The organism is Chryseobacterium sp. OV279, assembly GCF_900128945.1.
Taxonomy (GTDB): Bacteria; Bacteroidota; Bacteroidia; order Flavobacteriales; family Weeksellaceae; genus Chryseobacterium.
The window spans coordinates 115,344-173,014 of the sequence record NZ_FQUD01000006.1; the positions used below are offsets into that span (position 1 = coordinate 115,344).

Genomic DNA, 57,671 nt, shown 5'->3' on the forward strand with positions numbered 1-57,671 from the left:
ATACAAAATCTGACAGTAAGTTTGCCCAGGATAATTTCTTCCAAAGAGGCAATTTCACAGATGATGGTCAAACTTTCAATAATCCTGGTGCCAATGATATCCTTAATAATAAATCGGATATGAGGGTGGCCAATTTCAAGATAGATTATTCACAGCCCATTAAACTTCTGGACGGTGGAAAAGTAAGTGCCGGCGGATTGTACGAAAGACAGGATTTTGAAACAGAAAGTAAAGGACTTAAAAACCTTGAATATCAAAGACAGACTGCTTCTACCTATCTTGAGCTTCAGGCTAAACTGAAAAAGTTTGATTTCACCTTAGGGGCACGTGCTGAAAATTATGATATTTCCGGAATAGCCAGAAAGGACAGTGCCGGTCTTGTAGTACAGAAAGATCTGAGAACGTTCAATAAGTTTAAAATTTTCCCTAATGCAAGTGTGCAGTATAATCTGATGAATCAGGTATATATTGCCGCAAACTATAACAAGAAGATCAGCTTACCAAGCATCTCTGCCCTGAATCCCAATAACGTAACGTTTTCGGGTCCTAACACGCAAATAAACGGTAACCCCAATCTTCAGCCGACCATTTTTGACAATTACGAGTTAAAAATCTCTGCTTTTGATTATGCTTTCATCGGATACAGTGTAAGTTCTGCGAAGGATCAGGTAGCACAGATCATTATGAAGGATGGTAAAAATCTTTACAATCAGCAGGTGAACATTTCCAATATGAGAATTCACAACTTCAATGTTGGACTTCCGGTTCCGTTTATGATCTTCAGCAAACCGATCAGTGAAATTATGAAGTTTGATTTCAATCCGGACAAAATTAACTTCATGTATCTGTATGCAGGTTATCAGAAGCATGAAATTGACAACCTCAATAATAAAGGTTTCTGGATTTTTAATGTAATGGCTCAGTTGATCCTTCCCAAAGGCATAAAAATGACGGCTAATTACAGTTATCTAACCCCTAAAGCCGGTTATTTCTACTTTACGGCAGAAAAGCCATTTAACAATAATGTGGATATTACTTTAACGAAGAAATTCCTGAACAACAAACTGACTCTTTCTGTTTTCGCTAATGATATTTTCAACGGACAGGTGATGCAGGTACGTTCTAATCCGCCAGCAGGCGATGCCGTAATATTGAGAAGTAAATATGATACAAGAAACTTCGGACTGTCTATTAACTACAAAATTCCGACAAAGAATAAGCTGGCAAAAGAAGATGCCAGTATTTTAAACAGTACTAAAAAAGAAGATTCAGGTGTCATGCAGGCTCCCCAGTAACTTATCCAAATAAAATGAGGCAGTAAAGAGATTTTACTGCCTCATTTATTTAAAAACAATATAATGTAACGTGAGTTCAGTTTTTATTATGAGTAAGGAAGTCAGAAGCTCGAAGAGGGAAGTTATTGAAGTCACAGATAGAAACACAGGATATTTTTATTCATCTTTTTAAAACGACTTCAATACCTTTAAAAGAAATTGTTAAGTACTAGTACCCAATAGTAACTTCCATCCTCCAGCTTCCATCTTCCAACCTTTTAATCTTAAATTCTTATCCCAATTCAGTTAATTTAAAAATCTATAGTCTGGAATCTCCAGTGCAAAGTATCAACAAGGGTAAGCTGATCCGGATGTATGGGAAGTTCTGTGATGATCTTTAAAACCTGCATAGCCATCATACTTCCAATAATCCCCGGCAGCGCTCCCAAAACTCCAAGACTGTCACAATCCGGGATATCTTCATCAAAAGGTGGCTCCGGAAAGAGGTCTCTGAGATTTTTACTCCCTTTGTAATTGAATAAGGCAGTCTGTCCTGCAAAACCCAGAATACTTCCGTAGACCAAAGGTTTCCCCAGTTTTACACAAGTATCATTGATCAGATATCTGGCGGTAAAATTATCGGACCCGTCTACAATAATATCATACTGAGAAATGATTTCTTCTGCATTTGAACTGTCAATTTTCTTATCAATTCCTATAAAATTCACCTGATGATTGAGATTACCGACAAAAGTTTCCGCACTTTTGACCTTTGAAACCCCAACTGTATTTTCATTATGAATGATCTGGCGATTCAGGTTGTGAAGTTCTACCTCATCAAAATCTGCAACCCCTAAAGTTCCAACTCCCGCCGCTGCCAGGTATTGAATAACGGGACTTCCCAAGCCTCCTGCTCCAATGATAAGAACTTTGGACGACCTGATTTTCTTTTGCCCTTCCAGCCCGATTTCTTCTATGAATATCTGTCGGCTGTATCTTTCAAAAACATCTTGCCTTTTCATTTTCCACTGTAATTAAATCCACTGTACGCAGGATCCCAGTCTTTCATCACCGGATCGTAGCCTGCTTTTCTGATGCTGGTTTTCACTTCTTCCATGCTTCTTTCATCGCTGGTTTCAAACTGTTCCAGAGATTCTACATCTACGGCATAACCTCCCGGATTGGTTTTAGAAGCAGCACTCATAGCTGTTGCTCCAAGTGAGATGATATTATTTCTGAATTTTTCATTTTCTCTGGTAGATATGGAGATTTCCAGATCTTCATTCCAGATTCTGTAAGCACATATCAGTTGCAGCAGGTCTTTATCTTCCATGATAAAATTGGGTTCAATAATTCCTTCTGCAGGTCTGAGTCTTGGAAAGGAAACTGAAAAACGGCTCTTCCAGTATTGTTTCTGCAGATAATCAATGTGAAGGGCATTAAAGAAACTGTCTACACGCCAATCTTCAAGCCCAAGCAGCACACCAAGTCCGATCTTATGGATTCCTGCTCTTCCTATTCTGTCAGGAGTGTCTAAGCGGAAATGGAAATTGGATTTTTTCCCTTTGGGATGGTATTCTTTATACACTTCCTGATGATAGGTTTCCTGATATACCAACACCGAATAAACGCCTTCCTGATGCAACTGCAGATATTCATTCTCCGATAAAGGCTGCACCTCAATTGAGATATTGGCAAAATGAGGTCTCATCAGGCGGACTGCGTTCAAAAAGTAGGAAATTCCTACGGTTTTATTGGCTTCTCCACTGACTAACAGAACGTGATTAACACCCATAGATTTCAGAACAGAGGCTTCTATCATTACTTCCGTATCAGAAAGGGTTTTCCTTCTCACATCATTATCCAGACTGAAGCCACAATACGTACATATATTCTGACATTCATTGCTGAGGTACATCGGTGCATACAGCTGAATGGTTTTCCCAAAGCGTTTCTGGGTAAGCTGACGGGTCATTTTGGCCATCAGTTCCAGCTCCTGTGCGGCGGCGGGAGAAAGCAGGTTGAGAAAATCATCCAATGTTTTGTTTTTCTTCTGAAGGCTGTTCAGTACATCCGAATGAGTCACTTTTCCGAGTCTGGCCTTTACCTCATCCCACTGATAGCGTTCAAAAACATCTTTAAAGCTGTTCATTATGTATCCGCTGTATTATTCAAATAAAAACGAGGTCAAAGGACTTGAAGCTTCAGCGTGATCTGCTATAGCTCCCAGCCCGGATTCAAAAGCTCTTCTTCCTGCAATAACACCTTCCTTAAAGGCTAAAGCCATATTGACCGGATTTCTTGCCACGGCAATTGCAGTATTCACAAGAACTGCATCAGCTCCCATTTCCATTGCTTTTGCCGCATCTGAAGGCGCCCCGATTCCGGCATCTACCACCACGGGAACATTGCTCTGACTGATAATGATCTCCAGGAAATCTAATGTTCTCAATCCTTTATTAGTCCCAATTGGAGCTCCTAAAGGCATTACTACAGCAGTTCCGGCATCTTCCAGACGTTTACACAGAACAGGATCGGCATGGATGTAAGGCATCACGACAAATCCCAGTTTAGCCAATTCTTCCGTTGCATACAAGGTTTCGATAGGATCCGGAAGAAGGTATTTCGGATCGGGATGAATTTCCAGTTTTACCCAGTTGGTTTCCAGCGCTTCTCTTGCAAGCTGAGCCGCCAGTACGGCTTCTTTCGCGGTTCTGGCTCCCGAAGTGTTGGGAAGAAGGTGAACATGGGTTTCTTTTAATGAATCCAACAGGCCGTCTTCTGCCGCACCGGAATCTATTCTTTTCAAGGCCATGGTGACCATATCTGTTCCCGAAGCAATCACAGAGGTTGCCATTTCATCGAGGTTTCCGAACTTTCCGGTCCCTAGGAACAGTCTTGACCCGAATATTCTGTCTGCTATTATTAATTTTTGATTATTCATATCATTGCTTTTTTAAATTCACTGATGGCAGCCGGCCGGTTGGTGATCTGTCCCGATACCGCCACTCCATAGATTCCGATCTGCTGCAGCAGTTCTATATCTTCAGGCACAACTCCTCCTATCGCGAAGATCTTCGGAATGGTGATTGATTTTTCTTTTAAACTGTTAATCATATGCTGATAGCCTTCAAACCCCAACACCGGGCTGAGCTTTTCTTTTGTAGCCGTAAACCTCAAGGGTCCGAGACCGATATAATCACACCGCTCTTCTATTCTTTGAATCACATCCGACACTGTGTTAGCCGTCCCTCCAATGATCTTATGAGCTCCTAAAACAGTTCTTGCCGTCTCGATTGATACATCATTTAAACCTAAATGAACACCGTCTGCATCAATTTCTTTTGCGATCTGAACATGATCATTGATGATACAGACCGCCTGATATTCTGAGCAGAGCTGTTTTGACACGGTGCAGAGTTCGGTTAATTCGTTCTCTGAAGCATTTTTCCAGCGAACCTGAACCCATTCTATACCATTGTCCAGCGCAGTCCGGATATTGAGTTCCTGCTCCTGCTTTGTCTGTCCCTGTGATATGTATTGTAATTTTTCCATGATTAATTAAACTGAATGATCTGTGATTTTCTCTCTGCATTTTCTGAATGAATGTACAGGTTCTTCACTTTCCCATATTCCTCCTAAAAGCGCTGCTCCGTCTGCTCCGTTTTCAAAGACTTTACTGATATTATTTTCATTAATTCCTCCCAAAGCAATCAGTTTGACATCATAATTTGTCCTCTGTTTCAGGTCTTCTATCACAGCAGATTTCTCACCATATCCCTTTTTCGAAATACTTGGAAAAACAGGACTTACAAATGCATATTCCCATTCTTTTCCCAGAGCATTAAAGGTTTGAATATCATGCACCGAGGTTGAAACAATAGTTGAGTCTGCGTAAGACTTAAAATCTCCGTTCAGACGGTCTATTTCCCTGAAATGAAACCGGGAAACAGGATATTCGTTTCCCATATCATAAAATCCATGCACCACCAATTGAGCATAAAATTTCTCATCAATAGTATCGAGGAAGCTTTTCATTTCTTCCCGGATGAACATAGGTTTCCTGATGTGCAGCAGGTCCAATCCTTCCTGAAACAGCTGATTGATTATTTCAGCCTCATGTTGAACAGAAACTTCAGGAGTGATGACAAGGATCATATATAGATTTCTTTTCCTTTTTCAATAAATTCCTGGGACTTATCCAGCATTCCTTTTTCTGCGGAATCCCTTATCTCCTGAGTGATTTTCATGGAACAGAATTTCGGACCACACATAGAACAGAAGTGGGCAATTTTAGCGCCTTCTGCCGGTAATGTTTCGTCATGATAAGCTCTCGCTGTATCCGGATCTAATGAAAGATTGAACTGATCTTCCCATCTGAACTCAAACCGGGCTTTACTTAATGCATTGTCTCTGTACTGAGCACCCGGATGACCTTTTGCCAGATCTGCAGCATGGGCCGCAAGCTTGTAAGTAATCACTCCCACCTTCACATCTTCTTTGTTGGGAAGGCCTAAATGTTCTTTTGGCGTTACATAGCAAAGCATCGCACAACCGAACCAACCGATCATGGCAGCCCCGATTCCTGAAGTGATGTGATCATATCCCGGAGCAATATCCGTTGTCAATGGACCTAAAGTATAAAACGGGGCTTCCTGACAAACTTCCAGTTGCTTCTCCATATTTTCTTTGATCATATGCATTGGCACGTGACCTGGCCCTTCGATCATGACCTGTACATTATGTTTCCATGCGATCTTGGTGAGTTCACCTAAAGTTTCCAGTTCTGCAAACTGGGCTGCATCATTCGCATCTGCGATAGATCCGGGACGCAGACCATCTCCCAGTGAGAAAGCCACATCGTATTTCTTCATGATCTCGCAGATCTCTTCGAAATGGGTGTACAAAAAGTTTTCTTTATGATGGTAAAGACACCATTTAGCCATAATAGAGCCACCTCTGGAAACAATTCCCGTTACTCTTTTTGCGGTAAGGTGGATGTATCTCAACAATACTCCGGCATGAATCGTAAAATAAGAAACGCCCTGTTCCGCCTGCTCGATCAAAGTATCTTTAAAAACTTCCCACGTCAGATCTTCAGGAACTCCTTTTACTTTTTCCAGCGCCTGATAAATAGGAACTGTACCGATCGGAACCGGACTGTTTCTGATGATCCATTCTCTGGTTTCGTGGATGTTTTTTCCTGTGGAAAGATCCATAATGGTATCTGCTCCCCAACGGCAGGCCCAAACTGCCTTTTCCACTTCCTCATCTATACTGGATGAAACGGCACTGTTTCCAATGTTGGCATTGATTTTAACCAGAAAATTACGCCCGATAATCATCGGTTCACTCTCCGGATGGTTGATATTATTCGGGATGATTGCTCTTCCGGCTGCAATCTCGTCTCTTACAAATTCGGGAGTAATTTTGCTTTTTGGTGTATTAGCCCCAAAACTGTTTCCCGGATGCTGAAATGCCATTTCTCTGGAAACACTATCCAGCTGTTCGATCCGCTGGTTTTCCCTGATCGCTACATATTCCATTTCAGGAGTGATGATTCCCTGTTTGGCGTAGTAAAGCTGCGTAAGCTCCATTCCTTCTTTGGCTACTTTTGGTTTGTGGTCGTACGCAAAACGCAATTCATCGAGACGCGTGTCTGCTAAACGTGCTTTTCCATATTCTGATGTGATGCCGTTCAGGATATCTACATCCTTCCTGTCCAGAATCCACTGTTCACGAATTCTTGGAAGTCCTTTCATAATATCGATGGATACATTTTCGTCCGTATAAGGTCCCGAGGTATCATAAATGGTAACCGGGGGATTTTCTTCCAGACTGCCGTTCGTAAGCCTGGTAGGACTGAGATGAATTTCACGCATTGCCACGCTGATAGGATGTATTTTTCCTTCAACATAAATTTTCTTGGCGTTCGGAAATGGCGAACATGTGATTGAATGAGCCATAAATTTTTGTTTTATTAAATGAGAATTATCCGCCCTGAGTGGCAGTAATGATTAACACTGAATCTTTATCTTTAAGGAGGGTTTCTGCCCAGGCGGACAGTGGAATAATACGGTTGTTCACAGCTACGGCGATCCCCTTTTTCTTTCCGGGTATTTCCATAGCTATAAGTGCTTCCAGAGTATCGGGAAGTACTTCAAATGTTTTCGTTGTGTGGTTGATTGTAAGTTCCATTCCTAATTATTTTATATATACTTTAGGAATGGCCCTTATTGTACAGTAGAATGTACAGCAAAAGTCATTTACTTTTCCCTACGCTGGTATAATCCAGATCAGGTTCAAAGGGTAAAGTCTCAGTCTGTATATTTACAGACACCCCTAAAGTTGCAACGAAGGTAGGTATTTTTTCAGAACGCGCAAAATTTTGTTTTTCTATCCGGTTTATCGAATCTCAGTGAATACAACAAAAAAAGCGATGGAATCCATCGCTTTTGATTTTAAATATTTGTTTTGGTTACTTCTTGATTATTTTATGGGAAGACCTTGTTCCGTCTTTATACTGAACATTCAGAATATATAAACCTGTTTTCAATTCTGATAAATTCACACTGGAGGAAACATTGTCAATCATTTTAACAATTCTTCCTGAAACATCAGCAACAATCACAGATTTTACTTTATCAGCATCAGAAATACTGATGTTATCACTGAATGGATTCGGATAAATTTTCAGCGCATCTTTTTTAGCCGTTTCCAGAGTACTTAAAGTCCGTGGCTCATAAGAAATGTTATCAATAGAAAGACTGTTCGCAGGTGTTCCTAAATTCTTTAAAGCCAATTGGGTTACCCCGGCCGGTAATGCAGGGATATCAAAAGTGAACGGATATACTGTATTGGTAGTCGTTACGCTGAAAGTTGTGAGCTGTACAAAATTATTCGATGGATCTACATATCCTACCTGAAGAATTCCGTTTGCCGTTACTGAAGCTTTTGCATCAAATTTCAGTTTATACGTTCCGGACTGCAGGGTACTCATTGCAGGAAGAGCGACATACGCAATACGGGTTCCCGATGTCCACATATACAGTGTATTGCTTCCGGTAATCGTTGTACTGTTTGAAATATGGCCACCATTATTGGATCCTAAATTAGTCCAGCAAACCGGCAGAACACCTGCATTTCCGTTGGTTACACCGGTGTACCCTTCAAATCCCTCAAAATAAGATCCGGGAAGTGCATCACACTGTGTGGCAAAATTGGTAAGTGGCGTCCAGTTACTTTTATCTGAAGTGCTGCATACTGATCTTACCCATACAAAATAGTTGGTAGCAGGCTGTAGCGGACTTAATGGTGTGGATAATCCTGTTATCCCTGTTATCGTGGCCGGTGTAGAGGCTGTAGGTACAGTATTGGAAGTAGAATAATAGACTTCATATCCATTGGCAGGAGCTGGTGAAGGAGCCGTCCAGTTTACGGTAGCTAAATTGGTTGTGGCCCCTGTTACATTGACCCCTGACGGCATCCAGCATGTAGGTACTGACCAGGTATAGGTCAAACCCGCTGGCGGCATTCCCGGAATTGCGTTCGTTGTATTGGCAGCTTGGGTACTGCTGTTTGCGGTCCCGGCTGTGGAGTTTATAAATTCCAGGGTGGTCGCGTTAAGTCTGTTATTAAAATCTGTATTTGTGCTGCCCCTCAAACCAATCTGAGCTGTCGTTGCTATAGCCGTACTGCCCACTAAAAATGCTCCGCTGTTATACACCATTTTTATAGCATTGGACGTTTCCTGAAGTCTTATCTGAAAAGAAAATGTATAGGCTGCGGTAGTGGAAGCACTGTAGGCTGGTCTGAAATTCTTCCATTGAATCACGATCTCCCGGTTAGGAGCAGAACCTACGGTTTCCCAACTTATGTTTCCGGTAGTACCATTGATATCAAATACGGTACTGAGATCTCTTCCCCAGGCAGAAACAGCTCCGTCATATGCAACAGTTCCAGATATCGGACTGCTGGTTGAGGTTGCTGGTGCTGTGGCCCCAAAGGTAATAAACCCATTTGTGGAAACGTTCAGGGAAGTATAGGATGTTCCATTAAAGACAAAGCCAAATGGCAGGGTTACAGGATAAAAATTACTGTCAAGATTTGTTGCTGAAGTATTTCCTGTAGCTTCAGCCAAAACCGTTCCCGTAATAGAGGTATAAGTTTCTGAGGACTGAGCAAAACTGTAAGCACTTACCTGTGCTGATACAAAACTGCCACCTCCAAGCATTACAGCAAGACCGAATAAAGTACTTTTTAAATAATTTACTTTTTCGTTGCGTTGAGAGAAAAAATTGTAAAAATGTTTCATATACGATGGATTAAATTCCAAACTAAGATATGAATTTTTACAAATAATTAAATAAAAAACAGATTCGAATAAATTATCAACAATAAAATTGATTAATAGTAGTTAATTTATCACTAACCTTGGAAAAAATCAATGAATAAATTTCCATTAATACCCCAACTTTAAAACGTACAAAAACAAAATCCTGCAAAGGTATGCAGGATTATTTTTTTTATTCTTCACAAGCTCTCCATATGGCATCATTCTGCGGAACGGGAGCAATAATTTCTACTTTTTCCTTGGTGACGGGATGAATAAACTCCAGTTTTCTCGCATGAAGATTGATTCCACCATCCGGATTCGAGCGGGGTGCTCCATATTTCAGATCTCCTTTGATAGGAATTCCTGTTTTAGAGAGCTGAGCACGAATCTGGTGATGTCTTCCCGTTTCCAGATCGATTTCCAGAAGCATATAATTATCTAATGTCTTAATCACATGATAAGTAAGAATGGCTTCTTTTGCACCTTCGGTTACTTTTGGAAAAACGCTCGCCTTATTGTTTTTTTCATTCTTCTTTAAGTAATGCACCAATCTCTGGCTCTGAGGAATCATTTCTTTTCCTACGACAGCCCAATAGGTTTTCTTTACTTCCCTGTTTTTCACCATCTGGGTAAGACGGGTAAGCGCTTTGGAAGTTTTAGCATAAATGACCAGACCCGAAGTCGGGCGGTCTATACGGTGAACCAAACCGAGAAAAACATTTCCCGGCTTGTCATCTCTTTTCTTTATAAAATGTTTAATGGACTCCAGCAAAGATTCATCGCCGGTTTTATCGCCCTGAACAAGCTGTCCTACTTTTTTGTTCACCACCAGAAGATGGTTATCCTCATATGCAATCTGCTCCTCCATAATTCACTATTGACGTCTGCTGGATATCGAAAGGATCACTCCCCCCAGAAGACCGATGGTTTTAAGTACCGAAAGTTGTGAATCTGACGGCAGAAAAGCTCCCAATACGCAAGCTCCGGCCGCTGCATACATACCGTACATAAAATTTTTATTGGTCAAGGTAGGAGCCTGAATAAAGAAACTTGCTCCTATCAATATATAAAATACCTTTCCTGAAAGCAGATGATTAACTTCAGGTGAAAATAGATTAAACCAGCCTATGGCCATACAGACCAGTGCTGCAATTGATAAAATTCCCTGGATAGATCTTTGTTGTTGGTCTTTCATCAATTAATAGCTTTCATTTTCGTTAGGAAATTCTACACTTTTCACGTCTTTCACATACTGAGCTACGGCTCCTGTAATTTCTGTGTACAGATCTAGGTATCTTCTTAAGAACTTCGGACTAAAACCTTTGTTCATTCCAACCATATCGTGGTACACAAGAACCTGTCCGTCGCAATCAGAGCCGGCTCCGATTCCTATCGTAGGAATTGAAATGGCTTCAGTTACTTTTTTAGCTAAATCAGCCGGAATTTTCTCCAAAACAATGGCGAAACATCCCAGTTCTTCTAAAAGCTGTGCATCAGCAATTAATTTCTCCGCTTCTGCTTCATCTTTTGCTCTTACCTTATAGGTTCCGAATTTATAAATCGACTGTGGCGTTAATCCTAAATGTCCCATCACAGGAATTCCTGCGTTGATGATTTTTTTGATAGATTTTGAGATCTCTTTTCCTCCTTCAATTTTTACGGCATGAGCACCTCCTTCTTTCATCATTCTTACTGCAGACTCCAATGCTTTCTCAGGATTACTCTGATAGGTTCCGAATGGAAGATCCGCTACCACAAGAGCTCTGTCAGTTCCTCTTACTACACTTTGAGCATGATAGATCATCTGATCCAATGTGATAGGAAGTGTGGTTTCAAATCCTGCCATTACATTGGCTGCAGAATCTCCGATCAAAACTGCATCAACTCCTCCTGCATCTACCATCTTAGCGGTGGTAAAATCGTAGGCGGTAAGCATTGTTATTTTTTCCTTGTCGAATTTCATTTTTCGCAAGGTTTCAGTCGTAACTTTTTTAATTTCAGAGTGAACAGACATAATTTATCTATTTTTTAAAAGTTAAAAAGTCGGCTTTCGCCGACTTAAGTTTTTGTATGATGGTTATAAAACTACGTGACCTAGTTTCATCAGTTTGTCGTGGTTGAGAATTTTGATATTTCTTCCGTCTACTTCTATGAGACTGTCCTGTTTGAATTCAGAGATCAAACGGATGGCACTTTCTGTAGCAGTACCAATGATGTTGGCAATTTCTTCCCTCGTAAGCGAAATCTTGATAAATCCTTCAGGATCTACCCCCAGTTTCTGTTCCAGAAGGATCAGAATTTCTGCCAGTCTTTCTCTTACTGTTTTCTGAGCAAGGAACGTGATGGTGTTGGATGATTCTCCTAATTCGTAAGAGATCTTCTGAAGCATTGCAAAAGAAAGCTGTGGATCTACTTCCAGAAGATACATAAAGATATCTGCAGGAAGGAAAATGCATTCAATGTCTGTCATAGCCTCTGCCTTTGCCTGGAAATTTTCCCCGCAAAGCAATGAACGATAGCCGATGATGTCGCCCTCTTTGATAAATCTTAGGATCTGGTCTTTTCCAAACGCTCCCGATTTTGACAGCTTAGCTGCCCCTTTTTCCAAAACGAACACTCCTTTTGGTGTTTCTCCGTCCTCGAAAATGGTATCGTGCTTCTGAAAACTCAATCTTTTCTTGCCGTTAATATATTTTTCAAAATCAATGCTAGAAAGTCTTTCCTTAAATGATTTATCATTAAAAACTCTGGCGAACCTCTCTTCAATTGCAATCTGTTGTTCCTGCGACATTTTATATGACATTTATCACAAAAATAGAACTTTTTAACACGATAAACAAAAAAAATTGTTATAATTTTGTCGTTCAATATATTATGTGGTGAGCGAGAACTGTTTTCATTGTGGTCAAGGTATAGAAAAAGAGAGAATTTTGTTTGATGAAAAGACTTTCTGTTGCAACGGATGTAAGTCTGTCTATGAAATTCTGAATATCAATAATTTAACTAATTTCTACGAGCTTAATAAAAGAGCCGGAATCCGTCCCAGCGACGAGAGCTCTTCGCAGTTCGAATATCTTGATACACCGGAGATCTTCGAAAAGGTCACCGATTTCTCAGAAGGAAAGACCAGTCTCGTCACTTTTAAAATCCCTGTAATACACTGTTCTTCATGTATCTGGCTACTCGAAAGCCTTCATACCTTGCATGAACATATCAATTACTCTCAGGTGAATTTCACCAGAAAGACCTTACAGATTTCATTTAATCATAACGATCTCAAATTAAGCGAACTAGCTAATTTCTTAACCAATCTTGGTTACAAGCCTGTTATCAGCCTTGAAACTGCCGATAAAAATGTAGATCATCTTGACAAATCTCTTCTTATAAAATTTGCGATCGCAGGTTTTGCATTCGGAAACGGAATGTTCCTGGCTTTTCCGGAATATGTGGGAGGTGAAGATTTCTGGATGGAGCATTACAAAGGACTTTTCAGAACATTAATGTTCTTACTGGCATGTCCGGTCGTATTTTATTCCGCATCGGATTATTATAAATCGGCATGGTACGGATTAAAAAATAAGATTGTAAATATTGATGTTCCGATCGTACTGGGGATATTTGTTCTTTTCGGACGAAGTATTTATGAAGTGGTTACCGATTACGGTCCAGGTTATTTTGACACCCTGTGCGGATTGCTGTTCTTTATGTTAATGGGAAAAATTTTCCAGAAAAGAACATACAGCGCATTATCTTACGACAGAGATTATAAATCATTCTACCCTATCGCCGTTACCAAAGTAGATTTCGAAGGTAAACAGGACAACATTCTTCTTTCTGAAATCAAAGTGGGCGACAGAATTCTGGTAAGAAACCAGGAAATCATTCCGGTGGATGCCATTCTGATCAACGGGGAAGGAAATATTGACAACAGTTTCATTACCGGAGAAAGCGAAAGCATCAGCAAGCAGCCTGGTGATAAAATTTTTGCCGGTGGAAAACAGATCGGATCTTCACTTGAGCTGGAGGTGATCAAAGATGTTGACCAAAGTTATTTAACACAGCTTTGGAATAAAGAAGCGTTCAAGAAACACGAAACAGGCCTTGACACACTGACCAACAACGTCAGCAAATATTTCACATTCATCATTTTAGGCATTGCAGTCGTTTCAGGAACTTATTGGGCGTTTATTGACCTTAATGTCATGTTCCAGGTTATTTCAGCGATCCTGATCATTGCATGTCCATGTGCACTAGCATTGTCTGCTCCGTTTACTTTCGGGCACATCATGAGAATTTTAGGACGCAATAAATTTTACGTAAAAGATACGCTGACGATTGAAAAGATTGCGAAACTGGATACGATTGTTTTTGATAAAACAGGAACTATTACCCACAGAAAAAAATCTAATATCAGATATGAAGGTATTGAAATCAATGATTTTGATCAACTGAATATCAAAACGTTATTAAAAAATTCCAATCACCCGCTTTCCAAATCGTTATACGAATTCATTGAGGTGAATGATGACTACTATCCTGTTGAAAAATTCCAGGAAATTTCAGGAAAAGGATATGAAGCGAGCATAAGAGGAAGCCTTTATAAGATTGGTTCTGCCCGTTACAACAACCAGGAACCTAAGAATCTAGAAACAGCGGTTTACATAAGCAAGAACGGCGAATTTGTAGGTAAATTCATTTTCAAAAACGAATACCGCCCGAAATTAAAAGAGCTGTTTACGAAGTTAAGCACCTACAAAATATTCATTCTGAGCGGTGATAACTCTTCTGAGGAAAATCAACTTAAAGAACTGATCCCGAACTACAAAGGAATGGCTTTCAACCAAAGCCCTGAAGACAAACTGAACTACATCAAAAACCTTCAGGATCAACAGATGAAAGTAGCGATGCTGGGAGACGGACTGAATGATGCAGGAGCCCTGAAACAAAGTAACGTAGGAATTGCTATTGCGGATGACACGAACAGTTTCACACCATCGTCTGATGTCATCATGAATGGGGATAAAGTAGTGACTCTGGACAAATACCTGAGTGTCTGCAAAGGCTCGATTACTATTGTAAAAATGACATTCATAATCAGTTTCTTATACAATATTGTCGGTTTAAGTTACGCAGTTACAGGCCATATGCATCCGCTCTTCGCAGCAATCATCATGCCAATCAGTTCGATCACGGTGGTCACATTCACTACTCTTTCGACCTGGATATTGGGCAGAAAACATTTCAAAAAGCAGGCGTAGAAGCCCTTATTTAGACTGATTTTAAATTAGCTGAAATCGGCATTTCGTGATGAATGTCATTATTTTTCACTAAATTTGAACCCCGAAAATAGGTTAATTTTGTTGTCCAATGGATATTCTATATTTAATGATCCTCTGCAGTGTTTCTTTGGCTGCGATTTTCTTGGTCGTATTTATAGTGTATGCCCGAAAAGGACAGTTTGAAGATGACGAATCTCCGGCTGTCAGAATCCTTTTTGATAGTGGAGAAATCAAGGAAAAGGACGAGGGCAACAAAGATAAAGACGAGAAAAAAATAGGAGAGAATAATAAAATTGAAGAAAAAAGTGAATAGTTGATATGGAAACACAAAAGTTTAGTTATGACAACAGTATTGTCCGTGCGTTCCTTTATGCGACCTTAGTTTTCGGTCTTATAGGATTTACGTTCGGGCTTACGGCGGCATTAATGCTTTTCTACCCTGAATTACCGGAATTTGTATTCGGTACTGATGATACAACCATCAAGAGTCTTGCATCAGGCAATATTCAAGGGTTAATAAACACTCATGGTGCATTTGGTTTTGGTAGAATCAGAATGCTTCATACCAATACCGTGATCTTTGCATTTGTATGTAATATCGTTTATACCGGTATTTATTACTCGTTACAGAGATTATTAAAAACAAGAATGTACAGTGATACATTATCCTGGTTACATTTCTGGACTTGGCAGTTTATGATCGTTGCTACGTTCGTTACCTTCTTTATGGGGATCAACACCTCAAAAGAATACGCTGAACACGAGTGGCCGATCGACATATTGATTGCGTTCTCATGGATCATCTTCGGGATCAACATGTTCCTGACGATTGCAAAAAGAAGAGTAAGACACCTTTATGTAGCCATCTGGTTCTATATCGGTACATGGATTGCAGTAGCAATGCTTCACATCTTCAACAACCTTGAGGTTCCATTATCTTTCACAGGCTGGAAATCTTATTCAGCATATGCAGGGGTAAAAGATGCTATTGTACAGTGGTGGTACGGTCACAATGCGGTTGCATTCGTACTGACGACTCCGGTTCTTGGTCTAATGTATTACTTCCTTCCGAAGGCAGCAGACAGACCGGTTTTCTCTTATAAACTGTCTATTATTCACTTCTGGTCATTAATTTTCGTATATATCTGGGCTGGTCCTCACCACCTTCAGTATACAGCTCTTCCTGCATGGGCGCAGGCTGTGGGAACTGGTTTCTCTATCATGCTTATCGCACCGTCTTGGGGAGGAATGCTAAACGGACTTCTTACACTGAGAGGAGCATGGGATAAAGTAAGGGAAAACCCTATCCTTAAGTTCTTCGTAGTGGCTGTTACATGCTACGGTATGGCAACATTTGAAGGTCCGCTTTTAGCCACTAAAAACATCAACAAAATTGGTCACTTTACAGACTGGGTTATCGGTCACGTACACTTAGGAGCTCTTGGATGGAATGGTTTCATGGCATTCGGGGTTATCTATTACCTGGTACCGATTATGTGGAGAACAAAAATGTGGTCTGTAAAATTAGCTAACTGGCATTTCTGGTTAGGGACATTAGGAATTATTTTCTATGCAGTACCAATGTATATTTCAGGATTTACACAGGGGTTAATGTGGAAGCAGTTCAACCCGGACGGAACTCTATTATGGAAAAACTGGTTGGATACAGTAACTGCTATCATTCCATATTTCAAAATGAGATTCGTAGGAGGTTTATTCTATATTTCAGGAATGATCTTAATGATTGTGAACGTAGTTGCTACAGTAAGACAAGGTTCATTCCAGAAAGAAGTTCCTGCTGAAGCACCTGCACTGGCTAACATCGGAAACAAACGTAAAGAAGGTGAAGGAACTCACTTATGGCTTGAAAGAATGCCTGTATTATTAGGTATTCTATCTTTCATCACCATCTCGATAGGTAGTTCAATTGAAATCATCCCTACACTATCCTTAAAGAAAAGTGTACCTACGATTTCAGCTGTAAAACCATATTCACCGCTTGAATTAGAAGGTAGAGATCTTTATATCCGTGAAGGATGTAATGCTTGTCACTCTCAGATGATCAGACCGTTCAGGGATGAGATCACAAGATTCAACGGTAAGAACGGACAGTATTCCAAAGCGGGAGAATTCGTTTATGACAGACCATTCTTATGGGGTTCTAAAAGAACAGGACCGGATTTACATAGAGAAGGAGGGAAAAACCCAAGTTCTTGGCACTACAAACACATGTATAACCCAAGATCTACATCTGCCGGTTCTATCATGCCTCGTTACCCTTGGTTAATTGCTACCAACTTAGACCGATCTAAAATGGTAGACAAAATGAAGCTTATGAAGAATGCATTTGACGTTCCTTATACAAAAGCTCAGATAGATTCTGCCAACGCATGGGCAGACAACCAGGCAACGAAGATTGTAAAAGATATTTTCTCTGAAGCAAACGACCTTAAAGTGGCCTATGCTAAGAGACCTCAGGGAGAACTGGAGAAAAAAGAGATTGTAGCTCTTATCTCTTACCTTCAGAGATTAGGTACAGATATCAAGACGACAGAAATTAAAACAGCAAGTACTAACTAAACATTAAAAGGTTCACATGATTCCTCAGAACTTTAAAGATATATTATCCAATACAGAAAACGCTGGTCTATACCAGACGCTGGCTCTGATTTTCTTTATGCTATTCTTCGTAGCTCTGGTAATCTATGTTTTTAGCAGGCCTAAAAAATATTACAGAGAAGAAGAGCAAGCACCGCTTGGGGATGATGAGGATGACGATTTTAATTTAAAAAATTAAACTATTTATTATGAAACAAAGAACACCTGTTGTTGTAAACATCTTAATAATAACCGGACTTCTAATAGTTTTTTATTATTTGTTTGTACAAAGCTACTCGTTCCTAGCTTCACCTTATTTCTGGGGAACTGTGGTGATCAGTGCTATTTTGGCATACATCCACAGCTCGATCGGGGATTTGATTGAAAACAATAAATTCAAAAAATTATCTCCGGAAGAAAAGGCGGCTTATTTGGCAGAAAAGAAAGTGCCTTTCCTGAGAAGAATGTACGATGCTGCATTCAAGAAGCAATCTGAAACGGAAGAAAAGGATATCCTTATCGACCACGGTTTCGACGGAATTATGGAATTGGATAATCAGCTTCCGAAATGGTGGGTAGGATTATTCTATTTTGGGACTGCTTTTTGTATTGTATATATCGCAGCGTATTCTTTCACAGATTTCGCACACCCATTGAGCGAATATGAGCAGGAATATAAAGAGCAGATGGCCAGTATTGCAGAATACGAAAAATCTCAGCCTCCTGTAACGATAGAAACGGCAAAATACTCTGCTGATAATATCGCAGACGGAAAAGAACTGTTCAAAACCAACTGTGCATCTTGTCACAAAGAAGACGGTAGTGGTGGTATCGGTCCAAACCTTACGGATAACTATTGGATCAACCAGCCTGAGAAGACTTTATTTAAAACAGTTTTCCACATGGACTGGAATGGTTCCCCTACTAACCCTGCGATGAGAGCCTTCGGTAAAAACGGAGAGGTTTCCGGAGCAGAAATTGAGAAGATTGCAGCGTATGTATATCACATCAATCAGGAACAACCACCAGTGACGCAGGCTCAGGGAGGAGCAGCTCCTCAGGGAACTGAAGCGCATTGGGAAAAAGAATAATTTTAAAAAATTAGAAACATATGAAAAAAACATAATTTGTTATTAACTAAAAATAGTAACGAATTATGTTTTTTCTTTTTTAAACCTATTACGAAATGTCAGATATAGAAGAAATAGAAGTACGCGGCGGACAGGGACAGGTTCTGGACCCTGAGACTTACAGAGATTCTATCGGGACAATGGAGCAATCCGGTAAGAGAAGATGGGTGTTCCCCCGAAAACCAAAAGGGAAATACACCAACTACAGAAACCTTGTAAGCTATGCTTTATTAATCATTTATTTTACGGTGCCATTCCTCAAGATCAATGGCAACCCTTTCTTTTTATTCAATGTTATCGATAGAGAGTTTTTCATTCTTGGACAGCCTTTCTATCCACAGGACTTTTTTATCCTTACTTTAGGTGCTATCGCGTCTTTAATTTTTATTATCATTTTTACGATTGCATTCGGAAGAATTTTCTGCGGGTGGATATGCCCTCAGACAATTTTTATGGAATCTATCTTCCGTAAAATTGAATATCTTATTGAAGGTGACCGAAACAAGCAAATGAAGCTGGACAGACAGGAGTGGAACAGCGAAAAGATCTGGAAAAGAAGCTTGAAATGGACGGTTTACATTATTATTTCCCTGATCATCACCCACTTTATGCTGATGTATATTGTAGGCTATGAGGAAATTTTAAGAATCATCTCAGAAGGACCGTTTGCCCATCCTACCAATTTTATCGTAATGGTGCTCTTCACCTCTGCATTCTACTTTGTATTTGCTTGGTTCAGAGAGCAGGTTTGTACACTGGTTTGTCCATACGGAAGATTACAGGGTGTTTTAATCGATAAAGATACCATCAATGTTTTCTACGATTTTAAAAGAGGAGAAAACAGATCAAAATGGAGAAAAGGAGAAGACCGTAAAGCTGCAGGAAAAGGAGACTGTATCGACTGTCACCAGTGTGTGGTGGTTTGTCCTACGGGAATTGACATCAGAGACGGCCAACAGCTGGAATGTGTCAACTGTACCGCATGTATTGATGCCTGCGACGAAGTGATGGAAAAAGTAGGTCTTCCAAAAGGACTGGTAAGATATGCTTCCGAGAATGAAATTGAGAATCAAACTCAGTTTAAATTTACAGGAAGAATGAAAGGTTTTGCGGTGGTTCTTGTGTTGTTGGTAGGATTCTTAGGATTCCTTCTTTACAGCAGAGGTGAAATGGAGGCTAAATTCATTAAACCTGCAGGAAGTACATTCTTTGTAAGAGACGGTAAAATCACCAACACGTACAACTATACGTTCCTGAACAAGACCAACGACAAGAAAATCGTTACGATAAAAGTATTGGAACCGGCTCATGGTGAGATCACTTACAGTGCATCCAGCAAGATCCAGGTAGAAAGAGACAAAATTTCGAAAGGAACCATCAATATCAGCTTCCCTGAAGACGATATGAAACTTTCAAAACAAAATATAACCATCGGAGTCTATGATATGAAGGGCAAGCTTGTCGATTCTTACCAGACGTACTTCGAGGGACCATTCAAACTGCAATTCTAATCGTAAGGAGTCTTCAAGATGTAAAAATCTTGAGGCTCCTTATGACCATAAAAAAATAAAAAATCCGGAAGAAATGAAAAACTTTAGTTGGGGACACGGTGTGGTAATCGCATTATTTGCATTCATTGTTTTTATATTATCCATGATGTTTCTTTTCCCGAACGGGCAGAAGAATTCTGAAATGGTAACCGATAATTATTACGAAGAGGAGCTTAAGTATCAGGATGTCATTGATGCTAAAAAAAGAGCTGATGATTTACAGGAAAAGCCTGTATACAGCCAGGAAAAAAACGGAATCAAAATTGTTTTTCCAAAAGACTATAACAATAGCAATACTACGGTAAAATTTGTTTTAAACAGAACCGACGATCAGAATTTGGATATCAAAAAACCTGTTCAGCTTGATGCCGCACAGTCTTTCATGATCCCTGCACAGGTATTAAAAGTAGGAAACTACACGCTAAGACTGATGTGGACAAAAGACAAAGCAGACTACAGAATGGATTATGATGTGATATGGAAATAGGACTCATTTTATCGGCCATTGCATTAGGATTCGCTTCCGGTTTTCACTGTATCGGAATGTGCGGACCTATTGCTTTATCGATGGGATTGACGAAAAAACAAGCCACCAATTTTTATCTTCAGAATCTGACCTATCAGTTCGGCAGAATCTTCACCTATTCATTATTGGGAGCGATTCTTGGAATTATAGGTGAAGGTTTTGAAATGGCGGGATTTCAGCAGTATCTTACGATCGGTGCAGGAATTCTTCTGATCATCATGGCTTTATTTTCGTTCGGTGGAAAAGATTTCGCCTCAAAAATTCCTTTTCTTTCTAAGTTCCTGTATTCTGTAAAACTGAATTTAGGAAAATTACTGCAGAAGGCAGATTACCGTTCAAGATTTTCTACAGGGGTTCTGAATGGCTTTCTACCCTGCGGAATGGTTTATATGGCTCTTACAGCAAGTCTGGCGAGCGGAGGAATATGGCAGGGAGCTTCATACATGGCTTTATTTGGACTAGGAACCCTTCCGTTCATGTTTGCGGTAGTTTTAGCCGGAAACCTCATGAATCAGGCTTTCAGAGTAAAGGTTTTAAAAGCGGTTCCGGTGATTATGATTATTCTGGGAGGATTATTTATTCTCAGAGGTCTTGAATTAGGAATTCCTTACATTTCTCCAAGAGCTGAAGCCATGACCATTTCCAAAGATCATAACGGGGCTAACTGTCATATCGAGGGACACGACCACAGTTCAACGAACTGTCATTAATACAACTAACTAATTCCATGAAAAAAATACTCTTTTTATTCACGGCAGCACTTTTTGTGTTGCAGTCGTGTACTATCAATTCTGAAATTGTATACCACAAAGATGCCGCATCCACTTCGGTGACAGATATTGATATGAGACAGTTTATAACCGAAATGAAGGCCATGACCCCTGATTCTCTTAAACAGCAGAAGGAATTCGGAGATTTCGATAAGCTTCCAACGGTCTGGACAAGTTTTCTGGATATACAGCAGAAGGAAGGAAAACTGAAAACAAAAGACCCGGATTCTATCAGGATCATGAAAAAGATTTTCATGAAGACCAATAAAGAAAATAACAAGCCGGCTGGTTTTTCTTTAAAAATGGACCACTTTACACAGGCTGATTATCAATTACTGAGCAACTATAACAAAAAGGAAAAGCTTCCACTCGATCAGAATATTTTCAACGACTGGGACGGAAAAACACTGACCATCAGTACAGAAAATTTCAATCTTAAAAACATTGAAGAAACCCTTAAGAGCAAAACCTCAAAAGAGGAAGCCGAAAAAGTAGAAGGAATGATCTCCATGTTTTTCAAAAGCATCGGAACTACCCTGAAATTTGAAAACAAGATCAAATCCATCACCGGAAAACATGACTGGGTAAAGCAGATCGATAAGTATACCGTAAAAATAGACTACGATCTAAAGGCAATGTATGACCCGGAAGCTCAATTAAAAAACGCAGACAAAAAAATCATCATTGTCACAGAATAACAATAAAAAAACGGCTGAATATCAGTCGTTTTTTGTTACTAACCATGTCAAGGTTTAAAACCTTGACATGGTTAACAGAACTACCGAGACTTAAGTAAGTTCAGACTTCCTGATCTTCATTAAAATTAAACAGTTCTTATCCCGAATTTAGCCTATTCATCATAACAGATTAACAAATTCCAGTTTTTGCTTAAAAATATTATCTTTGAATCTTAATTTATAAATAACCATGAGAAAATTTTTACTATCTCTTAGTGTCATTTCAGCACTCAGTGTACATGCGCAAAGCATTAATTCTGAAACGGTTGATTTTCGTGTTTTAAAAGCACCACAAACTTCCATTAGCGAAAACTCCCGAACTTATAATATTACAGTCAATTCTCCTTACAACCTGACTAAGGAAGATGTAATAAAACAAGCCAAGAAGGAGCATCAGGAAGCTGTTGCCAACTTCAGCACTACCATTTCAGAAAGTCAAAGCGATTATCAGCAGTCTCTTAAAGACTACAATGAAGAAATCATAAAAGCAAAGGAGAAATTTGCAATAGAATCGGCAGAATTTAAAAAAATGAGCCTCCTGGAGCGTCTGACTTTACAGGAAAAGGGACTAAAACCACAGCTTCAGCTTCCTTCCAAGCCTGTTTACTCAAAGCCTTCTCCTCCTGTATACAGAGAGCCGAATCTGAATGACTATTTCATTGTAGACAATAATGTTTTAGCTTCTCAAATTGCTATTGACGGTTATAAAAAAGGAAATCCGAATGTAGATGTTTACGTAACGATGGAAAAAGTAAACTTTCAGGATAACGCGGGACAGACTTATGCTAACCAGCCGACGAAAATCGTTATAAAAGAAAACGGTACGGAGAAAATCAATACGACCATCTCTCAGGACTTCACTTTCGTATCTTCCCAGCCTTCTGACAACATCAACAAGCCTGCAGAAGAAAAGAAATATCTTGGAAACAACATTAAGGCGATCAATACTTTCCTGAATGATAATTACGGATACAAAACCCTTAACAAGCAGGTAAAACTGGAATTTGTGAAAAACAAAGGGGAGTTTGATGATTTAGAAAAAGCACATATCTATGTAACCACTAATTTGAGAAAGCTTCAGGCCAATTCTGATCAGACCAACAATAATATTGCTTTTGCCAATATGAAAAAAGGGACAGATATCTGGGAGCAAACTCTTAAAAAAGTCAATTATAAAGACAAAAAAGCTCCTTACAACGCTAAAATCGGTAAATACATCAATTTCAACTTAATAAGACTGAATGTAGCCCTTGAAAATAAAAAGGATGCAGAAAAGTATCTTAACGAGATGCAGGAAAAACTTGTAGATCTGGATTTGTCATACAACGAGAAAGCAGAATTAAAGCAATTGGAAAACCAGATTTATAAATAACCGATGAGACTAAAAACATTTACAACATTAGCGATCTGCCTCTCTTCTATCACATGGGCGCAGAGCAATTATAAGTACGGGAATAAGTTTGATTTTGATGTTACGCAGGAAAAAGATGTAAAACTGATTGCCGGAGGAGCTGACACGTATTATATGCAGAGCAGCATTAACGAAAACAGTATCCGCAGCAATAATAAAATACTCGTAAGGAAGTTTGATAATTCTAATAACCTGAAGCAGACTTATTCTTACGAGATGCCTCAAATAGAAAAATATGCCCCTATTAATTATCTGGGAAGCTTTGAATCTGGAAATAAAATTGTTTTCATTACAGAAACGTATGCAGGAAAGGTAAAAAAGAAGGACATCTATAAAATTATTTTCGATAAAACTACAGCCACATTTACCAGTGAACTGCTGGCTTCCTACCCTATCGAATCTACGATGAAATCGGGAACTGCTTATTTCGAGAAATCTGAAAACGGCAGATATGGGGCAGTGGTCTTCTATCAGCACGCTCCGAGAAAGGAACCTGTAAAAATAAGCATCAATGTGATCGACACCGGAAGCCTGAAATCTGCCTGGACCAAAGAAGTTACCGGAGAAGCAGGAAGTTCTGATACCGATTTTTTTGTGACGAATTCAGGAAATATTGGACTATTAAGATCAGCCAATCAAAATGCATCTCTTCTTTTTGTAACGGCTTCAGGGCAGGAAGAGAAATTCTTTACAGAGAAGATGAAGGTCATCAGTGAAACGGCTGTATCTATCGGTGATAAAGATTATTTAGTTGCCTTTAACAGTACACCTAAAACGGTAAAATTTAATGCCAGCAATTTCGAAAATTTAATGTTGTATGATATTAAAGAAGGAAAAATTATTGCGAACGAAGTGGTTAAAGAATACAATGACGGCAGTAAAATAACAGATGTATTTATTCCTTATACGTATGTAAGCGGAGATAAAATCTATATTTTCACAGAAAGCAAACTCGATGCGGGAACAAAACAAGTAAAATCTCCTATGGGTACCATGATGATTAGTGAAACGTCTTATAAAACAGGTGACCCAAGGATTGTAGCAATCAACACCGCTACAGGTAAAATAGACGCCATAACAAAGCTAAACAGTGACAGACTTTCTGATCTGGAAATTCACTCTTTCGGACTTGTGAATATAAAAGGGAATTATATTTTTAAAGCCGGATCATTATTAAGTCTGTCAGCTATTAATTTTGACAGCAACAGTGGCAAAATAATTCCTTCACTTCCTAAAACATCGGGTAAAGATCCTTATTTTGGAGGTGGCGAGGCGTACAGCCAGGCTTTACTTTACAGACCAGAGGTAAAGACATTAGCTTATCCCAGAGCAATGGACAATCAGGCCAGTATTATTTCAATAGAAAACTTTGAAGGGAAGTAGAGTTACGGGATGCGTGTTTGAGAGTTGGAGTGTTTTAGAATTAATGAGTTTGGGGATTGTTCCAACTCAGTCTGATGTCTGATGTCTGAAATCTACCCTCTCTATTCTTAACTCATACCCTGAATCAGATTAAAATAACAAAACCACTGAAAAATTTCAGTGGTTTTTTATTGAGATTAAAGTCTAATAACTCTTAGTTGATCAGATCGAATCTTGCATATTCTGCAATCTTCTTAGGAATTCTGATGCCTTCTTCTGTCTGGTTGTTTTCAAGCAATGCCGCCATAATTCTTGGAAGAGCCATTGCAGAACCATTTAAGGTATGTACCAGCTGAGATTTTCCGTCTGTTTTGAAACGGCATTTCAGACGGTTAGACTGGAAAGTTTCAAAATTGGACACAGAACTTACTTCCAGCCACATTTCCTGAGCTGCACTCCATACTTCAAAGTCATAAGTCATTGCAGCTGCAAAACCTGTATCACCACCACAAAGTCTCAATACTCTGAATGGAAGTTCAAGGTCGGTAAGAATTTCTTTGATGTGCTCTACCATTTCTTCTAAAGCAGCATAAGAGTTTTCAGGCTTTTCAAGTCTTACGATCTCTACTTTTTCAAACTGGTGAAGACGGTTCAGACCTCTTACGTGTGCTCCGTAGCTTCCCGCTTCTCTTCTGTAACACTGAGAGAAAGCCGTATTTTTGATCGGAAGTTCTTTTTCTTCCAGCAATACATCACGGTAAAGATTCGTTACCGGAACTTCTGCCGTAGGAATAAGGTATAAATCATCCAGACCAATGTGGTACATCTGTCCTTCTTTATCAGGAAGCTGCCCTGTTCCGTATCCTGATGCTTCATTCACAACGTGAGGAGGATTCACCTCCATGTATCCTTTGTCAATGTTTTTATCCAGAAAATACTGAACCAAAGCTCTCTGAAGCCTTGCTCCTTTTCCCAGATAAACAGGGAAACCGGCACCGGCAATTTTCACTCCCAATTCAAAATCGATCAGGTTATATTTTTTCGCAAGCTCCCAGTGAGGAATAGCACCTTCTCCAAGGCCCTCCACATCGTGAGACTGATAAATATTCTCGTTGTCTTCCGCAGAAACTCCGCTTTTTACCAATTGGTAAGGAACGTTTGGAATCTGGTATAAAATATCCAGTAATTTTTTTTCCGTTACATCTAACTGGGATTGCAGTTCTTTACTCGCTTCTTTGTACTGAAGTGTTTTAGATTTTGCAGATTCCGCTTCGTCTTTTTTACCTTCTTTCATCAAAAGCCCGATCTCTTTGGAGATTTTGTTCATTTCTGAAAGTTGGGAATCTAATTCAAACTGAATTCTTTTTCTTTCGTCGTCAGTAGCAACAGCGTCGTCTACCAAACCAAGATTCTTGAATTGTCTTTTTTTAAGACCTTCTAAAACGCGTTCTTTATCGTCGCGTAAAAAATTGACTTGTAACATTTTATTTAGATGTTAAATATTAGATGATTAACTTACATATTAAGCTAACCGTTTTACAAATTTAAATTATTTTGTGATAATAAAGGTATTAATCGCATTGGGTGCATCCGCAGCCTTTGAAAATACCTCTTTATTATTGTAGAGTACCTGAGAAACTTGAAATACGGTCGGTGTCCAGCGGTAACGGATTTCCATCTGATCAGTAACACTAACCGTCTGATTATTTACAATTTTGCTCAGTGTAAAAGTCAGATTCGATTTGTAGGTTCTGTTTTCAGGGCTGATAGAATCCAGAGTAATCCTTTTGGCTCCTTTAATGTACTCAAAATAATATAAGGAGTCCGTCGTCATTCTTAGCGAAATAGATACCGGAGCTACAGCCGTAGTTCCGTTAAAGTCATTCACAGAATAACTGGTGTAGGAACCTGCCTTTTTGGGGTTCATCAGATCCTGTCCTGCCACATTTTTGATGGAGAAATTCATAACCTGATCAATTCTCTGTAAAGAATCATCATCACTTCCGCATGAAACCGTTAAAAAGAGGACGGCTATAAGTTTAAGTATGAAAATATGATTTAGCTTAGATTTCATCTTCCGTTAATTTTCAATAATCTTTTTTATGCAAATGTATAATTATATATTTGTTCTCGTAATATTTTACCATGTTTTTAAACAAACTCAAAAGATTAAACGGCAGCCACATCTCCACCATCTTTAAGGGGAACTTTATTTCCAAGTTTGTTCTGGTCATGGGAGGGCTTCTGCTGGCTAAATATTACGGTTCCTCCGAATACGGTATTTTCAGCATCTATCTCAGTATCATGAGTATATTTACAGTCGTGCTCAGCCTTGCTCAGGAACATCTGATCATGCTTGAAGGCGATGCAGAGGAGGTGAATAATAATTTCAGTACGGCAGGCATTATTTCAGCAGCAGTGATGATTCTTGCTTTTCTGCTGGTCTTCATCCCTTTTGACATTCCTAAAAACATTATATTTCTTGGGATCTTTTCAGGGTTTCTTTATTTATTCACCAATAATGCAAAGTTTCTTTTAGCCAAAAAGAAAATGTTTAAGCTGGTTTCAGTGCTTACGATTGTAGATTCTGTGGTGAGCTTTCTGTTTCAGGTGGTATTTGTGTTTATTAAGATTGAAAACGGCCTTGTGATCGGGAGTCTGATCGGGTATATTGCTGCTTTTCTCGCTGCTATTTATTGTGCCAGAAAATATTTTGTAAAACCGGATTTGAAAAAATATATCGCCAATGCGAAAAAAAGGCCTGAACTTTTTAGGTATTCCTATCCTTCTACACTGATCAATGCTTTGGGAAACAATATTATGCCGATCCTGATTTCTCTTTATTTTGCAGATTCGCTGCTGGGAGAATATTCTTTAACCGTAAAAATCATGTCTGTCCCGCTTCTTCTGATCTCCTCTTCCATCGCTACGGTGTATTATCCGAGAGCTGCAGAACTTAGCAACAGAGGCCGGAGCAAAACTGAACTGTTTGCGTATACCAAAAAGATGAGCTTAATGAATTTTTACATTATCCTCGCTTTATATATCCTCGTAAATGTAGCCGGAATCCCTCTCTTGGAAATGTTTTTCAATAAAAACTGGGAACATCTTGGATTGTTTATTTTCCTGATGTCTTTCGGATATCTCACCCGAAGTCTTATCAATCCTATTGCAGATATTCTGACCATCTTAAAGAGAAACAATGTAGCGCTGATCTTTAATATCTATTTATTTCTGGCCAATATTGCAGCGATCTTCATTGGAAAAGAGAAAGGAATCACCTATCTGGTGGGTATTTTTTCCCTATTTTTATTTATAGGCTACGGATTTTTGTATTTTTACATCATGTTTATTCTGAAGAAAAATGAATCCGCTTAAAAAATTTATTGAATACCAGATTTTCCATAGAATTAATAACTTCTTCTATCCGGAATACTACCGACAAAAATATGAGTACATGCTTCCTCATGTTCTTTTTTTCCATTATCTGGTTCCTCAAAAAATACTGAGAATTAACGGACAGGTTCCATGGCCGGTCCATTTTACTTCAGAAGTAAGAAATCATACGAAAATAAAGAAAGGAATTCTATGTGATCCGGGGGATAACCCTAATATTTATATTCAGGCGAACAACGGTATCATTATCGGGCACAATGTAGGTTTCGGAGCGGGAACGTCTTTAATTTCAGCCAATCATAACCATAATGACCACAGCCTCCATGATGAGTGTGGCCCGATTGTCATTGGAAATAATGTTTTTGTGGGGACCAATTCGGTCATCCTTCCGGGCGTGCAGATTGGGGATAATGTAGTGATCGGAGCGGGTTCTATTGTTGCCAAAAATATTCCTTCCAACTCTATCGCTGTGGGAAATCCCTGCAAGGTCATCAAACAAAAAGAACCTTACATTGAAGACTTCACGAAGACTGTTTTTAACAGAAAACTTCCTGAAGGCGTCAATCTAAAGTTCTAGTAGATTGTATTTTATATAGGATTAAACGATCCCGTTGGCCCAGCTTTTCTCCAAAGGCAGAACAAAGTGGCTTAAAAAGTCTAAGTACGTATTTTTAGAAAAATCAAATACCTGAATATCTTGTGGTAATTCTCCGCTTCTTAATTGAGACTTAAATTCCTGAAGTTTCAGGGTCTTTACTTCTCCATTATGCACAAAGCTGGCTTTCATTCTGTCGAACAAACCAAGCTGGTACTGTTCGTCGATCTCGCGCATGATCTTCCCTAAGGCATCAATGCTGCATCCTGAAGCCATTTCTTTCTCTTCGTCTACACATACCACGATAAACTGATTTTTCTCGATTTTAAAGGATGAATCAAGCGGCTTTCCGTGTGCTGCCCAAGTCGCAAGGAAATCAAACAGTTTTTCTGTGATTGCTTTTGCTTCCTTTGTTTCAAAAGGTCTTGATGCAGGGTATATAATGACTCTGTAGTCGTTGGTTTCTACTATACTGGATTCTTCGATTTTCATTGTGATACAATTAAAAGATTTAAAAATTAAGAGATTTAAAAATTCTCAGCGTTGAATTTATAAATTCTTAGATTTCTTAATTCAAATTTTACAAATCGTCTGCTTCCGCAAGAAGTTCTACAATATCTTTTACGGCTACTTCTTCGTTTTTGTTGAAGTGCTTTACACCGTCTGTCATCATTGTGTTACAGAACGGACATCCTGTAGCAATAACTTTAGGTTCGAAAGACAATGCTTCTTCCGTTCTTTCAATATTGATGTCTTTGTTTCCTTTCTCCGGTTCCTTAAACATCTGTGCGCCTCCTGCTCCACAGCACAAACCGTTGGTTTTGCAACGTTTCATTTCTACAAGTTCGGCATCCAGTTTTTCAAGAAGAATCCTTGGTGCTTCGTACTCGTTATTGGCTCTTCCCAGATAACAAGGATCATGGAAAGTGATCTTTTTTCCTTTAAAGGCTCCTCCTTCGATCTTCAGTCTTCCTTCTTCCATTAAGGTTTTCAGGAATTGGGTATGGTGAACTACTTCATAATGTCCTCCCAGACTTGGGTATTCATTTTTAAGCGTGTTGAAACAGTGAGGACATGCGGTAACGATCTTTTTCACTTCGTAAGCATTCAGGACCTCAATATTAGTAAGAGCCATCATCTGGAAGACAAATTCGTTTCCGGCTCTTTTTGCAGGATCTCCGGTACAGCTTTCTTCCTGTCCCAGAACTGCAAATTCAACTTTTATCTTGTTTAATATCTTGCAAAATGCTTTCGTAATTTTTTTGGCGCGGTCGTCAAAACTTCCTGCACATCCCACCCAAAATAAAACTTCCGGGGATTTTCCTTCGGCAGCATATTCTGCCATTGTTTTTATATTGAAATCCATTTTTTCAAATTTACCAATATGTCAATGTACCAGTTTACCAATGATTGCTACATTGCTACATTATTTTACATTGTTACACTAATTAATCATTTGCCCAGTTCAAACGGTCTGCCTGGTTATACTGCCACGGAGCGGCATTGTTTTCTACATTCGTCATCATCAGATTCAGTTCCTGAGGTGCAGCGGACTGTTCCATCACAAGGAATCTTCTCATTTCGAAAATAATAGAAAGCGGATCCAGCAATACCGGACAGGCTTCTGTACATGCATTACAGGTAGTACACGCCCAAAGCTCTTCTTTGGTGATATAATCATTCAGAAGCTTCTTACCATCGTCTTCGAATTTTCCATTCTTGTCGATATTTCGGCCTACTTCTTCCAGTCTGTCTCTGGTTTTCATCAGGATCAGTCTCGGAGAAAGTTTTTTCCCGGTGATGTTGGCAGGACATACCGAAGTACATCTACCACATTCTGTACAGGAATAGGCATTAAGCAACTGTACCTGGTTCAGATCAAAGATGTCTTCTGCTCCAAATTTAGACGGAACATCTGCAGCATCTCCTTCAGCCGGTGCGGCGTAAGGGTCAGCATTAGGATCCATCATGAGTTTTATCTCTTTGGTTACAGAATCAAGGTTATTGAATTTTCCTTTTTTATCAAGATTCGCAAACCAAGTGCTTGGAAACGCCAAAATGATATGAAGGTGTTTTGAGTAATAAAGATAATTCATGAAGAAAAGAATCCCCACAAAGTGGAACCACCAGGCTCCTTTTTCTACAAACATCAGAAATCCGTTATCAAAACTGAAAATCTCTAAAAACGGAACTAATGTCATTTCACTGATCGGAAAGCTTCCATGTTCCGCAAGAACACCTCTCATCTGGAGAACGTAATCTGCAGAATTCATACTAAAGAAAGCCATCATTAACGCAAATTCAATGATAAGGATCCAGTTGGCATCGTTTTTCGGCCATCCGAAAAGTTCTTTCATGGTGAGTCTTTTAACGCCATAAAAGTTTCTTCTGATGAAAAATACCACCACTCCAATTACAACTAGCAACGCCAGAACTTCTAAAGTTGCTGTAAAGAAATTATAGAAACCGTGTCCGAAAACTGAAGCTAAGAATCTGTGGGTTCCAAAGATTCCATCAACGATAATTTCGATCAATTCGATATTGATAATCACAAAACCTACGTATACAAAAAGGTGGAGAATACCAGCTACAGGACGTTTTACCATTTTGCTCTGGCCCATCGCCACTCGTGCCATGGTTTCCCAGCGCTCAGATTTCCTGTCGCTTCTGTTGATTTCTCTTCCCAGCTTGATATTTCTGTAAATCTTGAGCAGGCTTTTTGCAAACAGCCCAAATCCAGCAACTAATAAGATCAGAAAAATAATGTTATCGATGTACTGCATAAGGTGATTAGTCTTTATTGTTCTTACCGAAAACTGAGAAATTAATATATCTCTTAGGATTGGCTTTCATATCTTCAATCAATGAATTCAGATTCGTAGAAGCGGAATTCAGATTATTGTAAAGCTGCTCATCCTTCATTAGCTTACCTAAGCTTCCCTGTCCGTTATCAACTCCGGCAATTACCTGATTCAGTTTTCCTACGGTAGCATCTAAATTGGAAATGGCTGCATTTAATTTTTTAGTATCAATGCTTTCAGCAAGGTTACCGTATTTATCCAATGTCACTTTTCCGCTCTGCATCGTCACCGCTGCGTCATCAAGTACCTTCTGAAGTTTAGGATCGTTATGTCCTACAAGGCTGTTTACACTTCCTGCAGTAGTCTGCAAAGCACCTACCGTTTTGTTAAGGTTGGAAAGTAAAGCTTTGATCTCTGCTCTGTTCTGTCCGTCTACCAGTAGATTTGCATTAGCCATCAAAGAGTCTACACGATGTAAAACCGTCTGCAGCTGATCTTTCACCGGACCTACCTGAGAAGAAAGACTTCCCAAAGTTCCCAGTTTGAAAGCTCCCTGAAGCGTATCTCCATCTTTTGCAGTCTGACCGCCGTACATAAGATTAACTCTCATCTCTTTTCCGGACATAAGACCCGGTTCAAAGATTTCAAGGGTTGAATTTTTCGAAAACTCGAATTTGTCATCTACCGTAACTTTCACGATAAAACTGATCTTTCCGTCTTTTGCTGTCTTAGGGATGATCTTATCGACCTGCCCTACTTTCAGACCATTGATGGAAACCGCAGATGACTGTGCCAGCCCTTCTACGTTATCGTATTTTGCGTAAAATATATTATCGGTAGTAAACAGACTTCTGCCTTTCATGAATTGAAACAACAACACAAAGCCTACAATAGCCAAAAGTGCGATCACACCAGCTTTTAATTCTTTACTGAACTTCACTTGCTAAATTTTTTCTAATGAGCAAATATAACACATTTTAAATTAATCTTTTTCTTTATTGTTCTGCGTTAAATACAAAAAAAGCGGCAGAAAAATCTGCCGCTTTTATATCTGTAAAAATTAATTTCTTACTGTTGTTGGTTTCCAACCTTGTTCCAGATCTCGATTCTGTAATCCTCGATGTCTGCATTATCCTGAAGGCTCTTCATCCAAGCCGCTCCGAACATCTGTGCCCCTCTCTGGGTAATAGACTCTGTAAACTGCTTAAGGTCACCCGGCTGCTTGTTTAAGGTTTCAGATTTTTTGATCAGAACATAAACTCCTGTTCCACCTTCGATAGGGTTAGAAAGTTTTCCTTTCGCCACACCGAATGCTGCACCGGCTACTTTAGGCTCCATAGAACCAGCTACTGAAGGGTTAAGCATATTAACCTGAGCAGCCTGTTTTGTAGAAGCAAATAATTTAGCAATCTGATCTAAGTTAGAAGCTTTAGCTCCTGCAATTTTATCAGAAATTTGTTTTGCCGCCAATTTATTTTTAACAATTACTTCGATCTGATCTCTTACTGATTCAGGATCTGCAAGACCTGCCTCCTGTTTTCCGTTAAGATATACTACAATCTTGTCTCCTGTACCTTCTACGGTAAAGAATTCCGTATCTCCTTTTGTTCTTTTCTTATCGAAAGCCCAAGCTAAGATCTCTCCGTCTTTATCTGTACCAAGACCCTGAAGCTGACCATCAAATCTTTTGGCTGCTTTAGGATTGGAGAACTGATAGTTTCCTTTTTTAGCAATATTCACGAAATCGTTGAAAGATTTCCCCTGAACCTGCTGAATGAATCTTCTTGCTTTTTTATCAGATTCTGCTTCTGTAGCATCTGAAGACTTCACTTCTTTTACAAGGTTGGCTACTTTATAGCTCATAGACCCTGCTTTTTTATCTTCAATATTGATGATATGATATCCGAACTGTGTTTCTACAACACCTGTAGCGCCTTTAGGGTTATTAGCCAAATAAGTAAGGAACTCAGGAACGAAAGGTGTTTCCGGAGTAGTCCATCCTAAGCTACCTGCCTGAGCTGCTGAACTTGGGTCGTTAGAAAGTTTTAAAAACTCTGTAAATTTAGCTGGAGTAGCTTTTACAATAGCTCCGATAGAGTCTGCCAATTTCTTAGCCTGCTCTTTGGATCTTGTTACCCCTTCTCCTGCAGGGCTTCCTTTGAAAGCAATAAGGATGTGTCTTGACAATGTAGAATCAGAAGTCTTTTTATCCAAAAGTTTTGAAACTACATAGAAGTTCTGCTCCTTGTATGGTCCGAAAGTCTGTCCGATAGCTGCAGTAGCAATCTGTCCCTGGATGTTTTGAGGCAACTGGTTCGGTTTTGCATACTGATTATTGAAAGGCATATCAGAATTCGCCATTACAAACATAGAGTCATTCTTCGTGTTCTGGAAGTTTTCTGCTCCACCGCTTGCATCAGTGCCGCCTGAGAATAATTTATTGATTTCCTTCTGCGCTGCTGCATCATCTGCAGGGCTAGGTGTAGAAGGGAAATATACAATTCCAACATTTCTGCTAGGTTCTGCTTTAAACATTACAGGGTGTTGCTTGATGTAGTTTTCAAGGTCTGCCGTAGTAACGTTGATCTTCGTTTTCTGAAGATATGCTGCATAGTCGATCTTTACAAAATCGATGTCAGCTAACTGGTCTCTCTGCTTCATCAGCTCTTCAGCTTCTTTCTTGCCAGTAGTGATACCTGCTGAAATATTAGTAAACACCTGTCTTGCCATCAGTCTGTATTCAACAGTCTTTCTGGTTTTCAACCATTGGTTGTAGCCTTCCGGGTTGGTGCTTTTTAATGTTTCAATTTCTTTTTTAAGCTCTTGAGTTTTAAAATTACCTTTCTCATCAAAGAACTGCTGTTGCTGGGCAAACATCTGATCATACTGGATCTGATTCCAGAAATAGTCGTCTGTCATCTCAAAGCCCAATTTCTCAAACTGCTGCTTGATAAGTTTAGATTGTACAAGTAACTGCCACGCCTGCTCTTCCAGTCCCGTTTTTGGACGGCCCTGTTGTTCAGCCTGCTGCTGCAGTACGAAAAGCTGATCATTGAACTCTTCGCGGGTGACTTTCTCACCGTTTACTTTTCCTAAAACATCAGGATTTTTTCCAAAAACCTTGTCGATGCTGTCTGGGTTTACGAGAAACGCTAAAAGCGCCAATGCGATCACTCCCATCAAAAGCCAAGGCTTACTCCTAATCTGTCCTAAAATTGCCATTTTATATATTATAGTTTTTTATCAGTTTGCGAAAATACACATTTTTAAGAAATTAGAGAAGCAGAAGTCCTTTATTTTAATTTTTAAAATGAAAGATTATTGAAAAAAGGAAATTTTGACCATATTTTTTAGCAAAAAACAAATGGCATAGGTATTGTGCAATCTAGAGAACCATAATACGCTGCACGTTTTCAGCGCATATTGTAAAATATCATTTTAACGATTTAAAACGAAGATGACAATTTGTCATTTCATAAACTATGACAGAATTTGAAGATATCAGTTTAGAGGAAATGATCAGCGATGGGTTTGACATTGTAGCCGAGGAGATCAATCTTTCAGACTTTTCGGAGACTGATAAGAATTCCGAACAGAGAATATTCCCTATACTTCCCGTAAGAAATATGGTCATGTTTCCAAATGTAGTAATTCCTATTACTGCCGGAAGAAAAACATCGATACAGCTGCTTGAAGAAGCACAGAAAAATGGTGATTTTATCGGGATCGTGAGTCAGAAAAACTCAGATCTGGAGCAGCCTGCCGAGAAAGATATGTATCAGACCGGGACGCTTGCCAAGATTATTAAGATCATCAAATTACCGGAAGGTAACATCACCGCGATTACTAAAGGTTTCCACAGATTTAAGATCAAAAAAATCGTGGAAAGCCAGCCTTATTTTAAAGCAGAAATTACCAAGCTAAAAGATTCAAAGCCGAAAAACAGGGAAGAATATGATGCTCTACTTGAGAACATCAAGGATCTTGCATTAAAAATCATTGAGCTGGATCCGAATATTCCGAATGCAGCCAATTTTGCAATTAAGAATATCAATAACAATGATGATCTGCTTAATTTCATCTGCACCAACTCCAGCTTTCCTTCTATCGAAAAGCAAAGACTTCTTGAAGAAAAAAGCCTGATGGAAAGAGCTAACAAGTGCTACGAAATGATGCATGAAGATTTCAGAAAACTGGAACTGAGAAATCAGATCCACCAGAAAACTTCAAAGGATCTTGATAAACAGCAGAGAGAATATTTCCTGAACCAGCAGATCAGAACCATCCAGGATGAATTGGGAGGCGGTCCGGAAAGCGATGTTGAAGACCTGATCATTAAGGCCAGAAAAAAGAAATGGAACCAGGAAGTGGAAGATCATTTCCAGAAGGAGATCAACAGACTGCAGCGTCAGAACCCGAATTCTCCTGATTATAATGTTCAAAGAAATTATCTTGATTTCTTCACGGATCTTCCGTGGGAAACTTATACAAAAGACGTTTTCGACATTGCAAAAGCTGAAAAAACTTTAGACAAAGCCCACTTCGGACTGGAAGACATTAAGAAAAGGATTCTGGAGCACATGGCTGTTTTGAAACTGAAAAACAACATGAAATCCCCTATCCTATTGCTTGTAGGGCCTCCGGGAGTTGGAAAAACGTCTTTAGGGAAATCTGTGGCTGATGCTTTAGGCAGAAAATATGTAAGATTATCTCTGGGTGGACTTCATGACGAAAGTGAGATCCGTGGACACAGAAAAACATATATCGGAGCTATGGCGGGAAGAATTTTGCAATCTATCAAGAAATCAGGGACTTCTAACCCGGTAATCGTTCTTGATGAGATTGATAAAATTGCTCAGGGACTTCACGGTGATCCAAGTTCTGCGCTCTTAGAAGTTCTTGATCCTGAACAAAATAAAGCGTTCTATGATAATTTCTTAGAAATGGGCTATGACCTTTCTAAAGTAATGTTCATTGCTACAGCGAATTCGCTTTCCACGATACAGACTCCTCTTCTGGACAGAACGGAAATCATCCAGATTGCCGGATATACGATGGAAGAGAAAACGGAGATCGCGAAAAGACATTTAATTAAGAAACAACAGGAAGAAAACGGTTTGGATGCGAAATCATTTAAACTTGGAAATCCTGAACTTAAACATATTATTGAAGCACACACTTCAGAAAGCGGGGTAAGAACCTTAGAGAAAAGAATTGCTTCCATTGCAAGATGGGTGGCTCTTCAGACGGCTCTGGTAAAAGAATACGATCCAAAAATCACTATTGAAAAAATAGATGAGATCCTTGGCGTACCAAGACCTAAAAGTTTGTCTGAAATCACCGGAGTACCTGGTGTTGTGACCGGTTTAGCCTGGACAAGTGTGGGTGGAGATATTTTATACATCGAAAGTATTCTAAGCAACGGAAAAGGAAGTCTTACCATGACCGGAAACTTAGGAACCGTGATGAAAGAATCCGCCACCATCGCTCTGGAATATATCAAAGCCAGACATGATGATCTGGGAATCGCACAGGAAGATCTGGATAAGAAAAACATCCACGTTCACGTTCCGGAGGGAGCAACTCCGAAAGACGGACCATCTGCGGGTATTGCGATGCTAACGTCTATGGTTTCTTCATTCAAAAATAAGAAAGTGAAACCTCACCTTGCGATGACAGGAGAGATAACGTTAAGAGGAAAAGTACTTCCTGTAGGCGGAATCAAAGAAAAACTTCTGGCGGCTACAAGAGCAGGTATCAAAGAAGTGATCCTTTGTGAGGCCAACAGAAAAGATGTAGAAGAGATCAAAAAAGATTATCTTAAAAACCTGACTGTTCATTACGTCAACAGAATGGAAGATGTGATCGATTTTGCGATCGAAAAATAATTCAGAACATATCACTCTCAATAAGGAAACGCGTCTCAGATTATGTCTGGGGTGCGTTTTTTATTTGACCACAAAGGCGCAAAAGTCTTTTAACACTTAATTAATTGTGAGCTCAATACATTGCAGCACTAAAGTTTTATAAAAATCAAAGATATTCTTCAGTAAAACAAACAGATCTGTGCAATCTGAGAAATCTGCGCGAGATTTTTGAAATATACATAGGCCATTAATGATAAAAATAGCTGAGAACAATTTAAAGAAAGACATACCACACGGCGTTGTCTCGTATCTTCTCTATCAAAAAGAATTATGTTAATTAAATGAAAAGGGCAGTATAATTAGCTGTGTTTTCTTACTTTTATCCTACAGATTTGAAAAATTATGAACTTCCTCAAAATCCCGTTTCTTGTTAAATTAACGCTTGTCATTATTTCCATTATAGGTCTTGGTTACCTTTTGGCACTCGGACAGAGCATTTTAGCGCCTTTCTTTCTAGCCTTTTTAATGGCTATGCTGTTTCTTCCGGCCGCTACTTTTATGGAAAGAAGATTGAGATTTCCAAGATCCATCTCGACAATGACTTCGGTTTTTGTTATGCTCGCTATTTTAGCCGGAATTATTTACTTCTTCGGCTCACAGCTTTCTGACTTCAGTAAAGATCTGCCGCATCTAAGAGATCAGGTGACTACGGTTTTTAATAATCTGCAGCATTGGATTTCAAAAACATTCAATGTAAAGATTGATGAACAGCTTGATTACATTAATCAGGGATTGAATAAACTACTCTCCTCTTCCGGAGTGATTCTTGGTTTTACGTTCGGGATATTTTCAAGCGGGTTTGGGTTTATTGTATTTTTCACCCTGTTTTTCATCTTCATTTTAAATTACAGAAGAATTCTTAATAACTTCATTGTCACGGTTTTTAACGAAAAGCATAAAGCCAGCGTACAGGAAGTGGTGACCGAAATCCGGGTGATGACGAAAAAATATATTTTCGGGCTCTGTCTGCAGGTTTTGATCGTTTCTATTCTTTCTTCTATCGTTCTTACTATTTTAGGGGTAAAATATGCGATATTGCTTGCTGTCCTGACAGGTTTACTCAACGTTATTCCCTATCTGGGAATCTGTATATCCTTATTAATTTCATGCTTTATCGCCTTTGCCACCGGAACACCATCTACCTGTGTTTATGTAGCTATTGGTTATATCGCTATTCATGTTATTGATGGAAATATCGTTCTTCCATTTGTAGTGGGCTCAAAAGTAAAGATCAATGCCCTGTTTTCCTTCATAGGCATTATTTTAGGAGAACATCTTTGGGGAATTGCGGGCATGTTTCTGTGTATTCCGGCGATTGCCATCATTAAAATCATTTTTGAAAGAGTAGAAGGTTTAAAACCTTGGGGTAAGCTGCTTGGCGAGGAAGAAAAACCTAACAAAAAGAAAAAGAGCTACAAGATTTCCAAGAATATTACACTGAAGGAAATGGACTGATCATAAATGATGAGTAATGGGTAATGAGCAATAAGTAATAAATGAAACAAATAGTAGTCATTACTTATTGCTCATTACTTATTACTTATAAAAAAAGAGGGCTGCCTTAAAAAAGACAGCCATTATTTTAAACTCCTGCAGCACAGAATGGGCTCATTCCACTTGGACAGGTCTGGTTACATGGAATATAAGACTGATTATCCGGACAGTATCCTAAATCATCACCGCCTCCTCCGCCTGGGCCACCTAAACAAGGGTCTCCCGGTGGAATTTTACAAGGACAACCTTCCGGTCCGATATCACAGATAGGTGGTTTTCCTCCTCCATTAATTTTTTTTAAATTCTCGCGATCTAATTTTTGAAGTTTTTTCAACATAATACGATTGTTTAGTTTAATTTGAGTCACAAATATATTAAATGGAAATCATAATTTAATCACAATGTCGAGAGAAAGAAATAACATTAACAAATTTTAATAAAAATACATAAACGAATATCATTTTTGTTATACATTTGATATAAAATCAACAATCATGAAAATCGTAAAATTTATCCTTTCGTTCATTTTTGCATTGATGTTTATTCATGCCGGACTGAACAAATTCTTCCACTATTCACCTATGCCTAAAATGTCCGACGAGCAGATCAAGATCTTTGCTGCATTCGGGGAAATCGGCTGGTTGCTTCCCTTAGTGGGAATCGTAGAAATTGTTGGCGGAGTATTATTTATCTTCCAGAAGACCAAAGCTTTGGGCACTATCATCCTCCTTCCTGTCATGGTAGGAATTGTTATTCACAATATATACAGAGACCCGAACCAGATGGGAATCATCACCGCTATCGTTATGTTCCTGATCAATATTTGGGCAATTATTGATGACCGAGAGAAATATAAAGCTTTGATTAGTTAAAAACAACTATTGATGAATAGTGAATGGTCAATTAGCTTCGCTGTCAATTTTGATACCCCGCGAAAAATTCACTACTGACCATTCACCATTCACATTAAATAATTTATACAAATGCACTGAATCCGGTGATGGATCTTCCCACAATCAGTGAATTGATTTCTTTTGTTCCTTCATAAGAGTAGATGGCTTCAGCGTCGGCCACGAATCTTGCTACATCATATTCGAGGAGAATACCATTCCCTCCCAGTACTTCTCTTGCTCTGGAAACGATATCTCTGGTTCTCAGGGTACAGAAAACTTTGGCCAGTGAAGCATGCTCGTCTTTTAAAATGCCTTCATCCTGCATTTCCGATAACCTGAACACCATGGTCTGCATGGCTGTAAGATTGGAAAGCATCTCCACCAAATGTCCCTGAATCATCTGGAACGAAGCAATCGGTTTCCCGAACTGCTCTCTGGTTCTGGTATATTGCAATGCACTTTCGTAAGCTCCTCTTGCACAGCCTGTAGCCATCCATGCTACTCCGGCTCTGGTCATACGCAGAACTTTTCCGGTATCTTTAAATGAATTGGCGTTTTGCAGGCGATTTTCTTCAGTTACAAGACAATCCGTTAAGGTGATCAATCCGTTTTGCACAATCCTTAATGCCATTTTACCTTTGATTTTCTCAACGGAATAGCCGGGATTATCTTTTTCTACGATAAATCCTTTCACTTCTCCACTATCGAGATCTCTTGCCCAGATAATGATCAGGTCTGCAAATGTTGCATTTCCGATCCACTTTTTCTGACCGTTAAGGATCCAGCCTTCTTCCGTTTTTTTACAGGTTACTGTAAGACCACCCGCCGCTCCGGATCCTACTTCAGGTTCCGTAAGACCGAATGCCCCTATTTTTTCAAATTTCTGCATCTGAGGAAGCCACTTCTGTTTCTGCTCTTCAGATCCGCAGATATAAATAGATCCCATCGCTAATCCGGACTGAACGCCAAAGAAAGTCGCAATAGAAGCATCTATCCTCGCCATTTCCATCGCAATAACCCCTTCCATCAAGAAAGGCATACCCGGACAGCCGTATCCTTCATAGGTTACCCCGCAGATATTCAGTTTCTGGAATTTTGGAATAAGTTCAAAAGGAAATTCGTCTCTGAGCCAGTAATGATTTACGAGAGGTTTCACTTCTTTTTCCATGAACGCTCTTACTTTAAGCTGAATCTCACGTTGCTCCGGAGTCAGTGTGTGGTAGATATCGTAGAAATCACCATCAATAGGCGGAAGTTCCCGCTTTTTCTTATTAGGATCAAGCATTTTCATCATTCCGTTCAGTTGTTTATCGTCCAGTTTGGAGAAATTCTGCATCAGTTTGGGCAGATCAACTTTTTGAGAAATAGCACTCAGCTGGTCAAAATCTATGGATCTGAATAATTCTATAGCATTTCTGATTTTGGAAAAAGTATTTGACATAGTAATGTTTTGTGGGATTGATTTGTAAAAGTTAAGCAAAAACTGCTCCGAAAACAAGTCATTCCATGACCACCTGTTTTACAAAACACTCATTGACAACAAATTAAAACAGAAATATTTCTTTACAAACTTTTTGCGGTTGATTTTCAAATATTACAAAAGATCCTGACTGAACTTTGACCTAAGAAAACCCACAAAAATCAACGCTATGAAAACGACTTACATTAAATTATCCCTGTCAGCAGTTCTTTTATTAGGAATCTATTCGTGTAAAAAAGGAGAAGTGGCCGCCACAGAAGTTTCTGCTTCAGACTCTGCTGTTTCCATGGTTACGGACAGTGTTTCTTCTGTAGCCACTATGGAAGTAAAGGACAAACAGTTCATTAAAACGGCTGATGTGAATATGGAAGTCAAAGATGTGTATGAAGCAACCGTTTCCATTGAAAAAACAGTTCAGGATCTTGGAGGATTTGTGACCCACAGCAATCTTCAGAGCAGTATCCTTTCAGAGGACACCTACAATACTTCCGATAATGAAGCCATGCTGATTAAAAAATACCAGACGGAAAATACCATGAAGGTCCGTGTTCCGACAGAGAAGCTGGGGGAACTGCTTACAAAGATTAATGACAAAAAAGTATTCCTCAATTACAGAACCATCAATGCGGAAGATGTAACCTCCGGCATCAAGTATGCAGAAATGGAAGGCAAAAGAATTAAAAAGACAGGAGAAAACATCGATCAGCTGAAAACAAATAAAGACAAAGTACAGCTGGACAACGACAATATGGCGGAAGGAAACATGCAGCAGCTGGCCAATATGGATACCACAGATAATATCAAATACAGCACCATAGATATTTACATCAAAGAGCCTAAACTTCGTATTGTTGAAATTGCAGTGACCAATACCCGCAATATTGACAATCAATATAAATTCAATTTTATATATGATGCTAAAAATGCTTTCGTAGAAGGGTTTTACCTGATTCAAAAGATTGCTGTGGGACTTATCACCATATGGCCTTTACTTTTAATCTTAGCGGCGGTTGTCTATTTTCTAAGAAAAAGAAAACTGACAAAACCTGAACGCACAAAAATTCACGAATAACAAAAGCAATCCTAACCAGCTGGTTATCATCATAATTTTAGATTTTACAGACCTCCTTTCCGGGAGGTTTTTTATTTTTTTCAAAAAAAACTGTAACGATCATTATCCTGCCCTTACCTACTGTTTAAAAGAATGAATAATCAAAAACTTTAATCATATGAAAAATTTAGTACAACTTGGGTTCGCATTATTATTATCGGCGACCTTTATGACGGTAAAAGCTCAAAATACCAGCACAGAAAACAGTACACTCTGGGAAGTTTCCGGAAATGGTCTTACCAAACCCTCTTATATTGCAGGAACTTTTCATATTATGTGCAGCAAGGATTTTGAGATTAAGCCTAAAGTAATGAAAGCTCTTGAAAAGTCTGATCAATTTGTAATGGAGATCAATTATACGGATCCCGCTGAAATGACAGTCATGCAGAAAATGTATAAGACGGATAAAAAACTATCGGATCAACTGAGTCCTGCAGAAGCAAAGGAGCTGGATAAGATCCTTGCGGACTACGGAACAGATTTAAAGAAGATGGACAACTCCAGTTCACAGGCATTGTATGCGCTGATTTCGATGAAAGCCATTCCATGTCCACAGACTGAAATCAAACTGTATGAAATAGAACTTCTTCAAAGTGCGATGAAAAATAAAAAGAAAGTCTCCGGGCTTGAAAAAGTGGAAGAACAGATGACCTCCATTAATAAAGCCTATGATCTGAAAGCAGTCATGCAACAGTTAAAAATGGGAAAAGAATATGAAATCCTGCTTAACAAAATGCTCACCGCATTTAAAAAAGAAGATGTACAGTCTCTTTATACCCTATTTAAAGATGATAAAATGATGAATGCTGCGCAGGAAAAAGCCATGCTTACGGACAGAAATAAAAACTGGGCAGAAAAAATGCCTGAGATGATGAAGAAAGAAAGTTCTTTCTTTGCAGTAGGAGGCTCTCATCTTATGGGTGAAAACGGAATGATCCGTCTTTTAAGAGCAAAAGGATACACCGTGAAGCCGGTATCAAGCTTATAATGTATAACCAAACCATGAAATCATCGTGAGCAGTCAAACCGAAACCGCTTTTTTAAAGCTCGTCAACCAGCACAAAGGCATTCTGTACAAGGCCTCCCGTATCTACGCGGATTCTTTGGAGGACCGAGAAGACCTGCAGCAGGAGATCCTTATTCAGCTGTGGAAATCTTATCAGAACTTCAAAGGGAACAGTGAATTTTCGACCTGGATGTACCGTGTGGCCATCAACACCGCGATCACTTATTTAAAAAAAGAAAAGCAGCGGACGGATAATCAAACCGAGGTGCCACATCATTTCGAGGTCCAGAATGAAGACTATAATCCTAAAAAGGACAAGCAATTAGAAGTTTTTTACGCTGCAGTCCAGGAGCTTAAGGCATTAGAGAAAGCCGTCATCTTTTATTTCATGGAAGGAATGTCTCACAAAGAAATCGGAGACAACCTGGGGCTGAGCGAAGGCAACGCCCGTGTAAAACTTAACAGAACCAAAGAAAAAATACAGCAAATCATAAAAAAATCAGGCTATGAATTTTGATCAATTAAAAGAACAGTGGAATAACGAAGACGGCGACAGCGTCAACATTCCCAACACCATAGAACAACTAAAGAAAAGCAAACATCCGATCGAAAAGATCCAGAAAAGCATGAAAGCGGAATTTCCGATGCAGGTCATTGCCGTCATTCTTATCGCCTTCTTTCCGCAGCAGCTCCATTTTCCGGAATCTCAATATATTATTTATTACACTTCGTATGCGATGCTGGTTGTGATCTCCTCTTACTATCTGTTCGGATTCTATAAATTTTATAAGCAGACCGAACTTTATGACGGAAATACCAAAAACAGCCTTTGGAAGATATACCACGAACTGAAACTGAATATGGAAAGATACCAGTCTTTCGGATTCCTTCTTCTTCCCCACTTTATGATCACATTAGGCTTGGAATTCTATAATATACTGGAGAAAAAAGGAGAAACCTTAGGTGATATGTCAAGTACTTATCAGCAGGCTTTAATCATCAGCGTTCTGATCGGAACGGTGGCGATCGTCACGAGCATTGTGCTATGGACAAAATATATCTACGGAAGAAATGCTAAACGTCTGGAAAATATCCTGAACGAAATGGATGAATAACTTCCCTATCTATCTTCCACCAAACAATAACCATGAAACCCCAGACCTGATCTGGGGTTTATTATTTAATGACGTCAGGAAGTATAGACCAAGGCATACCATTGAATAGGCATATTTATTCCCTGTTTTTTCCGACTTAAATATTTACTTTGTAGCTCAGTACTAGTTCATCCCCGCTTTTACCCCGTATCCCCCAATTATGCATTGGAGTTTCAAAAACTGTAATTTCCAGATCCATTGTCGAAATACCAAGTTCATTCTCAAATCTGTCAAACAAAAGCTGGTAAAGTTTCTTTTTTGCTTCAATACTTCTTCCTTCAAAAACATTTATTTCAATAATGGTATGCTTTTCCGTTCGTGTATCGAAGTAGAAAAAACTGTCTTCTTCTATATAAATAAATCTATGTGCTTTTTTTTCTTTCGGGTACTGAAAAGCATCAACTATACTTTCGTGTACAATTTCAGATAATTTTTCCCTGATTGGATGCAGGTGTTTCTTTATTCCGAATATCTTAATTTGTCCCATTTATCATCAGTGTTTTTTTATTTCTATTGAGTTCTATCTTTTTAATACGAAAGAATCACTCCCAAATATACAAAAACCATCATAATCATCTAAAAACCAAATACTATGAATATCTAAACATAAATATCGGACTCAATTTTTTTTCCACATTATAACTTGCAGTAATATGTACTAAAAAAGCAGCCAAAATAATGAATGAATTACCGCAGCCTTTCCATTATTATCATAATTTTAGATTTTACAGCCTCCGTTTTTTTCCGGAGGTTTTATTTTTCCTTAAATTTGCACATCAGAAATAAAATGATATGGATTTTAAACATTTAGATCCAGCCCATCATTTTCTGAATCTACTAAATTCCAAAAGTATGCTATCAAAAATAAATCCTATACAAACTAACAGCTGGAAGGCTCTTGACGAACATTTTGCAGGAAATGACTTTGATTTGAGAAGTCTTTTTCAGTACAATCCGGAGCGTTTTAATGAATTTTCTATACAAAAGGACAACTTCCTTTTTGACTATTCTAAAAACCTGATCGATTCAAGAACGAAGGAACTTTTACTTCATCTGGCAGAAGAGTGCCAGTTGAAAGACGCTATTTCCAAAATGTTTTCAGGTGACAAAATCAATGAAACAGAAGGAAGAGCAGTTCTTCATACAGCTTTGAGGGATTTTTCAGATAAAGAAATCATCGTAGACGGTGAAAACATAAAACCTCAGATCAGAAGAGTTCTTGACCATATGAAAACGTTCTCTGAAAAAATTATTTCAGGAGAGCATAAAGGTTTCAGCGGAAAAGAAATCACTGATGTTGTGAATATCGGAATCGGAGGTTCAGATCTTGGACCGGTGATGGTTTGTTCCGCTTTAAAGCATTTTAAAACAAGATTAAACGTTCATTTCGTTTCAAACGTTGACGGTAATCACATTGCTGAAACCGTTAAAAAACTGAATCCTGAAACCACTTTATTCATCATTGCTTCCAAAACCTTTACGACTCAGGAAACAATGACGAATGCCAATTCTGCGAAAGACTGGTTCCTGAAAGCTGGAAAAGAGGAAGATGTGGCGAAACATTTCGTGGCTTTATCCACTAATGTTGAAGCTGTTAAAAAGTTTGGAATTGCAGAAGAAAATATATTTGAGTTCTGGGACTGGGTAGGCGGAAGATATTCTCTTTGGAGCGCTATCGGCCTAAGCATTGTTCTGGCAGTAGGATATGAGAATTTTGAAGAGCTTCTGAAAGGGGCTTCTGACACCGATCAACATTTCCAGACTGCAGATTTCTCAGAAAACATCCCGGTGTTGATGGGACTTTTAGGTATCTGGTACCGTAATTTCTATGCTGCCACTACTTATGCGATCCTTCCTTATTCTCAATATCTGGATAGATTTGCAGCATATCTTCAGCAGGGAGATATGGAAAGTAACGGAAAATGCGTAGACAGAAACGGTGAATTCGTGGAATACGAAACAGGACCGATTATCTGGGGTGAGCCGGGAACAAACGGACAACACGCCTTTTACCAGTTGATCCACCAGGGAACGGAACTTATTCCTGCCGATTTTATAGCTTATGCAAAAAGCAGCAATGCCGTTTCTGATCATCAGCCTAAACTTTTAGCTAACTTTTTCGCGCAGACTGAAGCACTTGCTTTCGGAAAATCTGAAGAGGAGGTAGAACAGGAATTAAGAAGTGAAGGAAAAAGTGATGAAGAAATTGACAGACTTCTAAATTATAAAGTCTTCCACGGAAACACACCTACCAACTCTATATTATTCAAGGAATTAACTCCTTTTTCACTGGGACAGCTGATTGCCTTGTACGAGCATAAAATCTTTGTTCAGGGTGTCATCTGGAATATTTTCAGTTTCGACCAGTTCGGAGTAGAATTAGGAAAAGTATTAGCCAATAAGATCCTTCCTGAGCTTGAAAACAATGAGGCAGTAAGTTCTCATGACAGCTCTACCAACGGATTGATCAATTATTATAAAGGAAATAAATAGCAGATGTCTGCATTACGGTCATATTATTATAAACTTCCTCCGGGCCTCAGGCTTTTGGGGAGAAAGATCTACTATTTCCCGATAGACCTTTATGATGGGTTTACCGGAAAAAGATCTAAAAACGAGCCTAAAAAGGGAGATATTTATGTAGGAGGCAGCGACTTTATTCCTCACGGGATTCGTCAGGCTAATGCGCTGAAAAAATATATCGGCTTACGAAATACCGACCGTGTTCTGGATGTAGGATGCGGAATCGGAAGAACCGCTGTAGCCCTTACCGGAATCATTGATAAAGGAACTTACGACGGTTTTGATGCTGTAGAAAAGGGAATTAACTGGTGCAATAAAAATATCGGTCAAAAACATCCGAATTTTAAATTCAAGTTTACCCCGATTTATAATGATCTGTACAATACTTTCAGCCAAAAAGCGGAAGATTTTACATTTCCTTATGATGATGCTCAGTTTGACAAAGCATTTTTGTTCTCGGTATTCACTCATATGCAGATTCCTGAGATTAAAAGATATCTGAGCGAGATCAGCAGGGTTTTGAACAGCGGCGGGCAATGTCTGGCCACATTCTTCCTGTATGATGAATCTAAAAAGGAATATGGAACCATGCCATTTCCGCATCAATATGATGGGTACAGACTTATGGATGATAAAGTGACCGCGGCCAATATCGCGGTAAGCATTCCATTGTTGAACCAGATGGCAGCAGAAGCCGGATTAAAAGTAACGACCATAAAAGGAGGATTCTGGAGAACTGATGTAGAAAAGGAAGGTGCCGATGAGTTCCAGGATATTGTTGTATTCAATAAAATCTAAATAAAAGTAAAAAAAGTAAAAATGGCAGAAATTCTTGACGGACTTAAAGTATCCAAAGAAATAAAAGCGGAGATCAAGGTTGAAGTGGAAAAGATCCTTGAAAGCAAGAAAAGAGCACCGCATCTGGTAGCAATTCTTGTTGGAAACAACGGAGCAAGCAAGGCGTATGTAAACAGTAAAGTAAAAGACTGTGAGGAAGTTGGATTCCGCTCTACCCTTGTCAAATTTCCAAGTACAGTTTCTGAATCTGAATTATTGGAAAAAATTGAGGAGCTGAATAAATCTAAATCGGTGGACGGTTTTATCGTACAGCTTCCTTTACCGGATCAGATCGATCAGGAAAAAATCATTTTGGCTATTGATCCAAGAAAAGATGTAGATGGTTTCCACCCTGAAAACTTCGGAAAAATGGCGTTGGAAATGGACACGTTCCTTCCTGCTACACCATTCGGGATTCTGACATTATTGGAAAGATACAATATTGAAACGAAAGGAAAAGACTGTGTGATCATCGGAAGAAGTAAAATTGTAGGAAGACCTATGAGTATCCTGATGGGAAGAAAAGATTTCCCGGGTAACTCTACCGTGACTTTAACGCACTCTTACACAAAAGATATCGAAGAATATACAAAAAAAGCAGACATTGTTATCACCGCTTTAGGCGATCCGCATTTCCTGAAAGGAGATATGATCAAGGACGGCGCAGTAATCGTGGATGTGGGTATCACAAGAGTAGATGATGATTCTCCAAAAGGATATTACCTTGCGGGTGACGTAGATTTTGACAGCTGTGCAGCCAAAGCAAGCTGGATCACGCCGGTACCGGGAGGTGTAGGCCCAATGACCAGAGCCATGCTGATGAAGAACACCATCATCGCATACAAAACTTCGGTCTATAACGACTAATTTTAAAATGAATAAAGAAGAAGATATTTTATTAAAAGAAGGTAAAATGCTCCCTGTGATGGAGCATTTTTACACTATTCAAGGGGAAGGTGCGCATACTGGAAAAGCAGCTTACTTTATCAGACTGGGAGGTTGCGACGTGGGTTGCCACTGGTGTGACGTGAAAGAAAGCTGGGATCCTACGCTGCATCCCTTGATGAATGCTGAAGAAATTGCAGAAACTGCCGCAAAACACTGTAAAATCGTTGTTTTGACTGGTGGCGAACCATTAATGTGGAATTTAGATATTTTGACTTCTAAATTAAAAGAATTAGGCTGCACCATACATATTGAAACTTCAGGAGCGTATCCTTTAAGCGGACAAATCGACTGGATTACTCTTTCACCAAAGAAAACCGGACTTCCGAAAGAAGAAATTTATGCTAAAGCTCACGAACTTAAAATGATTGTTTTTAATAATAATGATTTTAAATTTGCTGACGAGCAAGCTGCAAAAGTTTCCGAAAACTGCAGGTTATATCTTCAGAGTGAGTGGAGCAAGCGTGATGAGATGTATCCAAAGATCACCGATTTTATTCTGGCTCACCCGGAATGGCAGGCTTCGGTTCAGACTCATAAATATTTGAATATTCCATAAAGATCATTTCCCTTAGATTGTGCAGAGCAAATTGAATGAGATTATTTTTATTCTTATGACTGGTTTTCTGCATGAAGTATCCAAGTAGTAGGACGAAAATTGATAATATTCATCGAATATGAGATATACCATAAAAAATATGTACCTTAGCTCTTCGTATCCGTTTAAACACCGATAGATGCAGAGAATTCGATACTCTAGATACCTGAAATCGATTATTATTTTGCTTGACCTTATGGTTATTGCATCTATCTTTATATTCTTTTTTATAAGCAGGAATGAAAACTTAAGATACCATAGAGAAACATGGTATGAAAATGTTTTCTCTCTGATTCTACTGTTTTTGTTCTGGATGCTGCTGAGCGGCAGGACAAAAATTTATAACATTCAGAGGAATCTTACGTATACTTTGTTTTTGGAACGTCTTCTGATTCATTTCCTGTTTTTTATACTGGGAGTTCTCCTCATCGGAAGGGTGAGCAAAAATGTGTTTTTCAATTCAGATATCTACTGGCTCTCATTTTACCTGTTTTTCTTTATTTTCCTGGCGAAATCGGTCATTTATTTTACCATAAAATATTTCCGTTCACTGGGGATCAATTACAGAAATGTCATGTTTTTGGGAGAAACAAGCTCTACCGAAATTTTAAGAAATATATTTAAAGATAGGAAGGATTACGGATATAGAATATTCGAATATGAAGGCCCGGCTATCAATCCCAATGCACTTGTTGGTTTCTGGAAAAAGAACGGAATTCACACCCTTTTTTTATCTACTGAAAATCTGTTCAATGAGGATACGGAGAAAGAAATCTTCAAGCTTGCAGAAGACAATAAGGTCCACGTTTCCCTGATTCCGAGCATTACACAGAGTGATTTTTTCCTGTATGATCTCGGATATATTCAGACACAGCCGGTTCTAAGCCAGGCCAAATATCCTTTGGACTTTTATTCCAATTTTCTAGTAAAAAGGACATTCGATATTTTATTTTCAATATCAATATTAGTATTTCTCTGCTCGTGGCTATTTCCAGTTATTGCAATTCTCATCAAAGCAACTTCTAAAGGTCCTGTTTTCTTTGTACAGAAGAGATATGGTTTCCATGAGGAAGTATTTTCCTGCCTGAAATTCAGAACGATGATCGTTAATGAAGAATCTGCAACGAAAACCACGGAAGAAAACGACTCCAGGATCACCACCATTGGAAAATTTCTGAGAAAAACCAGCCTTGATGAGCTTCCCCAGTTTATCAATGTACTGAAGGGAGAAATGTCTATCGTAGGACCCCGCCCTCATATGCTGGCCGTAGATAATTACTATAAGCCAAAGATCGGAAGATACAGCTTAAGAAGCATGGTTTCTCCCGGTATTACAGGACTGGCACAGGTAAGCGGACTGCGTGGAGATTACGGAGATGTGGAAGTGGAAATGAAGAAAAGAATCCTTGCAGATACGTTCTATGTAAGGAACTGGAGTTTTGTTCTGGATCTGGTCATCGTTTTAAAGACTGTTTTACTGGTGATCGCAGGGGATAAAAACGCAAAATAAATCAAACAAAAGGTTAAGATTACAATTGAGGAATCATATTTGCTTCTAAGGTTAAATAAACTTTAGGGCTTCAACTGAGCCTTACTTAATTAAATAAAAAAGTCTAATTTAGCAGCATGTTAAAAAAGTTTTTCACAGCAGTAGGAGAATACATTATCCTTCTAGGTAAATCCTTGCAGAAACCCCAGAAAATGAGGGTTTTTTGGAAGCTGTTCATGAGAGAAATTAATGATCTCGGCGTCAATTCTTTTGGGCTTGTGATCTTCACTTCTATATTTGTGGGAGCGGTAGTCGCTATCCAGATGTTCAACAACTTTGCTTCTTCCTCTTTTCCTATCCCTCCTTCATTCGTGGGATATGCTACGAAAGCCGTTTTGGTTCTGGAATTTTCACCAACCATCATCAGTCTTATCCTGGCCGGTAAAGTAGGATCATATATAGCATCAAGTATAGGAACCATGAGAGTTTCTGAGCAGATCGATGCCCTGGACATCATGGGAGTGAACTCTCCGAATTTTCTGATATTACCTAAAATTTTTGCCTGCGTTATTTTCAATCCTATCCTTATCGCCATCAGTATCGTATTTGGTATCGGCGGTGGACATCTGGCAGGTATGCTGACCGGAAACTGGACTGAGAACGACTATATTGTGGGAATTCAGATGTATATGCCCAATTTATTTGTGTATTACGCATTTCTAAAAACTACCGTATTTGCCTTTATCATCGCTACCGTTCCTTCCTATTTCGGATATAACGTAAAAGGAGGATCGCTGGAAGTAGGTAGAGCCAGTACACAGGCCGTAGTATGGACAATGGTATTTATTATCATTTCTGAATTAATTTTAACCCAATTAATATTAAGCTAATGATTGAGGTAAAAGATCTTAAGAAGAGTTTTGGTGATGTCGAAGTCCTTAAGGGAATTTCAACTTCCTTCGACAAAGGAAAAGTGAACCTGATCATCGGGCAGAGCGGCTCGGGAAAGACTGTTTTCCTGAAAAGCTTACTGAATGTATACCAGCCTTCATCGGGAGAGATCCTTTTTGACGGTACGGATATCAATACGATGACCAGAGATCAGAAACAGCACCTGCGTTCAGAAATCGGAACGGTATTTCAGGGCAGCGCGCTTTTTGACTCGTTAACCGTGGAAGAAAACATTATGTTTCCACTGGATATGTTTACCAACCTTACCTTCCGTGAAAAAAAGAAAAGGGTTTTTGAAGTCATAGGAAGAGTACATCTTGACAAAGCCGGCAGAAAATTTCCATCCGAGATATCAGGAGGGATGCAGAAACGTGTGGCCATTGCAAGAGCCATCGTCAACAATCCGAAGTACCTGTTCTGTGATGAGCCGAACTCCGGACTTGACCCTTATACTTCCAATATTATTGATGACCTTCTTCTTGAAATCACCAAAGAATACAACACGACAACCATCATCAATACCCACGATATGAACTCTGTGATGACGATCGGGGAGAAAATTGTATACTTGAGATTGGGAATCAAAGAATGGGAAGGAAACAAAGACGTTCTGATCACCGCAGGCAATAAAAATCTTATTGACTTCGTTTATTCTTCAGAACTGTTTAAAGAACTGAGAGAATATTTACTTGAAAATAATAAAACGATTGAAAATACAATCACTAAAATAGACGATAATGAAAAAGGTACTTAGTATAGCGTTAATCGGGTTTTCAATGTTCGCTTCTGCACAGATTTCACTGGCAGCAAAAGCTAACTTAATATTCCCTACAGGCTCTCCTTCATGGAAAAACATCAAAGGAACAGTCAATGACGCCATTGAAGGAACAGGAAAGAACAATGCAGGTTTCAACGCGGGTCTTTCAGTAAAAGTTAAACTTCCAGGTTCATTTTATGTAATGCCGGAATTATACTACACGCACTTCAAAAATGAATTCACTACGGAGAATACTACTTTTGATGTGAAAAGCAACCGTTTGGATATGCCTGTTCTTTTAGGACACAATGTTTTGGGAGATATGCTTGGGGTGTTCATAGGACCTGTGGCCAGCTATAATTTAAGCAAGGAAAATACTTACAACGATTTTAAAGAAAATGTTAAAACCAATTTCACTGTAGGCTATCAGTTCGGAGCACAGCTTGAAATCAAGAAACTGCTTATCAACGCAAGATATGAAGGTTCATTCAGCAAAGATGAAAGAAACTTCATCAATAAGGTTTCCGGCTCTGAGATCAGATATGACAACAGACCTAACCTATTCTTGGTAGGTGTAGGTTATAAGTTTAAATAATTTGAAAATAACATCTATAAAAAACCCTCAAATTTTTTAAATTTGAGGGTTTTGATTTTGTCGCTGAAGTTCTGCTTCACGTTGGGCAATTTCTGCCGCCTGCTTTTCCAGTTCTTCTTTGTCTTTTTGTAATTGTTTGAATTCTTTTCTTTTTTCTTCAGCTTTCAGCGCGCTTCCTTTACTTACATATCCTACCATTCCGCCGATAATGAGACCGATTCCTACCCCTGCCATTACACCCATCATATGGGAAATGGTAATTCCGCCTACCGTAAAATCAGTGGTCAGATAAAAAAGCAGTGCCGAAACGGCCAGCAGGATAAGTCCTGTAATTGATAAACTTTTCATAAATATTGTGTTAGTGGTTGGTGTTAAAAAAAAGCCTTACCCAATTTAGTGAAAATTAAATAAGGCTCTATACAAGATTAAAAATTCTGATGTTATATTTTCCCTCCGGCAGCTTTATAATATTCCAAAGCTTTGGGAAGGTCTCTATTGATATCTGAGATCCTTGTTTCAGGATTCGGGTGAGTAGAAAGGAATTCAGGCTGTCTTGATCCTGAAGACGCTCCTTCCATTCTATTCCAGAAAGGGATCGCTTCTCTTGGGTCATATCCTGCCATAGACATCAGATACAGTCCCATCTGATCTGCTTCTGACTCCTGATTTCTTCCGTATTTCAATAGTGCTACCTGAGATCCTATCGGGTATACTTTCTGGAAAATCCCGGCCCATTGTGAGTTTGAAATGGTTCCACCTAAAATAGAACCTCCATACTGTGCGACCATAGCCTGAGAAATTCTCTCATTTCCGTGTCCCGCTAAGGCATGTGAAACTTCGTGTCCCATCACAACCGCAAGACCGTTATCATTCTTCGTAACCGGAAGGATTCCTGTGTATACTGCAACTTTCCCGCCAGGCATACACCAGGCATTCAGTTCATTGCTCTGAATAAGATTAAATTCCCAGCTGTAATTGGCCAAGTCTGCTGATCTTCCAATGCTTTGATAGTATCTTTCTGCTGCACTTTTGATTCTGCTTCCTACACTTACTATTTTTTTAGCGTCTGCAGTTCCTGAAATAATCTTAGATTTAGACAGTGTTGTTTTATATTCCTGCGCAGACATCGTCAGTATTTCAGAGTTATTTGCAATCTGTAATGAAGATCTTCCCGTGATCGGGTTAGTAGTACAAGCTGCAATTGACAGGGCAACTGCTCCTATTCCTAATAGATGTGTAAATTTCATAGTTCGTGTATTAATAATTCAACATTTACAATTTTTATTCCAAAACGGTTGAGAAGGAATATATTTGCATACATTTTGCTATTTAAATTTAACAATTATATGGTTATGAAAAAGTATATCTCACTTATATTTATTTTTGGATTTCTTTTTTTCTTTCAGAGCTGCTCATCACAGGGCTCATTAGAATCCAAAACAGTAGATGCACTGGTAAATTCTCAGGAGCTTACTTTTTATGCACAGCGTGCCAATCCTACCAACTATGATGTGATCAATGTAATGGGCAGTATTCAAAATGCTCCCACTACAAGAATGCTACAGTTGGATGAAAGAAGCTACAGTATTGTTATTACAAAAAATAATGTGGAGGTTACCCTTCCTTATTTTGGAAGACTTTTTACCCCTTCATACAATACCGCAAATAACAGTTACCGTTTTACTTCAAAAGATTTCACCATCAATAAATCTCAAAATAAAAAGGGAAAATGGACTTTGAAAATTAAACCTAATGATGTAAGAAATGTAGATGAAATCAATATTGAAGTCTTTAAAAACGGGAAAGCATTTGTTTCAATGAGAAGTAACGACAGACAGCCTATCACTTATGACGGTTATGTGACTAAAAATGAGGAAATGCCAAAAGAAAAGGAGACACTTTAATCTTTAGATAGAAATTTCTCAACAAATATTTTTGCTTCAGTACTGGGATTAGAAACCATTTCTGAAGCATTTTTTTTGTGCTGTACATAAGCTTCCTCCACAGAGCTGCTTCTTTTCATCATCGCCAGAATATATTCCTGAACCCAATATTCAAAACGTTTTTCAGCCTGCTGGGTACGAACTTCATTGAAACGTCCGGTTTTCTTTTTCAGATCAATGAATTCATTGAGTTGGGTATAAATCTCATCAAGACCTTCATTGTAAAGAGCGGAGCCCAGTAAAACAGGGATTTTCCAGCCTTTTTCTTTAGGAGGAATAAAGTCCAGGGCCCGCTTTAGCTCGAGTCTTGTATTTTTTGCCTTCTGCAGATTGTCCTGGTCTACTTTATTGATAAAAATAACATCTACCATTTCCATGATACCCCGTTTGATTCCCTGCAGCTCGTCTCCTCCTCCAATGATTTTGAGGAATAAAAACACATCCGTAATGTCTGACACCAGCACTTCTGACTGCCCTACTCCAACTGTTTCAATCAGAATATAATCATATCCTGCCGCTTCGCAGATCATCATGGTTTCAAAAGTGGTATTGGCAACGCCGCCCAGAAATCCTGAACTCGGGGAAGGGCGGATAAAGGCATTTTCCTCCTTGGCCAGTTCTTCCATTCTCGTCTTATCTCCTAAAATACTTCCTTTGTTGATAGATGAACTGGGATCAATAGCTAGAACCGCTACTTTCTTTCCGTTAGCAATCACCAATCTTCCGAAATTTTCTATAAAAGTAGATTTTCCGGCACCGGGAACTCCCGTGATTCCAACCCTGGCAGAGTTTCCCGTAAAAGGCATAATCTGCTTCAGAAGCTCTTCTGCCTGAGCTCTGTGTTCGGCTTTTTTACTTTCAACTAATGTAATAGCTTTTGCGATCAGGCGTTTATTTCCTGACCGTATTCCTTCGATTAGTTCTTCTGTAGAAAATTTCATTGATTCAAAAGTATAAAAATAACCTTCAAACTCCCATACAAACGGACGTTAATTTTATTTCTTCTAAATTAAAACTAAGAGCCATCTTATCAATGGGAGAGGGAAATTCCTACATTTGCTATTCATCAAAATTAAGAAACATGAAAAAAATATCCGCTGCTGCATTATTTATCTGTGTATTATTGGCTTCCTGTACCCCAAAAGCCTCTACAGCCGGACCTATAGGACCTGCCGTTTCTACTGCAGAACAATTAGCACAAGGAAAAACAATCTTTGAAAATGCGTGCGGAAGATGCCACAAACTCCCGGATCCTACAGCGCACACGTCTGTACAGTGGGTAGGAATCATGAATTCGATGGCTCCAAAAGCGAAACTGACTGATGAGCAACACCAGTGGGTTTACGATTATATTGTTTCTGTGAAAAAATAATCACCAAATCAAAATATGGGTATGAAAAAAATAATCTTAAGTATGGTGGCAGGTGCCGTGTTTATGGTATCATGCGGCCCCAAAAGTACAGCAGTGACCGGACCAAAGTATACCGCGTCTGAACAACTGGTTCAAGGGAAAACTATTTTTGAAAATTCATGCGCCAAATGTCACAAACTCCCCGACCCGGCTAAACATGATGATCAGGGATGGATCAAAACATTAAGCAGAATGGCTCCGAAAGCTAAATTAAACGATGAGCAGCACCAGATGGTTTATGATTATCTGATTTCTGCGAATAAGAAATAGTGTTTGAGAGTTGGAGAGTCGTTGAGTAGGAGCGTTTAAGAGTATCGGTGTGCAAAACTTATCACTTATAACCTATAACTCTTTCAAACCGATTCCCAGACCGGGTTTTCCGGATAGGATTATTTTTCCGTTTTCTACATAATTTCCGGAGGCATAGTCATTGGAGATCAGATTGGCTCCATCCAGATCTGCAAAATCGGTAAGACCTGCCAGCACACAGCCTGCGGATATACCAACGGTGGATTCTGTCATACATCCAATCATGACTTTATAGCCCAGTTCTTTTGCTTTTCTGATCATTTCCAACGCCGGAGTGAGCCCGCCACACTTCATCAGTTTGATATTGACACTTTTGTAGTAAGGCAACAGCTCTTCTAGGGAATTGAAATCCTGACAGTCTTCATCTGCCATCCAGTTTGCAGGACTTTCTTTATTAAGGATTTTGTAATTTCCAACCGGTCTTGGCTGTTCCAGATAGGAAAACTGAGCTATCATTTCATTTTCCTGAAGCCAAAGACAATCC

General features: G+C 39.1%; 58 protein-coding genes and 1 riboswitch (2 of these 59 cut by a window edge). Of the genes, 32 read left to right on the forward strand and 26 right to left on the reverse strand.

Annotation, left to right across the window (positions count from 1 at the left end):
• Positions 1-1,295, forward strand: partial view of an outer membrane beta-barrel protein gene (locus BUA72_RS23170; RefSeq protein WP_034726946.1) — the 3' portion only. The gene continues 919 nt to the left of window position 1, outside the view; 1,295 of the gene's 2,214 nt are visible here — the last part of the coding sequence; its start codon lies beyond the left edge, outside the window; it ends in the stop codon at positions 1,293-1,295.
• A gap of 290 nt (positions 1,296-1,585) precedes the next feature.
• Here BUA72_RS23170 and BUA72_RS23175 read toward each other — a convergent pair whose 3' ends face one another.
• From BUA72_RS23175 to BUA72_RS23230, 12 genes are all read right to left on the reverse strand, one after another.
• Entirely contained in the window at positions 1,586-2,296 is a 711-nt protein-coding gene (locus tag BUA72_RS23175; protein WP_072925587.1) for a HesA/MoeB/ThiF family protein, read from the reverse strand.
• On the reverse strand, positions 2,293-3,426 hold the full coding sequence (thiH, locus tag BUA72_RS23180) for a 2-iminoacetate synthase ThiH (RefSeq protein ID WP_072925589.1): 1,134 nt from the start codon (positions 3,424-3,426) through the stop codon (positions 2,293-2,295). The genes BUA72_RS23175 and thiH overlap by 4 nt, the downstream gene beginning before the upstream one ends.
• 15 nt (positions 3,427-3,441) lie before the next feature.
• Positions 3,442-4,218: a thiazole synthase gene (locus tag BUA72_RS23185; RefSeq protein WP_072925591.1), complete on the reverse strand. Its 777-nt coding sequence runs from the start codon at positions 4,216-4,218 to the stop codon at positions 3,442-3,444.
• The gene (locus BUA72_RS23190; RefSeq protein WP_072925594.1) at positions 4,215-4,829 is read right to left on the reverse strand and encodes a thiamine phosphate synthase; all 615 of its coding nucleotides are present in this window, start codon (positions 4,827-4,829) and stop codon (positions 4,215-4,217) included. The genes BUA72_RS23185 and BUA72_RS23190 overlap by 4 nt, the downstream gene beginning before the upstream one ends.
• A gap of 6 nt (positions 4,830-4,835) precedes the next feature.
• The gene (locus tag BUA72_RS23195; RefSeq protein WP_072925597.1) at positions 4,836-5,432 is read right to left on the reverse strand and encodes a thiamine phosphate synthase; all 597 of its coding nucleotides are present in this window, start codon (positions 5,430-5,432) and stop codon (positions 4,836-4,838) included.
• A complete protein-coding gene (thiC, locus tag BUA72_RS23200; protein WP_072925600.1) occupies positions 5,429-7,240 on the reverse strand; it encodes a phosphomethylpyrimidine synthase ThiC in 1,812 nt (603 codons plus the stop codon). Before thiC ends, BUA72_RS23195 begins: the two co-directional genes overlap by 4 nt.
• A 25-nt stretch (positions 7,241-7,265) precedes the next feature.
• Complete coding sequence (thiS, locus tag BUA72_RS23205) at positions 7,266-7,472, reverse strand: sulfur carrier protein ThiS (protein ID WP_072925604.1); 207 nt, start codon at positions 7,470-7,472, stop codon at positions 7,266-7,268.
• Positions 7,473-7,530: 58 nt separating this feature from the next.
• Positions 7,531-7,628, reverse strand: a riboswitch (TPP riboswitch).
• 124 nt (positions 7,629-7,752) lie between these two features.
• Positions 7,753-9,588, reverse strand: coding sequence for a T9SS type A sorting domain-containing protein (locus tag BUA72_RS23210; RefSeq protein ID WP_072925607.1), 1,836 nt, complete (start codon positions 9,586-9,588; stop codon positions 7,753-7,755).
• 211 nt (positions 9,589-9,799) lie between these two features.
• The gene (locus BUA72_RS23215) at positions 9,800-10,477 is read right to left on the reverse strand and encodes an RluA family pseudouridine synthase (protein ID WP_394332582.1); all 678 of its coding nucleotides are present in this window, start codon (positions 10,475-10,477) and stop codon (positions 9,800-9,802) included.
• Positions 10,478-10,483: 6 nt separating this feature from the next.
• Entirely contained in the window at positions 10,484-10,804 is a 321-nt protein-coding gene (locus BUA72_RS23220; RefSeq protein ID WP_072925610.1) for a hypothetical protein, read from the reverse strand.
• A 3-nt stretch (positions 10,805-10,807) separates the two neighbouring features.
• Positions 10,808-11,623 carry a 3-methyl-2-oxobutanoate hydroxymethyltransferase gene (panB, locus tag BUA72_RS23225; protein WP_047452718.1) on the reverse strand — a complete coding sequence of 272 codons (816 nt, stop codon included), beginning with the start codon at positions 11,621-11,623 and terminating at the stop codon, positions 10,808-10,810.
• A gap of 63 nt (positions 11,624-11,686) precedes the next feature.
• Positions 11,687-12,400 (reverse strand): Crp/Fnr family transcriptional regulator, encoded by a 714-nt coding sequence (locus BUA72_RS23230; protein ID WP_047452719.1) that lies wholly within the window; start codon positions 12,398-12,400, stop codon positions 11,687-11,689.
• Between the two features lie 88 nt (positions 12,401-12,488).
• Here BUA72_RS23230 and BUA72_RS23235 point away from each other — a divergent pair, with 88 nt between their 5' ends.
• The 11 genes from BUA72_RS23235 to BUA72_RS23285 all read left to right on the forward strand — a co-directional run bounded on the left by BUA72_RS23235 (position 12,489) and on the right by BUA72_RS23285 (position 24,993).
• Positions 12,489-14,867 (forward strand): heavy metal translocating P-type ATPase, encoded by a 2,379-nt coding sequence (locus tag BUA72_RS23235; protein ID WP_072925813.1) that lies wholly within the window; start codon positions 12,489-12,491, stop codon positions 14,865-14,867.
• A 109-nt stretch (positions 14,868-14,976) separates the two neighbouring features.
• The gene (gene ccoS / locus BUA72_RS23240; protein WP_034726933.1) at positions 14,977-15,201 is read left to right on the forward strand and encodes a cbb3-type cytochrome oxidase assembly protein CcoS; all 225 of its coding nucleotides are present in this window, start codon (positions 14,977-14,979) and stop codon (positions 15,199-15,201) included.
• Between the two features lie 5 nt (positions 15,202-15,206).
• Positions 15,207-17,468 carry a cytochrome-c oxidase, cbb3-type subunit I gene (gene ccoN, locus BUA72_RS23245; protein ID WP_034726932.1) on the forward strand — a complete coding sequence of 754 codons (2,262 nt, stop codon included), beginning with the start codon at positions 15,207-15,209 and terminating at the stop codon, positions 17,466-17,468.
• Positions 17,469-17,484: 16 nt separating this feature from the next.
• Positions 17,485-17,685, forward strand: a complete 201-nt coding sequence (locus BUA72_RS23250; protein WP_034726931.1) for a cbb3-type cytochrome oxidase subunit 3 — start codon at positions 17,485-17,487, stop codon at positions 17,683-17,685.
• A 10-nt stretch (positions 17,686-17,695) separates the two neighbouring features.
• Positions 17,696-18,577 (forward strand): cbb3-type cytochrome c oxidase N-terminal domain-containing protein, encoded by an 882-nt coding sequence (locus BUA72_RS23255; RefSeq protein ID WP_034726930.1) that lies wholly within the window; start codon positions 17,696-17,698, stop codon positions 18,575-18,577.
• Positions 18,578-18,672: 95 nt separating this feature from the next.
• A complete protein-coding gene (gene ccoG, locus BUA72_RS23260; RefSeq protein WP_034726929.1) occupies positions 18,673-20,127 on the forward strand; it encodes a cytochrome c oxidase accessory protein CcoG in 1,455 nt (484 codons plus the stop codon).
• A gap of 73 nt (positions 20,128-20,200) precedes the next feature.
• Positions 20,201-20,653 carry a FixH family protein gene (locus BUA72_RS23265; protein ID WP_034726928.1) on the forward strand — a complete coding sequence of 151 codons (453 nt, stop codon included), beginning with the start codon at positions 20,201-20,203 and terminating at the stop codon, positions 20,651-20,653.
• Positions 20,644-21,402, forward strand: coding sequence for a sulfite exporter TauE/SafE family protein (locus tag BUA72_RS23270; RefSeq protein WP_047452721.1), 759 nt, complete (start codon positions 20,644-20,646; stop codon positions 21,400-21,402). The genes BUA72_RS23265 and BUA72_RS23270 overlap by 10 nt, the downstream gene beginning before the upstream one ends.
• A 17-nt stretch (positions 21,403-21,419) precedes the next feature.
• Positions 21,420-22,160, forward strand: a complete 741-nt coding sequence (locus tag BUA72_RS23275) for a hypothetical protein (RefSeq protein ID WP_072925613.1) — start codon at positions 21,420-21,422, stop codon at positions 22,158-22,160.
• A gap of 229 nt (positions 22,161-22,389) precedes the next feature.
• Positions 22,390-23,571, forward strand: coding sequence for a hypothetical protein (locus BUA72_RS23280; RefSeq protein ID WP_072925615.1), 1,182 nt, complete (start codon positions 22,390-22,392; stop codon positions 23,569-23,571).
• Between the two features lie 3 nt (positions 23,572-23,574).
• A complete protein-coding gene (locus tag BUA72_RS23285; protein ID WP_072925618.1) occupies positions 23,575-24,993 on the forward strand; it encodes a hypothetical protein in 1,419 nt (472 codons plus the stop codon).
• A gap of 193 nt (positions 24,994-25,186) precedes the next feature.
• Here BUA72_RS23285 and serS read toward each other — a convergent pair whose 3' ends face one another.
• On the reverse strand, positions 25,187-26,455 hold the full coding sequence (gene serS, locus BUA72_RS23290) for a serine--tRNA ligase (protein WP_047452725.1): 1,269 nt from the start codon (positions 26,453-26,455) through the stop codon (positions 25,187-25,189).
• 66 nt (positions 26,456-26,521) lie between these two features.
• Positions 26,522-27,046, reverse strand: coding sequence for a hypothetical protein (locus tag BUA72_RS23295; RefSeq protein WP_047452726.1), 525 nt, complete (start codon positions 27,044-27,046; stop codon positions 26,522-26,524).
• 71 nt (positions 27,047-27,117) lie between these two features.
• Here BUA72_RS23295 and BUA72_RS23300 point away from each other — a divergent pair, with 71 nt between their 5' ends.
• The gene (locus tag BUA72_RS23300; protein WP_072925621.1) at positions 27,118-28,350 is read left to right on the forward strand and encodes an oligosaccharide flippase family protein; all 1,233 of its coding nucleotides are present in this window, start codon (positions 27,118-27,120) and stop codon (positions 28,348-28,350) included.
• Positions 28,337-28,945, forward strand: a complete 609-nt coding sequence (locus BUA72_RS23305; RefSeq protein WP_052202428.1) for an acyltransferase — start codon at positions 28,337-28,339, stop codon at positions 28,943-28,945. The genes BUA72_RS23300 and BUA72_RS23305 overlap by 14 nt, the downstream gene beginning before the upstream one ends.
• Positions 28,946-28,966: 21 nt before the next feature.
• On the opposite strand, the gene BUA72_RS23310 is transcribed toward BUA72_RS23305, so the two are convergent.
• The 5 genes from BUA72_RS23310 to BUA72_RS23330 all read right to left on the reverse strand — a co-directional run bounded on the left by BUA72_RS23310 (position 28,967) and on the right by BUA72_RS23330 (position 34,986).
• Positions 28,967-29,455, reverse strand: coding sequence for a hypothetical protein (locus BUA72_RS23310; RefSeq protein ID WP_072925624.1), 489 nt, complete (start codon positions 29,453-29,455; stop codon positions 28,967-28,969).
• An 88-nt stretch (positions 29,456-29,543) separates the two neighbouring features.
• Positions 29,544-30,329: a (Fe-S)-binding protein gene (locus BUA72_RS23315; protein WP_034726920.1), complete on the reverse strand. Its 786-nt coding sequence runs from the start codon at positions 30,327-30,329 to the stop codon at positions 29,544-29,546.
• 82 nt (positions 30,330-30,411) lie between these two features.
• Positions 30,412-31,746 carry a 4Fe-4S dicluster domain-containing protein gene (locus BUA72_RS23320; RefSeq protein ID WP_034726919.1) on the reverse strand — a complete coding sequence of 445 codons (1,335 nt, stop codon included), beginning with the start codon at positions 31,744-31,746 and terminating at the stop codon, positions 30,412-30,414.
• A 7-nt stretch (positions 31,747-31,753) separates the two neighbouring features.
• Complete coding sequence (locus BUA72_RS23325) at positions 31,754-32,704, reverse strand: MlaD family protein (RefSeq protein WP_047452729.1); 951 nt, start codon at positions 32,702-32,704, stop codon at positions 31,754-31,756.
• A 128-nt stretch (positions 32,705-32,832) separates the two neighbouring features.
• Positions 32,833-34,986 (reverse strand): peptidylprolyl isomerase, encoded by a 2,154-nt coding sequence (locus tag BUA72_RS23330; protein WP_072925627.1) that lies wholly within the window; start codon positions 34,984-34,986, stop codon positions 32,833-32,835.
• Between the two features lie 260 nt (positions 34,987-35,246).
• On the opposite strand from BUA72_RS23330, the gene lon reads away from it, so the two are divergent.
• On the forward strand, positions 35,247-37,652 hold the full coding sequence (lon, locus tag BUA72_RS23335; protein ID WP_047452731.1) for an endopeptidase La: 2,406 nt from the start codon (positions 35,247-35,249) through the stop codon (positions 37,650-37,652).
• Positions 37,653-38,033: 381 nt separating this feature from the next.
• Positions 38,034-39,146 carry an AI-2E family transporter gene (locus BUA72_RS23340; RefSeq protein ID WP_034726915.1) on the forward strand — a complete coding sequence of 371 codons (1,113 nt, stop codon included), beginning with the start codon at positions 38,034-38,036 and terminating at the stop codon, positions 39,144-39,146.
• A 127-nt stretch (positions 39,147-39,273) separates the two neighbouring features.
• Here BUA72_RS23340 and BUA72_RS23345 read toward each other — a convergent pair whose 3' ends face one another.
• Positions 39,274-39,522 (reverse strand): hypothetical protein, encoded by a 249-nt coding sequence (locus BUA72_RS23345; RefSeq protein WP_047452732.1) that lies wholly within the window; start codon positions 39,520-39,522, stop codon positions 39,274-39,276.
• Positions 39,523-39,679: 157 nt separating this feature from the next.
• Here BUA72_RS23345 and BUA72_RS23350 point away from each other — a divergent pair, with 157 nt between their 5' ends.
• On the forward strand, positions 39,680-40,057 hold the full coding sequence (locus BUA72_RS23350; protein WP_072925629.1) for a DoxX family protein: 378 nt from the start codon (positions 39,680-39,682) through the stop codon (positions 40,055-40,057).
• Positions 40,058-40,160: 103 nt separating this feature from the next.
• Here the strand turns inward: BUA72_RS23350 and BUA72_RS23355 are convergent, their stop codons facing one another.
• A complete protein-coding gene (locus BUA72_RS23355) occupies positions 40,161-41,519 on the reverse strand; it encodes an acyl-CoA dehydrogenase family protein (protein ID WP_047452734.1) in 1,359 nt (452 codons plus the stop codon).
• Positions 41,520-41,727: 208 nt separating this feature from the next.
• On the opposite strand from BUA72_RS23355, the gene BUA72_RS23360 reads away from it, so the two are divergent.
• The 4 genes from BUA72_RS23360 (at position 41,728) to BUA72_RS23375 (ending at position 44,790) form a co-directional block, all read left to right on the forward strand.
• Positions 41,728-42,630 (forward strand): DUF4349 domain-containing protein, encoded by a 903-nt coding sequence (locus BUA72_RS23360; RefSeq protein WP_072925632.1) that lies wholly within the window; start codon positions 41,728-41,730, stop codon positions 42,628-42,630.
• A gap of 157 nt (positions 42,631-42,787) precedes the next feature.
• Positions 42,788-43,657 carry a TraB/GumN family protein gene (locus BUA72_RS23365; protein ID WP_072925635.1) on the forward strand — a complete coding sequence of 290 codons (870 nt, stop codon included), beginning with the start codon at positions 42,788-42,790 and terminating at the stop codon, positions 43,655-43,657.
• 25 nt (positions 43,658-43,682) lie between these two features.
• A complete protein-coding gene (locus BUA72_RS23370) occupies positions 43,683-44,192 on the forward strand; it encodes an RNA polymerase sigma factor (RefSeq protein ID WP_047452737.1) in 510 nt (169 codons plus the stop codon).
• Positions 44,182-44,790, forward strand: coding sequence for a hypothetical protein (locus tag BUA72_RS23375; protein WP_072925638.1), 609 nt, complete (start codon positions 44,182-44,184; stop codon positions 44,788-44,790). Before BUA72_RS23370 ends, BUA72_RS23375 begins: the two co-directional genes overlap by 11 nt.
• A gap of 136 nt (positions 44,791-44,926) precedes the next feature.
• On the opposite strand, the gene BUA72_RS23380 is transcribed toward BUA72_RS23375, so the two are convergent.
• Entirely contained in the window at positions 44,927-45,316 is a 390-nt protein-coding gene (locus BUA72_RS23380; protein ID WP_072925640.1) for a tautomerase family protein, read from the reverse strand.
• A gap of 365 nt (positions 45,317-45,681) precedes the next feature.
• Here BUA72_RS23380 and pgi point away from each other — a divergent pair, with 365 nt between their 5' ends.
• The 8 genes from pgi to BUA72_RS23420 all read left to right on the forward strand — a co-directional run bounded on the left by pgi (position 45,682) and on the right by BUA72_RS23420 (position 53,524).
• Positions 45,682-47,322, forward strand: coding sequence for a glucose-6-phosphate isomerase (gene pgi, locus BUA72_RS23385; protein WP_072925815.1), 1,641 nt, complete (start codon positions 45,682-45,684; stop codon positions 47,320-47,322).
• Positions 47,323-47,325: 3 nt separating this feature from the next.
• Complete coding sequence (locus tag BUA72_RS23390; protein ID WP_083544285.1) at positions 47,326-48,150, forward strand: class I SAM-dependent methyltransferase; 825 nt, start codon at positions 47,326-47,328, stop codon at positions 48,148-48,150.
• Positions 48,151-48,171: 21 nt separating this feature from the next.
• A complete protein-coding gene (locus BUA72_RS23395; protein ID WP_072925643.1) occupies positions 48,172-49,056 on the forward strand; it encodes a bifunctional 5,10-methylenetetrahydrofolate dehydrogenase/5,10-methenyltetrahydrofolate cyclohydrolase in 885 nt (294 codons plus the stop codon).
• A 7-nt stretch (positions 49,057-49,063) separates the two neighbouring features.
• Positions 49,064-49,693: a 7-carboxy-7-deazaguanine synthase QueE gene (locus BUA72_RS23400; protein WP_047452740.1), complete on the forward strand. Its 630-nt coding sequence runs from the start codon at positions 49,064-49,066 to the stop codon at positions 49,691-49,693.
• A gap of 178 nt (positions 49,694-49,871) precedes the next feature.
• Positions 49,872-51,242: an exopolysaccharide biosynthesis polyprenyl glycosylphosphotransferase gene (locus BUA72_RS23405; RefSeq protein WP_072925646.1), complete on the forward strand. Its 1,371-nt coding sequence runs from the start codon at positions 49,872-49,874 to the stop codon at positions 51,240-51,242.
• Between the two features lie 116 nt (positions 51,243-51,358).
• Positions 51,359-52,111, forward strand: a complete 753-nt coding sequence (locus BUA72_RS23410) for an MlaE family ABC transporter permease (RefSeq protein ID WP_047452742.1) — start codon at positions 51,359-51,361, stop codon at positions 52,109-52,111.
• The gene (locus BUA72_RS23415; protein WP_034726904.1) at positions 52,111-52,926 is read left to right on the forward strand and encodes an ABC transporter ATP-binding protein; all 816 of its coding nucleotides are present in this window, start codon (positions 52,111-52,113) and stop codon (positions 52,924-52,926) included. Before BUA72_RS23410 ends, BUA72_RS23415 begins: the two co-directional genes overlap by 1 nt.
• Entirely contained in the window at positions 52,910-53,524 is a 615-nt protein-coding gene (locus BUA72_RS23420; RefSeq protein WP_047452743.1) for an outer membrane beta-barrel protein, read from the forward strand. Before BUA72_RS23415 ends, BUA72_RS23420 begins: the two co-directional genes overlap by 17 nt.
• A 36-nt stretch (positions 53,525-53,560) precedes the next feature.
• Here BUA72_RS23420 and BUA72_RS23425 read toward each other — a convergent pair whose 3' ends face one another.
• Positions 53,561-53,872 (reverse strand): hypothetical protein, encoded by a 312-nt coding sequence (locus tag BUA72_RS23425; RefSeq protein ID WP_034726902.1) that lies wholly within the window; start codon positions 53,870-53,872, stop codon positions 53,561-53,563.
• Between the two features lie 92 nt (positions 53,873-53,964).
• The gene (locus BUA72_RS23430; RefSeq protein ID WP_047452744.1) at positions 53,965-54,771 is read right to left on the reverse strand and encodes a M48 family metallopeptidase; all 807 of its coding nucleotides are present in this window, start codon (positions 54,769-54,771) and stop codon (positions 53,965-53,967) included.
• A 105-nt stretch (positions 54,772-54,876) separates the two neighbouring features.
• Here BUA72_RS23430 and BUA72_RS23435 point away from each other — a divergent pair, with 105 nt between their 5' ends.
• Positions 54,877-55,428 carry a DUF4251 domain-containing protein gene (locus BUA72_RS23435; RefSeq protein WP_047452831.1) on the forward strand — a complete coding sequence of 184 codons (552 nt, stop codon included), beginning with the start codon at positions 54,877-54,879 and terminating at the stop codon, positions 55,426-55,428.
• Here the strand turns inward: BUA72_RS23435 and meaB are convergent.
• Positions 55,425-56,408 (reverse strand): methylmalonyl Co-A mutase-associated GTPase MeaB, encoded by a 984-nt coding sequence (gene meaB, locus BUA72_RS23440; RefSeq protein ID WP_072925648.1) that lies wholly within the window; start codon positions 56,406-56,408, stop codon positions 55,425-55,427. The two genes, BUA72_RS23435 and meaB, sit on opposite strands and share 4 nt — an antisense overlap.
• Positions 56,409-56,548: 140 nt before the next feature.
• On the opposite strand from meaB, the gene BUA72_RS23445 reads away from it, so the two are divergent.
• Positions 56,549-56,839: a c-type cytochrome gene (locus BUA72_RS23445; RefSeq protein WP_047452832.1), complete on the forward strand. Its 291-nt coding sequence runs from the start codon at positions 56,549-56,551 to the stop codon at positions 56,837-56,839.
• Positions 56,840-56,860: 21 nt separating this feature from the next.
• Positions 56,861-57,148 carry a c-type cytochrome gene (locus tag BUA72_RS23450; protein WP_034727040.1) on the forward strand — a complete coding sequence of 96 codons (288 nt, stop codon included), beginning with the start codon at positions 56,861-56,863 and terminating at the stop codon, positions 57,146-57,148.
• Positions 57,149-57,220: 72 nt separating this feature from the next.
• On the opposite strand, the gene BUA72_RS23455 is transcribed toward BUA72_RS23450, so the two are convergent.
• Positions 57,221-57,671, reverse strand: partial view of an enolase C-terminal domain-like protein gene (locus BUA72_RS23455; RefSeq protein WP_072925651.1) — the 3' portion only. The gene runs 548 nt beyond the window's last position; 451 of the gene's 999 nt are visible here — the last part of the coding sequence; its start codon lies off the right edge, out of view — the gene reads right to left on this strand; the stop codon is at positions 57,221-57,223.

What these genes read in the sequence shown, in the direction of transcription:
- BUA72_RS23275 (WP_072925613.1), top strand. Translation starts at nt 21,420, where the DNA reads ATGAAAAAAATACTCTTTTTATTCACGGCAGCACTTTTTGTGTTGCAG.
- BUA72_RS23220 (WP_072925610.1), bottom strand. Translation starts at nt 10,804, where the DNA reads ATGAAAGACCAACAACAAAGATCTATCCAGGGAATTTTATCAATTGCA.
- BUA72_RS23190 (WP_072925594.1), bottom strand. Translation starts at nt 4,829, where the DNA reads ATGGAAAAATTACAATACATATCACAGGGACAGACAAAGCAGGAGCAG.
- BUA72_RS23185 (WP_072925591.1), bottom strand. Translation starts at nt 4,218, where the DNA reads ATGAATAATCAAAAATTAATAATAGCAGACAGAATATTCGGGTCAAGA.
- ccoG (WP_034726929.1), top strand. Translation starts at nt 18,673, where the DNA reads ATGTCAGATATAGAAGAAATAGAAGTACGCGGCGGACAGGGACAGGTT.
- BUA72_RS23250 (WP_034726931.1), top strand. Translation starts at nt 17,485, where the DNA reads ATGATTCCTCAGAACTTTAAAGATATATTATCCAATACAGAAAACGCT.
- BUA72_RS23360 (WP_072925632.1), top strand. Translation starts at nt 41,728, where the DNA reads ATGAAAACGACTTACATTAAATTATCCCTGTCAGCAGTTCTTTTATTA.
- BUA72_RS23270 (WP_047452721.1), top strand. Translation starts at nt 20,644, where the DNA reads ATGGAAATAGGACTCATTTTATCGGCCATTGCATTAGGATTCGCTTCC.
- BUA72_RS23425 (WP_034726902.1), bottom strand. Translation starts at nt 53,872, where the DNA reads ATGAAAAGTTTATCAATTACAGGACTTATCCTGCTGGCCGTTTCGGCA.
- thiS (WP_072925604.1), bottom strand. Translation starts at nt 7,472, where the DNA reads ATGGAACTTACAATCAACCACACAACGAAAACATTTGAAGTACTTCCC.
- lon (WP_047452731.1), top strand. Translation starts at nt 35,247, where the DNA reads ATGACAGAATTTGAAGATATCAGTTTAGAGGAAATGATCAGCGATGGG.
- pgi (WP_072925815.1), top strand. Translation starts at nt 45,682, where the DNA reads ATGCTATCAAAAATAAATCCTATACAAACTAACAGCTGGAAGGCTCTT.
- BUA72_RS23355 (WP_047452734.1), bottom strand. Translation starts at nt 41,519, where the DNA reads ATGTCAAATACTTTTTCCAAAATCAGAAATGCTATAGAATTATTCAGA.
- BUA72_RS23415 (WP_034726904.1), top strand. Translation starts at nt 52,111, where the DNA reads ATGATTGAGGTAAAAGATCTTAAGAAGAGTTTTGGTGATGTCGAAGTC.
- BUA72_RS23305 (WP_052202428.1), top strand. Translation starts at nt 28,337, where the DNA reads ATGAATCCGCTTAAAAAATTTATTGAATACCAGATTTTCCATAGAATT.
- BUA72_RS23450 (WP_034727040.1), top strand. Translation starts at nt 56,861, where the DNA reads ATGAAAAAAATAATCTTAAGTATGGTGGCAGGTGCCGTGTTTATGGTA.
- BUA72_RS23230 (WP_047452719.1), bottom strand. Translation starts at nt 12,400, where the DNA reads ATGTCGCAGGAACAACAGATTGCAATTGAAGAGAGGTTCGCCAGAGTT.
- panB (WP_047452718.1), bottom strand. Translation starts at nt 11,623, where the DNA reads ATGTCTGTTCACTCTGAAATTAAAAAAGTTACGACTGAAACCTTGCGA.
- BUA72_RS23340 (WP_034726915.1), top strand. Translation starts at nt 38,034, where the DNA reads ATGAACTTCCTCAAAATCCCGTTTCTTGTTAAATTAACGCTTGTCATT.
- ccoN (WP_034726932.1), top strand. Translation starts at nt 15,207, where the DNA reads ATGGAAACACAAAAGTTTAGTTATGACAACAGTATTGTCCGTGCGTTC.
- BUA72_RS23210 (WP_072925607.1), bottom strand. Translation starts at nt 9,588, where the DNA reads ATGAAACATTTTTACAATTTTTTCTCTCAACGCAACGAAAAAGTAAAT.
- BUA72_RS23405 (WP_072925646.1), top strand. Translation starts at nt 49,872, where the DNA reads ATGCAGAGAATTCGATACTCTAGATACCTGAAATCGATTATTATTTTG.
- meaB (WP_072925648.1), bottom strand. Translation starts at nt 56,408, where the DNA reads ATGAAATTTTCTACAGAAGAACTAATCGAAGGAATACGGTCAGGAAAT.
- BUA72_RS23430 (WP_047452744.1), bottom strand. Translation starts at nt 54,771, where the DNA reads ATGAAATTTACACATCTATTAGGAATAGGAGCAGTTGCCCTGTCAATT.
- BUA72_RS23345 (WP_047452732.1), bottom strand. Translation starts at nt 39,522, where the DNA reads ATGTTGAAAAAACTTCAAAAATTAGATCGCGAGAATTTAAAAAAAATT.
- BUA72_RS23175 (WP_072925587.1), bottom strand. Translation starts at nt 2,296, where the DNA reads ATGAAAAGGCAAGATGTTTTTGAAAGATACAGCCGACAGATATTCATA.
- BUA72_RS23265 (WP_034726928.1), top strand. Translation starts at nt 20,201, where the DNA reads ATGAAAAACTTTAGTTGGGGACACGGTGTGGTAATCGCATTATTTGCA.
- BUA72_RS23350 (WP_072925629.1), top strand. Translation starts at nt 39,680, where the DNA reads ATGAAAATCGTAAAATTTATCCTTTCGTTCATTTTTGCATTGATGTTT.
- BUA72_RS23380 (WP_072925640.1), bottom strand. Translation starts at nt 45,316, where the DNA reads ATGGGACAAATTAAGATATTCGGAATAAAGAAACACCTGCATCCAATC.
- BUA72_RS23445 (WP_047452832.1), top strand. Translation starts at nt 56,549, where the DNA reads ATGAAAAAAATATCCGCTGCTGCATTATTTATCTGTGTATTATTGGCT.
- BUA72_RS23435 (WP_047452831.1), top strand. Translation starts at nt 54,877, where the DNA reads ATGAAAAAGTATATCTCACTTATATTTATTTTTGGATTTCTTTTTTTC.
- BUA72_RS23375 (WP_072925638.1), top strand. Translation starts at nt 44,182, where the DNA reads ATGAATTTTGATCAATTAAAAGAACAGTGGAATAACGAAGACGGCGAC.
- BUA72_RS23280 (WP_072925615.1), top strand. Translation starts at nt 22,390, where the DNA reads ATGAGAAAATTTTTACTATCTCTTAGTGTCATTTCAGCACTCAGTGTA.
- serS (WP_047452725.1), bottom strand. Translation starts at nt 26,455, where the DNA reads ATGTTACAAGTCAATTTTTTACGCGACGATAAAGAACGCGTTTTAGAA.
- BUA72_RS23420 (WP_047452743.1), top strand. Translation starts at nt 52,910, where the DNA reads ATGAAAAAGGTACTTAGTATAGCGTTAATCGGGTTTTCAATGTTCGCT.
- ccoS (WP_034726933.1), top strand. Translation starts at nt 14,977, where the DNA reads ATGGATATTCTATATTTAATGATCCTCTGCAGTGTTTCTTTGGCTGCG.
- BUA72_RS23215 (WP_394332582.1), bottom strand. Translation starts at nt 10,477, where the DNA reads ATGGAGGAGCAGATTGCATATGAGGATAACCATCTTCTGGTGGTGAAC.
- BUA72_RS23285 (WP_072925618.1), top strand. Translation starts at nt 23,575, where the DNA reads ATGAGACTAAAAACATTTACAACATTAGCGATCTGCCTCTCTTCTATC.
- BUA72_RS23315 (WP_034726920.1), bottom strand. Translation starts at nt 30,329, where the DNA reads ATGGATTTCAATATAAAAACAATGGCAGAATATGCTGCCGAAGGAAAA.
- BUA72_RS23395 (WP_072925643.1), top strand. Translation starts at nt 48,172, where the DNA reads ATGGCAGAAATTCTTGACGGACTTAAAGTATCCAAAGAAATAAAAGCG.
- BUA72_RS23365 (WP_072925635.1), top strand. Translation starts at nt 42,788, where the DNA reads ATGAAAAATTTAGTACAACTTGGGTTCGCATTATTATTATCGGCGACC.
- BUA72_RS23300 (WP_072925621.1), top strand. Translation starts at nt 27,118, where the DNA reads ATGTTTTTAAACAAACTCAAAAGATTAAACGGCAGCCACATCTCCACC.
- BUA72_RS23390 (WP_083544285.1), top strand. Translation starts at nt 47,326, where the DNA reads ATGTCTGCATTACGGTCATATTATTATAAACTTCCTCCGGGCCTCAGG.
- thiC (WP_072925600.1), bottom strand. Translation starts at nt 7,240, where the DNA reads ATGGCTCATTCAATCACATGTTCGCCATTTCCGAACGCCAAGAAAATT.
- BUA72_RS23255 (WP_034726930.1), top strand. Translation starts at nt 17,696, where the DNA reads ATGAAACAAAGAACACCTGTTGTTGTAAACATCTTAATAATAACCGGA.
- BUA72_RS23295 (WP_047452726.1), bottom strand. Translation starts at nt 27,046, where the DNA reads ATGAAATCTAAGCTAAATCATATTTTCATACTTAAACTTATAGCCGTC.
- thiH (WP_072925589.1), bottom strand. Translation starts at nt 3,426, where the DNA reads ATGAACAGCTTTAAAGATGTTTTTGAACGCTATCAGTGGGATGAGGTA.
- BUA72_RS23400 (WP_047452740.1), top strand. Translation starts at nt 49,064, where the DNA reads ATGAATAAAGAAGAAGATATTTTATTAAAAGAAGGTAAAATGCTCCCT.
- BUA72_RS23330 (WP_072925627.1), bottom strand. Translation starts at nt 34,986, where the DNA reads ATGGCAATTTTAGGACAGATTAGGAGTAAGCCTTGGCTTTTGATGGGA.
- BUA72_RS23310 (WP_072925624.1), bottom strand. Translation starts at nt 29,455, where the DNA reads ATGAAAATCGAAGAATCCAGTATAGTAGAAACCAACGACTACAGAGTC.
- BUA72_RS23195 (WP_072925597.1), bottom strand. Translation starts at nt 5,432, where the DNA reads ATGATCCTTGTCATCACTCCTGAAGTTTCTGTTCAACATGAGGCTGAA.
- BUA72_RS23320 (WP_034726919.1), bottom strand. Translation starts at nt 31,746, where the DNA reads ATGCAGTACATCGATAACATTATTTTTCTGATCTTATTAGTTGCTGGA.
- BUA72_RS23410 (WP_047452742.1), top strand. Translation starts at nt 51,359, where the DNA reads ATGTTAAAAAAGTTTTTCACAGCAGTAGGAGAATACATTATCCTTCTA.